This window comes from Sphingobium sp., assembly GCF_048594625.1.
Taxonomy (GTDB): Bacteria; Pseudomonadota; Alphaproteobacteria; order Sphingomonadales; family Sphingomonadaceae; genus Sphingobium.
In genome coordinates, this window is sequence record NZ_JBMDWL010000021.1 from 1 (window position 1) to 55,690 (window position 55,690).

Below are 55,690 nucleotides of genomic sequence, written 5' to 3' on the forward strand. Positions count from 1 at the left end.
GCCACCTTCTCCGACGTCGCCAACGCCATTGCGCTCGATCGCGGCTTCTGGCTGGGCGACGCCTTCGCCAGCGGCGGGTCGAACGGCTATGATCACAAGGCGATGGGCATCACCGCGCGCGGCGCATGGATTTCGGTCCAGCGCCACTTCGCCGAAATGGGCATCGATGTGCAGAGCGAGCCGGTCAGCGTCGTGGGCTGTGGCGACATGTCAGGCGACGTGTTCGGCAACGGCATGCTGCTGTCGAAGGCGATCAGGCTGGTCGCCGCGTTCGACCATCGCCATATCTTCTTCGATCCCACGCCCGATCCGGCAAAAAGCTGGGAAGAACGTAACCGCATGTTCGCCCTGCCCCGTTCCAGCTGGGAGGATTATGACAAGTCGCTGATCTCCAAGGGCGGCGGCGTCTTCTCCCGCAGCCTGAAACGCATCGCGCTGACGCCGGAAATGCAGGCCGTGCTGGACGTCACCGACAAGGAAATGGAGCCGGCCGCACTCATCTCCGCCATTCTCAAGGCGCCTGCCGACCTGCTGTGGTTCGGCGGCATCGGCACCTATGTGAAGGCCGCCGCGCAAAGCCATGGCGATGTCGGCGACCCGGCCAACGACCGTCTGCGCGTCAATGCCGAACAGCTGCGCGTCAAGGTGATCGGCGAAGGCGCGAACCTTGGCACCACGCAGGCGGGGCGCATCGCCTTCTCGCTGCATGGCGGGCGGATCAATACCGACTTCATCGACAACAGCGCGGGCGTCGACTGTTCCGATAATGAAGTGAACATCAAGATCGCGCTGAACAAGGAAATGGCTGAAGGCCGCCTGCCCTTCGAAAAGCGCAACACGTTGCTGGAAAGCATGACCGACGCGGTCGGCGACATCGTGCTGGAGGATAACCGGCTTCAGGCGCTGGGCCTGTCCATCGCCGAAGCGGGCGGCGCGGCCGACCTTGCCTCCTATGTCCGCCTGATCGAAACGTTCGAGGAAAGCGGGCGGCTCGACCGTCAGGTCGAAGGGCTTGCCGCGAACGATCAGCTGCTGCGCCGCGGACAGGATGGTCAGGGCCTCACCCGGCCGGAACTGGCCGTGCTGCTGTCGACCGCGAAGCTGGCGTTGCAGGACGCGATCGAACATGGCGACCTGGCCACCGATCCCGGCATGGCATCCGAACTGATGGCCGCCTTCCCGGAAGCGATGCAGAAGAAGGAAGCGGACGCCATTGCCGGGCATGCGCTGAAAAAGGAAATCATCGCTACGAAAGTCGCCAACCGCGTCGTCAATCGCCTTGGCCTCATCCACCCCTTCGAACTGGCGGAAGAAGAAGGCTGCTCGCTCGCCGACCTCGCCAGCGCCTTCCTGATCGCCGAACGTCTGTACGACATCGGCACCCTGTGGGCGGACATCGATGCGGCGGACATGTCGGAAGGCGCGCGGCTGGCCCTGTTCAGCGACATTGCCGGCGGCATGCGCGCACAGATCGCCGACATATTGCGCGCCCTGCCCGCCGGTACGCTGCCCAGCGAAGGGCTGGACCGGTTGACCAGGGGCGTCCAACTGCTCGCCCATCAGGTTGACGATCTGCTGACCAACGAAGCGCAGCGCCGCGTCAATGCCGTCACCGACAGGCTGCTTGGCCTTGGCGCGCCCGAAACGCTCGCCGTGCGCACGGCGGGCCTGTTCAAGCTGGACGGCGCGGTCGGCATCGCATCGCTCGCCGCCCGCATGGGGGTGGAGGAAATCGCGCTCACCCGCGCCTTCACCCATCTGGGCGAAGCGGTCGGCATCGACTGGGTCCAGTCCGCCGCCGCGCGCATGGAACCGACCGATCCGTGGGAACGGCTGCTGATTTCGGGCGTCGCGCGCGACATGCAGCAGGTCCGGCTCGATTTCCTGGCGCAGGGGAAGGACAAGGACGCCGCAACCCATGTCGAAAACTGGCTTCAGGCCAAGGGCGACCGCATCCGCCAGTTCCGCACGCTGGTTCAGCGCGCCAAGGCGGCGGCCACGCCCAATGTCGCGATGCTGGCGGAGATTGCCGGGCAAGCGCGCGGCCTGCTGGGCCGCTGATCGACCGGTCAGAAAAAAGGGGCGTCATCCAGACCGGATGGCGCCCCTTTTTTGTTATTCGCCCTTACTCCCGTTCGCTTCGAGTGAAGTCGAGAAGCGGATAGCGCTGGGAGAGCGTCTCCCGATCACGCCCGAAACGAACGGACGCAAAGACTTACGACTGCGGCGGCGTCCCGTCCGCCGGTTCGTCGGCTTCATCGTCGCCATAGGGATCGGGCACCACCACCTTGGGCGCGCCCTTCTTGCCCGGCGTGGGGATATCCTCGCCATAGATGGGCACGAATTTTTTGTCGGGCACCCGGCCATGCAGCGCCTCGATCTCCGCCTTGCGCTGGCGCAGATACATGGTCTTGTAGACGGTATAGGGGTCGTCTTCCTTGCGGATTTCCTGAATCGTCTCGTCAAAGGCCGCCCGTTCGCCCAACTGGTTCAGGATCGTGGCGGGGATGACATAGGTCGGCTTGTTGAACGGCTTGCCGATGGCCATCGGCAGGATCAGCTTGTCCGCCGTATCGCCGATAATGTCGCGCAGCGTGGTCGGCCCGACCACGGGCAGATACATATATGGTCCCGGCCCGATGCCGTAGAAACCCAGCGTATTGGCGATGCCATTGTTGCGATGGGGCAGGTAGAATGGCTTGCGCTTCGCCACGTCGAACAGGCCGACTAAGCCCAGCGTCGAATTGATGCCGAACCGGCCGACCGTTTCAAACGCCTTGCCCGGCTTGAACTGGAGCAGATAGGCGGCCGCCACGATGGGATCGCCCAGATTGGAGAAGAAGTTGCGCAGCCCCTTGCGGACCGGGCGCGGCAGCCCCTTGTTATAGGCCTTGGCCACCGGCTCCACGACCGCCTTGTCGACCGACTGCACCGCTTCGAAACTCTTGGCGTTCAGCTGTTCCAGCGGGTCGCCCTTGGGCGCGCCCTTGTCGCCGGTCACCACGATGTCCTGCCCCGCCTGATCGGGCTGGTCCGATTGCGTCCCCGATTGCCCCCCTGACTGCGCTGTCGCGGCCGGGGGCGTTGCCACATCGGCCTGCGGAACGGACGGGGCGCTATCCTGCGCATCCGCAGCGACCTCTGCCGCCATGGCCAGTTGCGGCGCGGCCTGTTCGGCCTGCGCACCCATCATCATCATTCCCGCAGCAACGGCCGGCAACAGCATATAGACATCCTAGCAGCAGCCTTGCGCTCTCCCACGCAGGACCAGTCAACCGCCAGACGTCCCGGACATGTTTAATCCGTGTTACATCGGGCATATAGCGCGGCTAGAGGTGGTGCCCCCCATCGTCAATAGCAAGGCCGCTGCATCCATCGGTCCCGAACCGCCACTCGTCGCACGATCCACGCCCAACTTACATTTTGATACAAAATTCTCCTGCGACTCGTTTGCAACTGCGAGTCGTTCGCGTTATGCGGTCGACACCATCTTTTGCAGGACAGACCGATCCCAATGCACGCAGCCGCCCGCGTTCAGAAATCCAGGAAGAAGAGCGCGAAGGCCTTCTGGACGAAACAGCTGCATAGCTGGCACTGGATCAGTTCGGCGATCAGCCTGACCGGGCTGCTGCTCTTTGCCTTTACCGGGATCACGCTCAACCACGCCGCCGACGTCGAAGGATCGCCGCAAACCGTCGAAAAGAGCGCGACCCTGCCTGCCGACCTGCTGAAACAGGTTGCGGCCGACGACAGACCGGACAGCAAGAAGCCCCTGCCCGCGCCAGTCGCCGCATGGCTGAAAAAGGCCGTGGGCCAGACCGGCAGCGGCGAAGCGGAATGGTCGGCCGATGAAATCTACCTCGCTTTGCCCCGCCCCGGCGGTGATGGCTGGGTATCGATCGACCGCCATGACGGCACGGTTGCCAGCGAAAGCACCAGCCGCGGCTGGATCAGCTACCTTAACGATCTGCACAAGGGCCGCAATGCGGGCGGCGTGTGGAAATGGTTCATCGACATCTTCTCGGCCGCCTGTTTCATCTTCGCGATCACCGGCCTGTTCCTGTTGCAGCTTCACGCAAGGAAGCGGCCCATTACCTGGCCACTGGTCGCCGCCGGCCTCGCCATTCCGGCGATCCTTGCCATCATCTTCATCCATTAAAGGGGGAATTCATGCAGATCAGTCATCGTCTGGCCATGACCGGGACAGCCATGCTCGGCGCAGCGGGCACGCTCGCCGCGCCCGCCACCGCGCAGACGCTGAACCTTTCGGTCAATATTCCGCGCCTGTCGGTCGCCGAATATCACCGCCCCTATGTCGCCATCTGGATCGAGAAAGAAGGCGCGACCCCGCGCAGCCTGTCCGTCTGGTATGATTATGACAAGAAAAATGGCGAAGGCACGAAATGGCTGCGCGACATCCGTCAATGGTGGCGGGCTTCGGGCCGGACGCTCAATTTCCCGGTCGATGGCGTCAGCGGCGCCACCCGCGCACCGGGCGATCAGAAAATCGCTTTCACCGCAGGCAAGGGACCGCTCGGCGCGCTGGGGCCGGGCAATTACACTCTGATCGTGGAGGCCGCGCGCGAAGTGGGCGGCCGCGAACTGCTCCGCCTGCCTTTCGCATGGCCGCCAAAGCCCGGCGCCGTGGTGAAGGCGCAGGGCAGCAGCGAACTGGGCGCCATCGCCCTCAGCTTCGGCAAATAAGGGGACCAAGAACCATGAAAGCCAGATTGATGATTGCGGGCGCGATCGCCGTCCTGATGCTGCCCGCCAGCGCGCAGGCCCATCGCCAGTGGATGCTGCCGTCGTCCACCACCCTGTCCGGCACCGAAAGCTGGGTGACGGTGGACGCCGCCATTTCCAACGACGTCTTTTATTTCGAACATTTCCCGATGGGCACCGACAATATCGTCGTGACCGAACCCGACGGCGCCACCGGCAAGATCGAAAATGCAGCGAAGGGCCGTTATCGTTCGACCTTCGACGTGCACCTGACCAAGCCCGGCACCTATCGCATCGCCAATGTGTCGACCGGCGTGATGGGCAGCTATATGCTGAACGGCAAGCAGGAACGCCTGCCCCGCGGCACCACGAAGGACAAGCTGGCCAGTGTCATCCCCGCTGGCGCGACCGATGTCCAGACCGCCGAAATGTCCAACCGGAACGAAATTTTCGTGACGCTGGGCGCGCCCACCACCACGTTGTTCAAACCGACCGGCGTCGGCATCGAACTGGTGCCCACGACCCATCCCAATGACCTGGTGTCCGGCGAAGCGGCCAGTTTCCAGTTCCTGCTGAACGGCAAGCCTGCTGCGGGCCTGAAGATTACCGTCATCCCCGGCGGCATCCGTTACCGCGACGCGCTGGGCCAGATGGACCTCACCGCCGACAAGGATGGCAAGGTGTCGATCACTTGGCCGCAGCCGGGCATGTACTGGCTGAACGCCACCACCGGCGGCGGGCGTGAAGGCGGCCCCGGCGGTCCGGGTGGTTCGGGCGGCGCGGGTCAGGGTGCTGGCGCGCCGCGTCCGCAGGCCCCCGCCGGTCCGCCGCAGAGCCGCGCCGCCTATGTCACCACGCTGGAAGTGCTGGCCCCCTGACCCGGCCCAGCCCCTACGGCACACGCATAGCGATAGCGCCCCACCTGTCGCCCGATCCGTTTGTCGGGCGACAGCGCGGGGGCGCTATCGTCGCATTTGGCGGGCCGACCATGGGCACCGGCTGGTCGGCGCAGATCGTCGATCCGCCCGCCGCCTGCCTCGCTACGATAGAAGCGGTGCTGGCCCGCATCATCGATCAGATGAGCCATTGGGAACCCGATTCCGCCATCAGTCGCTTCAACCGTTCGCCGGTGGGCGAATGGGTGCCGATCCCGGCGGACATGATGACGGTGCTGCGCGCCGGGCTGGACATGGCGCGCCTGTCGGGCGGCGCCTTCGATCCCGCGATCGGCCGTCTGGTCGATCTTTGGGGCTTTGGCCCTGCCGCCTTCGCCGCATCCTATGCCATCGCCTCCCCATGGACACGCATAGAGGTGGAGCGCGGCCATGCCCGCCGCCTTGCCGATGTGGCGCTCGACTTTTCCGGCATCGCCAAGGGTTTTGCCGTCGATGCCGTGGCGGACGCCTTGCGCGATCTGGGCGTCGACAACTTCCTGATCGAAATTGGCGGCGAACTGCGCGGCGACGGCGTCAAGCCCGACCTGCAACCCTGGTGGGTGGATGTGGAGGCTCCGACCGATCTGCCCATCCCCACGCTGCGCATTGCATTATGCGACATCGCCGTGGCGACATCGGGCGACTATCGCCGCTTTCGGATCGAGGATGGCGCGCGCCTGTCGCACAGCATCGATCCTGCCACCGGCGCCCCCATTGCGCAGGGCGTCGCGTCGGTCACCGTGCTGCACCCACAGGCGATGCTGGCGGACGCATGGGCGACGGCAATCACCATCATGGGGCCGAACCGCGGCATGCACCTTGCCACCCGGCACGATCTCGCCGCGCGCCTCGTCCTGCGCACGGCACAGGGCGGGCAGGAATATATGACGCCTGCCATGGCCGCGATGCTGGATTGATCGGCTATTGCAGGCGCAGAGCAAATGGCTGCCTTTTATGGCAGCCCTGCTCCCGCAAAGGCAGAAATCCAAGGCAATATAGCGCCAGATGGCCCACAGATTCGCGCTTTCGCAGAAGCACAGCCAACCATTCTTGCCCGCCATTTGCCAAATACCGGACAAATTGCGAAAAAACACATTTGTACAAGCTATTGATTACAAACGATAATTTACGCTTTAACGTTCACACCGCCTGCAATTGCGGTAAAAAACACAAGATTTTCAACACGTTAAAACACGCCAAACGCAAACATCTGTCCAACTCGCTGTCTCATTTGCCGCGCCGCCGACACGCTACGCCGCCTGCCGCGCCTTGCCGTTACCCCGCCGGAACCTCATCCCCGCCGCGCATCCGCGTGAAGATATTCCATGTCGCGATGAACAGCGCCGCGATCACCGGCCCGATCACGATGCCGCTGAACCCCAACAGCTCCAGCCCGCCCAGCGTGGAAATCAGCACCACATAATCGGGGATACGCGTATCGCGGCCGACCAGTATCGGGCGCAGCACATTATCGACCATGCCGATCACCAGCACGCCGCACGCCACCAGCACCGCCCCCTGCCAGATGGCCCCGGTCGCGAACAGATAGATGGCGACCGGCGCCCACACGATCGCGGTGCCCACCGCTGGCAGCAACGAAAATGCGCCCATCAGCACGCCCCAAAGCAAGGCGCCCTGTATGCCCAGCGCCCAGAAGACGAGGCCGCCGATCAGCCCCTGCACGATGGCGACGACGATGCTGCCCTTGATCGTGGCGCGAATGACGATGACGAACTGTTCGATCAGCGCCTGCCGCTGACCCGCGCGCAGGGGCGCGGCGACGGCGATCCGCTGCGACAGCGTTTCCCCGTCGCGCAGCAGGAAATAGGTGAGGTACAGCATCACGCCCAGCGCGACGAGGAAGCTGAACGCGCTCTGCCCGATCTGGAACGCCTGCGCCGCCAGCGTCCGGAAACTGCTGGTCAGGCCCCGCGTCACCATGTCCTGCGCTGCGTAGAAATTGCTCAGCCCCCAGCGCCGCAGATAGGGCCGCAGCCAGTCGGGCATGCTGGCGACCGTTTGTGAAAACAGCCGCGCGAAGTTGATCTCCCCCGACTGGATCTTGCCATAGAAATAGGCCGCCTCCTGCAACAGCGCCGCGCCCAGCACGAACGCAGGCACGATGACGATGCCCAAAATCAGGAACAGGGTGATCAGCGCCGCGCCATTGGGGTGCTTTGGCATGGCCATCAATATCTGCCGGTTGATCGGCGCGAATACGATGGCGGCAATCACGCCCCACAGGATCGCACCGAAAAACGGTTCCACCACCAGCGCGAAGGCGATCGATACGATCAGCACGACGCCAAGGAAGAAGCCATCCTCGATCTTTGGCGTGACGTTCAGAGTCGGCGGGGGCGTGTCGGGGTTCATGGCCGATCCTTTGCAAAATTCCGCCGCCAAATCCATCGCGGAACGATCCACATATCCTACCCCCTGTCTTTTTCGCCTTTCCATGGGTAAGGAAGCCGCTTCATTCCTGATCGATATGGGACCAGCACGCACCGTGGCACGCGAAATCACCGGATTTTCCAACCCGCTGGTGAAGCGTGTGCGATCCTTGCGCGAAAAGAAGCATCGCAAGGCGGAAGGACTGTTCCTGGCCGAAGGGCTGCGCATCCTGACCGAAGCGCGCGAGGAAGGCGTGCTGCCCGAAATGCTGTTTCATGCCGGGTCCACCCATCCGCTGGCGCTGGACCTGATCGCCGCGATGGAGGCGGTGGACGGCGACGTCATCGAAACCACGCCCGACATATTGGCCAAGATCAGCGGGAAGGATAATCCGCAGGCGGTCGTGGGCGTGTATCGCGACCGGCTGGCCCCGCTTGAAAAACTGGACCGCAGCCGCGCGGACATCTGGATCGTCGCCCAGTCGCTGCGCGATCCCGGCAATCTTGGCACCATATTGCGCACCGGCGATGCGGTGGGCGCGGGCGGCCTCATTCTGATCGACGATTGCGTCGATCCCTTTTCCGTCGAATCCGTGCGCGCCAGCATGGGCGCGCTGTTCACCCAATCGATCACGCAGGCCCGCTGGGGGGAATTCATGCACTGGTTGCGGCAAGGGCCGGGCGAACTGATCGGCACCAGCCTGAAGGCCACGCAGGATTATCAGGAACCTGCCTATCAAAGCCCCAGCTTCCTGCTGGTCGGCAATGAAGCGCAGGGCCTGCCGCCAGCCTATGAGGCAGAATGTGACCAGCTGGTAAAGATGCCGATGCTGGGCAAGGCGGACAGCCTGAACGCCGCGGTGGCGACGGCGGTCATGGCCTATGAACTGCTGAATCAGAAACGACGAGCATCGTGACCGTCATCCCGGCAAAGGCCCGGATCTCCCTTTTTTTCTGGAGCGGTCAGGGGCGAGAGAGAGGCCAGCCTTCGCTGGCATGACGCATTGAGGGGGCAAGACACGGTGACACGGACGAGCGGCATGGACGAAATGTGGCGGCACAAACGGGTGCTGGCCGCCAGCCTGATCGGCACGGCGGTGGAATTTTACGACTTCTACATCTACGCCACCGCCGCCAGCCTGATCTTTCCCGCGCTCTTCTTCCCCGCCTCATCCCCCACGGCGCAGCTGATGGCGTCCTATGGCAGCCTCGCCCTCGCCTTCTTCGCCCGGCCGCTGGGTGCCGCGGTATTCGGCCATTATGGCGACCGGATCGGGCGAAAGGCGACCTTGGTCACATCGCTGATGCTGATGGGCGGATGCACGCTGTTGATCGGGTTTTTGCCGACCTATGCGATGATCGGTTACTGGGCGCCGCTGATCCTGTGCCTGCTGCGCTTTGGTCAGGGCTTCGGCCTTGGCGGCGAATGGGGCGGTGCTGCGCTGCTGGCGGTGGAAAACGCCCCGCCCGGATGGCGTGCGCGGTTCGGCATGTTCCCGCAACTGGGCGCGCCGGTCGGCTTCATCGCCGCCAATGGCCTGTTCCTGCTGCTGGGCGCTTTCCTGTCCGATGCGGATTTTCTCGCATGGGGCTGGCGCCTGCCATTCCTGGGCAGCAGCGTGCTGGTGATATTGGGCCTGTGGGTCCGTCTCAAGCTCACCGAAACGCCCGAATTTGCCGCCGCGCAAAGGGAAACGCCGCCGCCCGCCGTGCCGCTGGCCACTTTGCTGTCCTCGCATCTTGGTGCGGCGATCGCGGGCACCTTTGCCTGCGCCGCCTGTTTCGCCGTCTATTATATCGCGACCGCCTTCGCGCTCGGTTACGGCACCACCGCGCTGAAGATCGACCGCGAAATCTTTCTCGCGATCCAGTTGGGCGCGATCATGTTCATGGCGCTCAGCATCGTGCTGGCAGGCTGGTGGTCGGATCGTACCAGCCCCACCACAGCGCTTGCCTGGGGCTGTGTCGGCACGGTGGCGATGGGAATCGTCTTTGGTCCGTTGCTCGCCACCGGCGCCATCCTGCCGATCTTCGTGGCGCTCAGTCTGGCGCTGTTCGTGATGGGCTTCATCTACGGCCCGCTCGGCGCTTATCTGCCCGCGCTTTTCCCGACCCAGCTGCGCTATACCGGCGCATCCTTCGCCTTCAACCTTGGCGGCATATTGGGCGGCGCGCTGGCGCCGATCGTCGCGACATGGCTGATCGGGATGCAGGGCGTGGGCCTTGTCGGCCTCTACATGGCGACGGCGGCGTTGATCAGCCTCGGCGGCCTGTGGTTCACCAGCCGGAACCCCTGATCCCCAGCATGATCCGATCAGCCCCGATCGGATCGGAAACTGCTTCAGATCGCCTTGCGCATCAACAGCATCGGCACGCCGCTATCCTCGAACGTCTGCACGCCTTCGAACCCGAAGCTGCGATAGAGCGGCACGCCCGCCATGGTGCCCGACAGTTCCAGCGCGGCGAAGCCTTCCGCCTTCGCCGCCGCCTGACATAGCGACAGGATCAGCGTTCCCACCCCTTTGCGCACATGGTCGGGGTGCGTGTACATCGCGCGCACCTTGGCCGCTTCAGTCGCCGGGTCCAGCATCCGGTCGTTCCGCCCTGCGCTGTGATTGCCGCCATAGGCCGTCGCCCGGCGGCTCCATCCGCCGCATCCCGCGATCGCGCCGTCATCCTCGATCACGAAATAGGTGCCATCCGCGATCAGGCGGCTGTCCAGCCCCATGAAGGCGTGGCTGGCCTTCACCTGATCGGGCGCCAGGAAGGTCGATTGCAATTGTTCGATGGCCTGCGTCATCAACGCGGACAATGCAGGTTCGTCGGCCGCGACGGCCAATCGGTGGGACAGCATCATGCCATTGCCTTGCAACGAAAACGACCGATCCTGCAAGGGACCGGTCGCCTTCGTGACATTTGTTTCGTCCTGCACATCTTCCACGCCAGCAGGCAATTGCGCTGCCTTGAAAATGCGCCGACCCGGTCGGATCAGAATTTGAAGCCGACCTTGCCGTACCAGAAGCCGCCGTTGAAGCCGAAGGGCGACACGTCGGGATAGATGTCCCCGGTGAAGCGGCCGCCGGTCGATCCATAGACCGGGCCAAGGCCACCGGCACGATTGTCATATTTGTCGGGATAGTTGCTGAACAGATTCTGCACGCCCGCACTCAGCGTGAAATTGCTGTTCACTTCATAGCTCGCCTCGAAATCGAACACGAATTCGCTGCCGAAGCTCTGCTGGACATAGCTGGCACCGTTCAGCCCGGCGCCATCGTCGAACACCTTGTATTTGCCGTACCAGTTCATGCGGGCCAGCAGCGAGAATGGGCCGTTGCTCCAGTTTTCGGTCAGGATGACGCGGGTCTTGGGCAGGGTATTCTGCAATTGCTGGATACGCGTGTCGCTGATGATCGGCGAACCGGTTTCCGGATCGATGCCGACGGCGATGACCTTCGTCTTGTTATAGTTGAAGGCCAGCGTGGTGTTGAACGTTCCCATGCCGTCGGTGTTGAAACGATAGCTGCCGACCACATCGACGCCCTGCGTACGGGTGTCGAACGCGTTGGTCAGGAACTGCACTTCGTTGACGGTGGCATAGTTGGCCAGACCCAGCGCCTGCAATTGCGGGCGCTGCGCGTCGGTGATGACCCGCGAACCGGTGGTGCCGATACGGTCCTTCACCTTGATATTATAATAGTCGATCGACAGCGAAGCGCCCGGCGCAGGCGTGAACACCGTACCTACGGAGAAGCTGACCGATTCTTCGGGCTTGAGCGGCACCGCACCCAGATATTGTGCGACCGGGCTGGCGACCGGCAGCGTCATGAATTCGATCGCATTGGGATTGCCGGGGTTGAATGTCGTCGCGATGCTGCTGGTATTGGTCTGCCCCGGCGTCGGCGCACGGAAACCGGTCGCCACCGTGCCGCGCAGGGCCAGAATGTCTGGCACGATCGCATAGCGCGCCGATACCTTGCCCGTGGTCGAATTGCCGAAATCGGACAGATGTTCGTAACGGCCCGCGACGCCCAGCGAGAATTGTTCGGTAATGTCGCCTTCGATGTCGATGTAGAGGCCCTTGGAATTGCGGCTGCTTTCACCCGCGATCGCGGGGCCGTAACCGGGGAAGCCGTTCGCGCCGACGGGCAGCGCGACCGACAATTGCGTGCCGTCCGCGTTCAGCACCGGCGTGCCGTCCTGATGGAAGACCAGATTGCCGGTATATGGCCCGATGGCATAGGAAGCCGCGTCACCCAGCCCCAGTTCATAGGATTCGCGGAAATATTGCCCGCCGAACGCGATGGTGACCGGGCTGGCGAGGCCGACTTCCCAGGGATAGCTGAAGTCCGCGTTGAACAGGGTTTCGCGCTGTTCCAGCTTGCCGAGGTAGAATTCGGTCGGCGAACTGATGCCCAGCGACGGGTTCATCGTGCCGTTCATTGAATATTTCAGCGTCGACTGGCCATAGCTGCCCGACAGGTCGTAATTCAGGCCGAAACCGAATGTGCCCTTATAACCGACGGTGCCCGAAATATCGTCGATCTTGCCGAAGAAGATCGGGGTGAAGCCACCCGAATAGACGCAGCTCCAGTTCTGGATCAGCGGGTCGGCGCAGGTCGAAACCTGCGTATAGTCGCGGGTGGCCGGGTTATAGCCGTTGGGCGCATAGACATTGCCGCCGGCCGATCCGGTCTGGATGCCCGGCCGCGTATTGTCGAAATCGGTGAAATAGTCGTTATAAATGCCGTTGCGGCCGAAATTGGCGGAATCCACCGACTGGCGATAGTTGAAGCTTTCTTCCTGAAAACTGTGGCCATAATTGCCGAAGAAATAGACGCGGCTGTCATCGCCCAGATCGAAACCACCATTCACGAAGAAGCGATAGGATTCCATCTTGGGATTGCCATATCGCTGCGCCAGTTCGGGCACGTCGATATTGGGCTGTTCCTGCGACAGTTCCAGCGCGCCGGGGCGGGTCACGCCACGGCTGGTCTTGCCCGCATTCACATATTCGCCGCTGATGTTGATGAAGCCGCTGTCGCCCAGTTTGAAGCCGCCGTTCAGCGCGACCTGATAATCTTCGCCGTCGCCACGATAATATTGACCATATCGGGCATAGCCGGACAGACCGTCCGTATCTTCGCGCAGGCCCATATTGATGACGCCCGCGATTGCGTCCGACCCATATTGCGCCGACGCGCCGTCACGCAGCACTTCGACGCTGCGGATCGCGATGGCGGGTATCTGTGCAAGGTCGGCGGAATGCGCGCCCGCCGACTGGGCGTTGGCGCCGATCTGGACCAGCGCGCTGCGGTGCATGCGCTTGCCGTTGACCAGCACCAGCGTCTGGTCGGGCGCCAGTCCGCGCAGGTTGGGTGGACGGACGAATGACGAACCGTCGCCGATGGCATAGCGCGCGACGGAGAAGGACGGCACCAGATTCTGGATCACCTGGTTCATGTCGGCAACGCCCTGCTTTTGCAGTTCTTCGCCGCCATAAACGTCGATCGGGGTCGGAGATTCGGCAACCGTGCGATCGGTCCGGCGGGTGCCGGTGACGATGATGGTCTGCCCCGGCGTTTCACCGGCGGATTGCGGCGCAGCATCCTGCGCAAGAACTGGCATAGAATATATCAACGCAGCAGCAATAGCGCCGCGAGAAACCCAACCCTTATACTTCATCCGATAGCCCCTAGATTTTTATATGGAGGCCGTCAGACACCCTTCCTCTATATCATTGTCCGGATGCATGTGATCAGATCGCAGGATTCCGCTGCCAAAACCAATGGTTTCGGCATTTATTTCAGTCAGCAACATCTGGAAACACAAGGCTGGCATATTTGCATCGGCAGCGAAATGGTCTGCCCTGTTGCATTGCAAAATTATTTATGACGGCCAAAGCCAGACAGGCGTCCGGAAACGTCAAAATGTTGCAAATCAAAGAAAAAGGCGGCGCCCGATGGGGGCACCGCCTGTTTCATTTTTACAACTGTCAAGAAGCGTAATGAAACGCTTAACCCTAACCTATCAGCCTTCGCGGGTATCGCGACGCTCGGCGATGCGAGCGCGCTTGCCGGTGCGGCCGCGCAGATAGTAGAGCTTCGCACGACGCACGACGCCGCGACGAACGACGGTGATCGAATCGAGGTTGGGCGAATAGAGCGGGAACACGCGCTCCACGCCTTCACCGAACGAAATCTTGCGCACGGTGAAGTTCGAACCCATGCCCTTATTCGAACGGGCGATGCACACGCCTTCATAGTTCTGAACGCGGCTACGTTCGCCTTCGACGACCTTCACGCCGACGCGCAGCGTGTCGCCGGGACGGAAATCGGGAATATCCTTGGCGAGGGCGGCGATGTTTTCCGCCTCGATCTGCTGGATGATGTTCATGTAACGTCAGTCCTTGGTCTTGCGTTGCGCACCAGAGGGCGACTGGTCCCGAACGCCGATATGACGTTCCCAAAGGTCCGGCCGCCTTAGCCGTGTATCTGCCTCCGCCTGTTGTTTCCGCCAGGCGGCGATCTTCGCATGATCCCCCGATCGCAACACTTGCGGGATCGTGCGCCCCTCCCATTCCACCGGGCGGGTATAGTGCGGATATTCGAGCAGCCCCGTTTCAAAGGATTCCTCGACTCCGCTGGAAGCCGCGCCCATTACACCGGGAAGCAGCCGAACACAAGCATCCAGAAGCAGCAAAGCCGCCATTTCCCCGCCCGACAGGATGATGTCGCCCATGCTGACCTGCTCGATCGGGCGCGCGTCGAAAATGCGCTCGTCAAACCCTTCGAACCGCCCGCAGAGCAAGGTCACGCCCGGACCGTCCGCCAGCGCGCGGACCCGCGCCTGCGTGATCGGTTTCCCGCGCGGCGTCATCGCCAGAACCGGCAAGTCCGGACGCCTGTCCAGCGCATGATCGACCGCCTTGGCCAATATATCCGCGCGCAGCACCATGCCCGCGCCGCCACCGGCCGGGGTGTCATCCACCGTGCGATGCCGGTCGGCGGCAAAATCGCGCATATGAATGGGATCGCAGGACCATTTCCCGTCCGCCAGCGCCCGCCCGGCCAGCGACACACCCAGCGGTCCTGGAAACATTTCAGGGTATAGGGTCAGGATTTGCGCGGAAAAGCTCATCTGCGATGCCTCCGGACGATCAGAAAGACGATGACCATGCTGACCAGATAGATCACGACCGCCACCAGCCCGATCATCATCGCCCCCGCCATCGCCATGGCGCATGTGTCCACGCCGCATGCCTCTTTCGACGCCGTCATCGCCCGGACGAACGCGAATATCGCGAAGGACAATGCCAGCAATGGCAAAGGCAAGGCAGACAGCAAGGCGATGCGCTCGCTGCTCCACCCCGGTCGCCGCGCGGCGATCCAGTGCGACGACAGAACGGATATGGCGACGATCGCCAGTGCCGACATGAGTATCAGTTCAATGTCGCTCATGCCCGCCGCCGCTTGCGCATCCACGCGGCGGACACCCCGCCCAGCAGACAGATGGTGCCGCAGATCATCAACACGACGCCGATATTGAGCAGCAGGTCGCCAAAGGGTCGATCCGGATGCAACAGGGTCGGCAGGATGAACAGCAACGGCAGGGGACAGATCAGGGCGATCGCCACCCCGACCTTCGCCCAGCGCGGCCAGCCGATGCCGAACAGCCGCCATCCCGCGACCAGCATGAACAGCAGATAGATAGCAGTAACAATCTGGGCCATGGCGCGCGCTTAGGGCAAGGCCGTGCCCGCGTCCAGTTCCCGCCCGGTCAGGGCAGCTTGATCGCCAGCTTCAGTTCCTGAATCCGCGCATCGGGGGTCGGCGCCAGCAGGATCGTGCCCGCCACCCTGCCCCGCTCGCACGGCCAGGTGAAACTGCCCGACAATGCGCCCGTCGCCTTGATCGGCGCGCCGGTGCGACAGGTGCCAAGTTCAGCCTTCAGCGTCGTCAATTTCCGGCGCCAACTGTCCACATCGCTGTCCATCAGGAAATTCATCGCCAGCTGATCCCGCGCCGCGCCGACATCGCCCGCCGCATAGATGCGCCCGGCCGCAGCATAGCCCTGCGCCAGCAATGGCGACACCGCCAGCGTCCGCTCGATCAGCGCGCCTGCCTTTTGCAGGGCCATCGCCGCGTCCCACGCCGGACCCGCGCCACCATTATAGGTGCGGTTGGTGAACACGAATATGCCGACGCCGCGGTCGGGCATCAGCATTACATGGCTGCCATAGCCGGGATAACCGCCGCCATGCGCCAGCGTCAGACCCAGCTCGCAATCCTGCGCCACGCGCATGCCAAAGCCATAGGCCAGCGACTGGCGACAGGCCGTCGCCCCGCTTGCGCCATAACGCTGCGCCACGCTGGTGAAATTGCTCCCTTCCGCCAGCATCCGCACGGACGCGCGCGACACCGGCCCATCGTCGGCATCGTCGCGTGCAGGCCAGGCCGCCAACAGAAATGCGACCCAGCGGGCATAGTCGCTGGCGCTGGTCTGCAATCCGCCCATCGCGCCAAAGGCGCCGTCCCGCATCGACGGTTCGACTTTCCACCGCCCATCTTCCCAGCGATAGCCGATGGCACGCCGCTCGATGGGCCATTCGCCGATTTCATAGCCGCTCGACGTCATGCCCAGCGGCGTCAGCAGGGTCTGCTCTACATAGCGGCGATAGGGCATGCCCGACACATTGGCGACGATCCGCCCCAGCAGCGCGAAGCCGAAATTGCTATATTCATAATGGCTGCCCGGCGCGCTACTGAACGGGACGCCCCGTTGCAGCATCTTCGTGAACTCCGCGTCGGGCAGCGGCGTTTGCCGGTCGCCCCACGGATTATCGTCCACAAAACCCGCACTATGGGTCAGCAGATCGCGAATCCGGATATGCGGGCTGTCTTTGGTCGGATAGGTCCATCCGCGCATTTCGGGGACATAGGTTTCGGCGAGGTCATCCAGCGACAGCCTGCCCTCCTCCCGCAATTTCAGGATCGACAGCGCCGTGAACGCCTTCGTCATCGACGCGATGCGGAACAGGCTGTCGGGCGTCACAGGGCGTTTTTCGACCAGATCCTGCACGCCCAGCCCCTTGACATGGACCAGCCGCCCGTCGGCCACGATGCCATAAACCAGCCCCGGCGCATGGCTATCCACCTGAAAATCGGAAAACAGCCGGTCGATGTCCGGGATCGCCTGCGCGATTTTCTGGGCGTCGGCGGCCTGCGCCGGGCGCAACGCCATCATCACAAACAAAAGACAGGCGACAAGACGCATGAACGGTTCCCTTTGTGGAACCGCCAGCATGCGCACTTGCATCGCCACCGCAAGGGCGGCGAACGGGTTTATTCGGTAAAGGCCGCCTGGATCAACGCGCCATCATCGCTCAATGTCACCGCATGTATCGGCGCCATGAAACGTTTGGGCTTCTTGCCCTCGACCGGAGGCCGCTCGACCTCGATAATGTCGCCCGCGCCGAAGTTCTCGACCGCGACGATCATGCCCAGCGCTTCGCCGGTGCTGGATGTGCAGGGCAGGCCGATCAGGTCGGCATGATAATATTCGCCCTCATCCAGTGCCGGAAGGGCAGAACGGGGCACGGTCAGTTCCGTACCGCGCAGCGCTTCGGCCGCATTGCGATCGCCAATCTCGGCGAAACGGGCCACCGCGCCATTGGGGCCGGGACGCACGGACTTCAACGTCAGCATGCGTCCCGCCACATCGAAGCTCTTGTAGCGCAGCAGGCTTTCCGCCCCTTCGCCAAACAGCTTCAGACGGACGTCGCCCGCCACCCCATGCGCACCGATGATCGCGGCCAGAGTGACGGGCTTGTCGGTCATTATGCTCAGCCTTCAGCCGATTCTTCGGCAGGCGCAGCAGCTTCTTCAGCCGGTGCGTTGGCTTCGGCGGCAGCAGCGGCGGCCGCTTCAGCGGCTTCGGCAGCCTTGGCGGCGCGGTCTTCAGCGCGGTCCTTGGCCTTCTGACCCGGTTCAGCCTTGTTCGGGTTGTTGCGCGCCTTGCGCTCCTTCACGCCAGCGGCGTCCAGGAAGCGGGCGACGCGGTCGGTCGGCTGCGCGCCGGCGGCAACCCAGTGCTTCGCGCGCTCGACGTCCAGAACGACGCGCTTTTCATCGCCCTTGGGCAGGACGGGGTTGTAGCTGCCGATGCGTTCGATGAACTTGCCGTCACGCGGGGCGCGGCTGTCGGCCACGACGATGCGGTAATAGGGGCGCTTCTTGGAGCCGCCGCGCGACAGACGGATGGAGGTTGCCATGGGAATAGACCTTTCTAACTAAACTGCTTTGTTTGGGGTCGTCATCCCAGCGATAGTTGGCGCCTCTCTCCCCCGAAGGAGAAGCGAAGCCCCAGCTTTCGCTGGGATGACGGGTTACTTCACTTCTTCATGAAATTCTGAAAACCGGGCGGCAGCTTGGGCATATTGCCAAGGCCACCCAGACCGCCCAGCCCCGACAGGTCGGGAGGGCCGCCCGCACCACCATCGGGACCGCCCGGACCGCCAAGGCCACCCATGCCGCCGCCGGTGAACATCTTGGCCAGCCCTTTCAGGCCGCCCATCTTGCGGATCTTCTTCATCGCCGTTTCCATTTCCTGATGCATTTTCAGGAGACGATTGACGTCCTGCACGGTGCGGCCTGCGCCCTTGGCGATGCGGATCTTGCGCTTGGCGTTGATCAGGGCGGGCTTTTCCCGCTCCTTGGGCGTCATCGAACCGATCATCGCGTCCAGATGGATCAGCGTCTTGTCGTTCGCGCCGCTGTTCGCCATCGCCTGCTGCGCCTTTTTCAGGCCCGGAAGCATGCCCGCCAGCGCGCCAAGGCCGCCCATGCGGCGCATCTGATTGAGCTGCGCACGCAGGTCGTTCATGTCGAACTGACCCTTGGCCATTTTCTTGGCCAGCTTGTCGGCTTCTTCGGCGTCGATCGTTTCGGCGGCCCGCTCGACCAGCGAAACGACGTCGCCCATGCCCAGGATACGCTGGGCGACACGCGCGGGCTGGAAAGGCTCCAGCGCATCCAGCTTTTCGCCGGTGCCCGCAAATTTGAGCGGGCGGCCGGTGACGGCGCGCATCGACAGCGCCGCACCACCGCGCGCATCGCCGTCCATACGGGTCAGCACCACACCGGTCAGCGGCACCTGCGCGGTGAAGCTGGTCGCGACGTTCACGGCATCCTGACCGGTCAGCGAATCGACGACGAGCAGGATTTCGGCCGGATTCGCCACATCGGCGACCGCCTTCATCTCATCCATCAACGCCTGATCGACGTGCAGACGGCCCGCGGTATCGAGCATGACGACATCGAAGCCCTGCAACTTCGCCGCCTGCAACGCGCGCTTGGCAATATCGACCGGCTGCTGACCCGCGATGATCGGCAGGGTCGCGACATCGGTCTGCGTACCCAGCACCGCCAGCTGTTCCTGCGCGGCCGGGCGCTGAACGTCCAGCGACGCCATCAGCACCTTCTTGCGCTCTTTTTCCTTCAGCCGCTTGGCGATCTTTGCGGTGCTGGTCGTTTTGCCCGACCCCTGAAGGCCGACCATCATGATGACGGCGGGCGGGGTCACGTCGATCATCAGGTCGCTGGTTTCGGCGCCCAATACTTCGGTCAGCGTGTCGGAAACGATCTTGACGACCATCTGGCCGGGCGTGACCGAACGCAGCACATCGCTGCCCACGGCCTTTTCGGTGGCCTGATCGACGAACTGGCGCACGACCGGCAGCGCGACGTCGGCTTCCAGCAGCGCGATTCGCACCTCGCGCATCGCGGCGCGGACATCGTCCTCCGTAAGCGCACCGCGCCCACGCAGCTTGTCGAATACCCCACCGAGACGATCGCTTAGCGAATCGAACATCATCACCTCATTTGGGCCGAAAAGGCCCGGAAAATCTTGCCCACCCATCAAACGACAAAATCGCCGGCGGGCGAAACCTCGCCGGCCAGCGTCCATCCGATGCCCCATCTGGGCATCCTGGAGTCGTCAGGGTACCGGACGGAAACCGACCGATTGCAGCGGCGCCCTTAGCGCAGACCACCCTGTGATGCAAGCGATCAGCTGTTTGCGACAACCGTCGTCAGGGCGATGATCGGCGGCGCGGCGGCCAGCACCGGCACCAGCAGATTTTCCAGCAGGATCGCCGTGCCGCCCATTATCGAAGCGCCATGCACCCGCCGCCGCGTCGTCATATCATGGACGAACAACGGCACGACGAACAGCAACTGACACAGCATCACGGCAAGGCCGCCCCATGGCCCCAGCAACGGCATCGGCAATATCCGCCCGAAGGCCGGGCCGATGATCGCCACCATCGCGCACAGCATCAGCCTGCGGTGCCAGTCCGTGCGCCGACGCAGCTGTATCGCAAGCGTCAGCAACAGGCCGAACGCCAGCACTTCCATGATGTTGAGCGCCATGAAAATGCCATGAGGGAAAAATTCCGGCACCCGGTCCAGCCGGATCGCCATCACCGCCGTCCCCATGCCCAGCGGGAGCAACGCCGCGCCCAGACCTGCACTGGCCCATCCCATCCGCCGGTGCAGAACGCGACTGCCGCCCTGCCCAGTCACGCCTTGCCCAGTCACGGCCTGCGCGACGAACAGCAAGGTCCAGACCATGAAAGCCACGCCATGAACATGCACCCACCATGGCGCCCGCGCGACGTCCACCATGCCCCGAAGCGCGAAGGAACCGAATCCGCCGATGACGGTCGACGCGATGACGATCGCCATCATCGGAAAAAAGCGATCGCCCTGTTTCCGTGACGCCCACCGATTCGCCATCGCGTCCATTGCCCAAAGCCTCCCTGTTCCTGAAACATTAGGATGGTCGCAAAGCCCCGTATTGTAAGAAGACGCCGGATTGCGCCACACCGCTTGCGTCCGCTTTTCCTTTGCGCCAGCTATCGTGAAAGACGACAGGGGAGCCGAACAAGATGAGCTGGACACGCCGCAAGCCGATGGAGGCGATGACGCCGAAGGATAGCGGGCATCAGATGGCGCGCACCCTGTCATGGCCGCACCTGTTGGCGCTGGGCGTCGGCGCGATCGTGGGCACCGGCATCCTGACGTTGATCGGCGTTGGCGCGGATCGCGCCGGTCCCGCCGTCCTGCTCTCCTTTGCGATAGCGGGCGCGATCTGCGCCTGCGCCGCGCTCGCCTATGCCGAACTGTCCACCATGATGCCCGCCGCGGGCAGCGCCTACAGCTACTCCTATGTCGTGCTGGGCGAAGGCATCGCCTGGATCGTGGGCTGGTCCCTCATCCTTGAATATAGCCTTGTCGTGTCGACCGTGGCGGTGGGCTGGTCGGGCTATGCGGGACCGTTGCTGACCCCGCTGGGCTTTCCCGAAGCATTGACCAAGGGGCCGGAACTGGGCGGCGTCGTCAACCTGCCCGCCATCTTCATCATCGCCGTGGTCGCAGGTCTGCTGATGTTCGGCACGCGGGAAAGCGCGCGCCTCAACACGATCCTCGTTCTCATCAAGATCGTGACCCTTAGTCTGTTCGTCGCCTATGCCCTGCCCGCGTTCGACGCTGCCAACCTCGAACCCTTCATGCCCTTCGGCTTTGCCAAGCATATGGGGCCGGACGGGGTGGAGCGCGGCGTGATGGCCGCCGCCGCGATCATCTTCTTTGCCTTCTACGGTTTCGACGCCATTTCGACCGCCGCTGAAGAAGCGAAGAACCCGGACCGCGACCTTGCCATCGGCATCGTCGGGTCGCTGATCGTTTGTACGCTCATCTATGTCCTCGTCGCCGCTGCCGCGATCGGCGCCCTGCCCTTCACCCGCTTTGCCGACAGTCCGGAGCCGCTGGCGCTCATCCTCCGCGAAATGGGTCAGGGCGGGATCGCCCGCATCGTCGCCATCGCCGCCGTCATCGCGCTCCCCACCGTGCTGCTGGGGTTCCTTTACGGGCAAAGCCGCATCTTCCTGGTCATGGCGCGCGACGGTTTCCTGCCGCAGAGCCTTGCCAAGATTTCCAAGCGCGGCACCCCGGCACGGATCACGATGGTGACGGCCGTGCTGGTCGCGATCATCGCAGGCGTGCTGCCGATCGATGAAATCGCCGCGCTCGCCAATGCAGGCACACTGATCGCCTTCACCGCCGTGGGCCTGTGCCTCCTCGTCCTGCGCAAACGCGCACCCGACCTGCGACGCCCCTTCCGCACGCCTGCGGCATGGGTCGTGGGCATCGGCGCGGTGGCGGGATGCGCCTATCTCTTCCTCAGCCTGCCGATGAAGACCATTTGCGCCTGCGCCGCATGGAATGCCATCGGTCTCGCCGTATACTGGCTCTATGGACAGCATCGGGCGGCGGCCGCTCGATAGTCTTCACGGCCACTGGCTTTTCCCATGGCGGCGCATTAAATGCGCGCGCATGGGACGTTTTTCGAAGATGCATGGCCTGGGCAACGACTTCGTCGTGATCGACGCGCGTGAAAATGCGGTGGAGATGACGCAGGCGCGTGCGCGCGCCATTGCCGACCGCCACGCCGGGATCGGCTGCGACCAGCTGATCCTGATCGGTAACGCCCACGATGCGGATGTGTCGATGCAGATCTTCAACGCGGACGGCAGCGAAGTGGAAGCCTGCGGCAATGCGACCCGCTGCGTCCCCCTGTTCGTCGGCCGCGACGTCTTGATCCGCACCAAGGCAGGCCTGCTGGACGCGAAGTCCGTCGATGGCGGCGCCAGCGTCGACATGGGCGCGCCCCGATTCGACTGGGACGCCATTCCGCTCGCCTACCCCATGGACACGCTGACCATGGGCGCCAGTTGGGAAGATCTGCCCGCGCCAGCCACCGTCAATGTCGGCAACCCGCATGTCATCTTCTTCGTGGATGATCTGGACGGTGTGAACTTCGACCATCTGGGGCCATTGATCGAGCATGATCCGTTGTTCCCGCAGCGCGTGAACGTCAATTTCGCGCAGGTCACCGGCGACAATCACATCCGCCTCGTCGTGTGGGAACGCGGTGCGGGCCTCACGCGCGCATGCGGCACCGGCGCCTGCGCCACCGCCGTTGCCGCCATCCGTCGCAAGCTGACGGCCGGTCCCGTCACCGTAAGCCTGCCCGGCGGCGACCTGACCATCGCATGGACGCCCGGCGGCACGATCCAGATGACTGGCCCGGCCACCCACGTCTTCGATGGCGAGGCCGACTGGGCGCGTTTCTGACCGCCATGCCTCTCTCCGCCAACAACGGTCCCGACATCATCACCATGGGGTGTCGCCTCAACATCGCGGAGAGCGAGGCGATACGGGACATGGCTGGCGGTCAGGACGACCTGATCGTCGTCAACAGCTGCGCCGTGACCGCCGAAGCCGTGCGCCAGACGCGGCAGGCGATCCGCCGCGCCAAACGGGAACGGCCAGACGCCCGCATCATCGTCACCGGCTGCGCCGCCCAGACCGAACCCCAGAACTTCGCCGCCATGCCTGAAGTCGATGGCGTGATCGGCAACCGCGAGAAGATGGAGGCAGAAACCTACAAACCTCCGTTCGTGTCGCGCGAAGTCGAGAAGCGGTTGCGCGAACCTGTCTCGACTTCGCTCGACATGAACGGCGATTGGGGGACACCGGAGAAGGTCCGCGTCTCCGACATCATGGCCGTGCGCGACACCGCGCCGCACATGGCGTCCGCCTTCGCCGACCATGCCCGCGCCTTCCTTGAGGTGCAGAATGGCTGCGATCATCGCTGCACCTTCTGCATCATCCCCTATGGACGGGGAAACAGCCGATCCGTGCCCGCGGGCGCGGTAATCGACAAGGCAAAGCAACTGGTCGATGCGGGCTACCGCGAAATCGTCCTGACCGGCGTGGACGTCACCAGCTATGGTCCCGACCTGCCCGGCAGCCCCTCGCTCGGCCTGCTGATCGAACGCATATTGAAGGGCGTGCCGGACCTCCCCCGCCTGCGCCTGTCGTCCATCGACAGTGTGGAGATTGACGACCGGCTGTTCGACCTGATCGCCCATGAACCGCGCATGATGCCGCATCTGCACCTGTCGTTGCAGGCGGGCGACGACATGATCCTCAAGCGCATGAAGCGCCGCCACGCCCGTGCCGACGCCATAGCCATCGTGCAGCGCGTGAAAGCCGCCCGCCCGGACATCAGCATCGGCGCCGACATCATAGCGGGCTTCCCGACCGAAGATGACGCGATGTTCGAAAACAGCCTGGCGCTGGTGGATGAGTGCGACATCGTCCACGGCCATATCTTCCCTTATTCGCCCCGCACCGGCACTCCCGCAGCCCGCATGCCGCAGGTCGATCGCACCATGATCAAGGCCCGCGCCGCCCGCCTGCGCGACGCCTGCGCCAGCCGCCGCGACCGCTGGCTGCAAAGCCTGATCGGGACGACGCAATCGGTACTGGTCGAACGCAGCGGCGTCAGCGGCCATGCCGAAAATTTCGCGCCGATCCGCTTTGCATCGGCACAGCCGCCATCCTCCATCGTGCGTGCGACCATCACGGCCCTTGAGAATGGCGTCCTGATCGCGCAAGAGGCAGCATAATGACTGATACCGGCAACAGCTGGCGCGACCGTCTCTTTGGCGGCCTCAAGCGCACTTCCGACAGGCTCGGCGACAATCTCACCGGCCTTTTCACCAAGGCCGCGCTCGACGCGCAGACCCTCGACGAGATCGAGGAAGCGCTGATCGTTTCCGACCTTGGCCCCGCCATGGCCGCGCGCGTGCGCGAACGGCTCGCGGAGGGACGCTATAATCGGGAACTGACCGAGGAATATCTGCGCGAAATCATCGCGGAGGAAATCGAAAAGACCCTCGCTCCGGTCGCCCGCCCGCTGGAGATTGAAGCGTTCCCCCGCCCGCAGGTCATCCTGGTGATCGGTGTCAACGGTTCTGGCAAGACCACCACCATAGCAAAGCTCGCCACTAATTTCCTGGAACAGGATTATGGCGTGATGCTGGCGGCGGGCGACACGTTCCGCGCGGCGGCCATCGGCCAGCTGAAGGTCTGGGCAGAGCGGCTGGGCGTCCCCATCGTCGCTGGCAAGGAAGGCGGCGACGCGGCGGGCATCGTATTCGACGCGGTCAAGCAGGCCACCGAAACCGGCATCGACGTGCTGATCGTGGACACCGCTGGCCGCCTTCAGAACAAGACCGAACTGATGGACGAACTGGCCAAGGTCCGCCGGGTGCTGGGCCGATTGAACCCGGCCGCCCCGCACGACGTTGTTCTGGTGCTGGATGCCACCACGGGACAGAATGCGTTGAACCAGATCGAAGTTTTCAAGGAAACCGCGCAGGTCACCGGCCTCGTCATGACGAAGCTGGACGGCACCGCGCGCGGCGGCGTGCTGGTCGCGGCGGCCGAGAAATATCGCCTGCCCATCCATGCCATCGGCGTCGGGGAAAAGATCGAGGATCTGCGTCCCTTCGATCCCGGCGACATGGCAAAGGCGATTGCGGGGACGGCCTATGCCCGCTGACGCCAAACCGGCGGCGAAGCCCGCTCATAACGGCACGCTCAGCCTGCTGCTCGACTTCGGGCCGCTGCTGGTCTTCTTCCTGACCTACAAGGGCGCGGGCTGGATCTGGGGTGCGGGCAATCCGATCACCACCATGACGTTCGGCACCGCCGCCTTCATGGCCGCCATCGTCATCGCGGTCATCGTGTCGAAGTTGAAGCTGGGTCGGGTATCGCCCATGCTGTGGCTGTCGGCGATGCTGATCCTGTTTTTCGGCGGCCTCACCATCTATTTCCATGACCAGCGCTTCATTCAGCTGAAACCGACCATCATCTACGCCTTTTTCGCGCTGACGCTGTTCGCCGGGCTGCTGCGGGGCAAACCGCTGCTCAAATATCTGCTTCAGGCGGCCTATGACGGCCTCAGCCATGAAGGCTGGATGAAATTGTCCCGCAACTGGGCCTTATTCTTCGTCGGCATGGCGGTCGCAAATGAAGCCATGCGCCGGACGATGACATTCGACACATGGCTGGCTGTGAAGGTGTGGGGCGTGACGATCGTGTCGGTCATTTTCGCCGCCGCCAACCTGCCGATGCTGATGCGCCATGGCCTGGAACTGGGCGACAGGCTGGATGGCGACGACCTTGGCGAAACGACACCGCCGCAGGGCTAAATGCGCTTGGAATTATCCGATTTCTGAGATCGTTTCGCAATAGGCACATATCTGTTTTCTTGGGCGTTGGGTGCGCATATGGGAAGCGGCGGAGGCGTCGACGCCCCGCATGGACCATATGACCGATCGGCTTCGCAGTCAGTGTTGCGGGCCGCCTTATTACGAACCTGAGGAGTTCCGCCATGGCCTTTGTTCTGCCTGACCTGCCCTATGCTAAGGATGCTTTCGGCGACATCCTGTCCGTCGAAACATTCGATTTCCACCATGGCAAGCATCACAATGCCTATGTCGTGAAGGCCAATGAACTGGTCGCTGCCGACGCCTCGCTTCAGGGCAAGTCGCTCGTCGAACTGATCAAGTCGTCCAAGGGCGGCCTGTTCAACCAGGTCGGCCAGATCTGGAACCACACCTTCTACTGGAACTCGCTGTCGCCGGTGAAGACCGCGCCGACCGGCGAACTGCTCGCCAAGATCGAAGAAGCCTTCGGTTCGGTCGACGCCCTGATCGAAAAGCTGAAGGCAGAGGCCGTCGGCCACTTCGCCAGCGGCTGGGCCGCGCTGATCCTGAAGGACGGCAAGCTGGAAGTGACCAGCTATCATGACGCCGACACCCCCGTCGCCCATGAAGGCCATGCGCCGCTGCTGATCCTCGATGTGTGGGAACATGCCTATTATATCGACTATCGCAACCTGCGCCCGGCCTATGCCGAAAAGCTGCTGAAGGAAGCGATCAACTGGGACTTCGCGGCCCTGAACCTCGACGGTGAAGGCGCCAGCCGCGCCGACCAGCCGGGCTGATCGGTTTCAATCGACGCAAAAAAGGGGGGAGCGGCCCGATGGTCGCTCCCCCCTTTTTCATGCATCCGTTTTAAGACGCGGTGCGATCAGGCCGCTTCGAGTTGCGTCACGAACTGATCGGCCGCCCGCTGAAGCGCCTGCGCCGTCTGCGACAGGCTCGATGCCGCGCTCGACACGCGGCCCGACAGGTTTTCCGTATCGCGGGCGACATCCGCCACATCTTCCATCTGCCGGGTCATGTTGGCGGCATCCCGCGCCGTATCGCGCGCAGATTCACCAATCGCGCTGGTCGCGTCCCGTTGCCCGGCGACGGCGCGCTGAATTTCACCGGCCGCGCCCGCCAGTTGCGCCACCGCTCCGGCAACGTCCGACAAGGCTTCACGCGCGACGCCCGCCCCTTCGCGCGCGGACCATGCCAATATATTGATTTCGCTGGTGGCGTTGGCGGCCTGCCCAGCCAGTTGCTTCACCTCGCCCGCCACCACGGCAAAGCCGCGCCCGACATCGCCCGCGCGCGCCGCTTCGATGGTCGCGTTGAGCGCCAGCAAATTCGTCCGCGCCGCGATATCCGTAATCGAATTGGCGAAACTGGTGATGGATGTCGTCCGTTCTTCCAGATCATGCACCGCCCGATGGCCGGTGGTCGACACGCGCTGCGCCTCCACGCCCAGCACCGCCTGCTGATGAGATGCCGATGCGATGGCCGCGATGGATTCGGACAATTGATCGATCCGCCGGGCCAGCATGGCCGCATTGGCCGACGATTGTTCCGCAATCGCCACCGTTTCCAATGTGCCAGTGCTGGCGCGCTGGGCCAGCCGGTTAAGCTGTCGGGCGGATTCGTCCAGTTCCCGCGCAGCCGCGCCAACCGTGCGCACGATTTCCGACACCGAATGACGGAAATCCTGAACCAGCGCCATGGTGGCGGATCGCCGCTCTGCCGCCATGCGCGTCTTTTCCGCCTCCTGCTGCGCGCGCACCTGCGCCGCGCGCGTATCCATGTCGCGGCTGGCGATCATCGCCGCTTCGGCTGCATCGCGCCCCTGTTCCGCCTGCTGGGTCTGTTCCCCGGCTTCCGCCATATGGCTGTCCAGCGCCTTCAACAGGACGCGCAACCTGACCGTCAGATAACAAAGCACCGACGCCTGCAACAGGACCGCCACCGCATGGATAACGACGCGGCCGACGCTCCCCTGTTCAGGAAAGACCCAGCTGGGCAGCAAATAGCTGAAAATCAGATGATGAACCGCCGTGATTGACGCGGTCAGAACGATCGGCCGCCAGTCATAAAGCAGCGTCAGCCCGGCCATTGCCACAAAGAAGAACATATGGCCGTCCATCTGCCAGCCATGGCCGGACAGCAGGTAAAGGCCGATGGCCGGCTGTACCGCCGCCAGCACGCCCATGACCATCCGCGCTTCGAAATCCCCCCGTTGACGGATCATCTGCAGCGTTGGCAACAGGTTGACGAAGGCAGACAGAAAAAGCGCCCACCCAACATGCGGCACCGCCAGATAAAGCCCGCCAAGGCCTACCGCCAGCGTCCACAGCCAGTTGGCCAGCAACAGGATGCGCAGCCCCTGAAGCCGCAGCTGATCCAGACTGGTCTTGGCGCTCATCATGCCGCCTCTCCACAACCGCCGATCTGCGCAGACAGCGCGATGACCCCGCGCCGCAAAAGCGCAGGCGCCAGCTTCCCGCGTTCGCCTTCGATCACCATCGACCCTGCCAGCGGGCCTCTGGCCACCAGTCGCGCGCCATGTGCTATTGCGACCGGCACCAGCGCCAACCTTGCTTCCTGCGTCACGGGCACCAGCAACATTCTGCCACTGGCAGGTGGGACGGCATAAAGCGCGACCAGCCCCAGCAACGGCAACAGGCACTGGGCAGCCATGGGGATGGCTCGCGACAAAAACGCACAAATAGTCATCCTCTCCAATTAGGCGGGAGAGGTAAGAATAATATTAAGGATTGGACCCCACGTTCAGGCCGAGCGTATCGGCCAGCGCGTCAAGGTCCGCGCCCGGCCTGACCAGCAACCAGTCTCGGCTCGCCGCGCCATCGACCACGGTAACGGCGCCTCTGGGGCATACGCCCAGGCAATTGACCTCCAATATGCCCGCAGCCGCCTTGCGACCTGTCTTGACCGACAGATGTTTGCGCAGAGCCTTGGCCAGCCGATCCTTGCCCTTGGGACCAAAGCCGCCGTCCAGCTTCTTGGAACATTTGCGGCAGATCAGCGCCACATTGGCCCAGTTCGACCGGACATGGTCGGTCAATCCACGGCCCCCCGCGGTTTCCATGTCCGCCGCTCTTCGGCTGCGCGCAACACTTCATAGGCCGCCTGAATCGCCTGAAAACGGGCGGCCGCTTCGCCATCGCCCGGCTTCACATCGGGATGATATTCCTTGGCCAGTCGCCGCCAGCTTTTCTTGACCGCATCGAACCCGGCATCATCTTCCAGCTCCAGCGCCTTGAGCGCGTGCAGTTCATCGCGCGAACGGCTGCCATCGCCCGGCCCGCCCCAACCATGATAGGCGCTCGACTGGGAACCGCCCGCATCGCGCCGTTCGGCCTTTTCCCGCGCGGTCCGCTCTTCTTCGTCCAGCCCCTGAAAATAGTCCCAATTGCGGTTATATTCGCCAGCATGTTCGGCGCAGAAATACCAGCGTTCGGGGCTGTTGGGGGATTTGGGCGCAGGGCAATCGCCCGGCTTGTCACACCCATAGCGGTCGCAAAGGCGCACTTTCTGCGCCTCACGCGTTGCGCCATAGCTGCGCCATCGGGGGAATCCCCAATCATTGGATCGGCTCTGTTTTGCCATTGGGTCAAATTAGGGAATGTGGGCCGCAAACGCCAGCCCGCCTGACGTTTTTGCGCAAGGAAATGCCAGAGGGCCTGTAAGCCGGGTTCTGTCCACCCCGGTTAAGGGGATGGGCGACCATTCCTCTAGGGACCGGATTGCTCCGGTCCTCAAGCAACCAACCCGGACGATCTCGGTCGAAACAGACCTAGCAGTCAAGCTGCGCGCCGTCCCTATTCGGTCTTGCTCCCGGTGGGGTTTACCGTGCCGCCTTGCGTTGCCGCAGACGCGGTGCGCTCTTACCGCACCCTTTCAATTTCACCCGACCGAAGTCTTAGGGCCAAAGCCCTGGGCGACCTGCTTTCTGTTGCACTGTCCCTTGGATCACTCCAGCCGGTCGTTAACCGGCACCGTCATTTCGTGGAGCCCGGACTTTCCTCGCCGTGGAAGTTACCCGCCACGCCGCGGCCGCCCGGCCCTCTGGCAAGCCGCGCCTTAGACCGATTTTCCGGCCGCGTCACCCTGCTTCTTCGCGACCTTCTATTCGTCGCCGCCTATTCGTCACCTCTGGGCTTGGGCAGCAGCAGGGCCAGCAATATCGCGCGGCATTCGCCGTCGATCACCCCGTCCACCCGTTCGGGACGGAACCGCCGCTGAAACGCGACGACCGCCGGTTGCGGCTCCGCAATGTCATAGCCAAATCGTTCCAGCGCCAGCATGAAGCCGCCGTCGCTCCAGTGCGGGTCCATCAGATTCTTGGTGGGACGCGGCAGGGCCAACCGCAGTCGCGCCAGCTGTCCCCACGGAAAAAGTTCGCCCGGATCCTGCTTGCGCGCCGGTGCAATATCGCTGTGGCCGACGATGTTGCCGCGCGTAATCTTGTGCCGCTGGACGATGTCGTGAACCAGCGGGATCAGCGATCCCATCTGCGTATCGGGAAAGGGGCGATAGCCCCATTCATGCCCCGGATTGACGATTTCTATGCCGATGCTGGCGGAATTAACGTCGTCCACCCCGCGCCAGTGCGATCGCCCTGCATGCCATGCACGCTTATCCTCATCGACCATGCGAACGACCTGCCCGTCCTCCGTCACGACATAATGGGCTGACACCTTGGATTCCGAATTGGCCAGCCAGTTGATGGCGCTCGCCGCATCGGGCATGCCGGTGTAATGCAGCACCAGCATGGTGATGGGCAGGCTGCGGTCGTCGAAATTGGGCGACGGCGTATCGATCATGGGCATGTCGGTCATCGGCAAAGGCCAGTCACAGTCACTCGCAGCTGCTCGATCATCGCACCCTTCCGGCCGCCCCTCTGGCGGCGCGCATGCGACAATGGCCGATGCAGGCGCAGCAATCAAGCAGGGTTACGACTGCGCCCGTGCAATCACCCGACGCGGCACATCGACCCGGCAGCGGATTTCGCCATAAATGGCTGGGGCGCGTAACCGCCACGAAAATCGGCGTGGGGCAGGAAATCATCCCCATGCCCGATCACCGTTTCCCCCGCGCCGAGCAGCAGCACCGACCGGTCATGGCTGTGCCGCGCCAGCAAACGCAACACTTCCGCCCGCCGCTCCGGCGTGAAATACAACAGCACGTTGCGGCAAAGGATCAGGTCATAGGCTCCGGACGGCGCCTTCGGATCGAACAAGTTGTCTCGCCTGAAATCGATCATGCGGCGCAGTTGCGGACTGACACGCCAGTCGTCGCCATGCGGCTCGAACCATTTTATCAGATCGTTCACCGCCAGCCCGCGCTGCACGTCCATCTGGGCGAAAATGCCCGCGCGCGCCTGTTCTATCGCGGACGAAGAAATATCGGTCGCCAAAATCTCGATCCGCCATCCCTGCCACCGCTCGGCTTCGTTGCGCAGGCGGATAGCCAGCGAATAGGCTTCCTGCCCCGTCGAACAACCCGCGCTCCATATCCGCAGCGTGCGATCGGCCTTGTCCTGCTGTATCTGCGGCAGGATCTGGCGATGGATCATGTCGAAGACCTGTAGGTCGCGGAAGAAACTGCTTTCGTTGTTCAGCAGCGCGTTGACGACAGCCTCGTCCAGGCGCGGGTCGCGCTTGCGCAGCAATGTCGCGGCCAGATCATCGATAGTCTGGAAACCATAGGTGCGCAGAACCGGTCGCAACGCCGTTTCCATCCGCCATGCGCGGCCTTCCGACAGAATCTGGCCCGTGCGCGCTTCCAGCAGCGCTGAAAGGATGCGCGCCGCACTCTGGAAGGCGGCGGTGCCGGCGGGGGGAATCGCCATCAGGCGGCGACCTTGCCGCGACGGGCAACGAAATTCATGATCGCCAGCGGTTCCATGATGGCACAGGTCAGCCCCGCCCCGGCAACCGATCCCGGCATGCCCCACACAACGCTGCTCGCTTCATCCTGCGCCACGATCCATCCCCCTGCCGTCACGATGTCGCGCGCGCCCAACGTACCGTCACGCCCCATGCCGGTCAGCACGATGCCTGCAACCCCTGCACCATAGATTTCCGCCATGCTGGAAAACATCGGATCGACGCCGGGCAGGTTGCCTGCCGCCGTGCGTTCCGGGTTCAGCAGGATCACGACGCGGCCATGCAGGCTGCGCCGCAACTGAATATGGGCGTCACCGGGCGCGACATAGACCGTATCGGGCATCAGCAGATCGCCGGTTTCGGCCACCTTCACCCGCAGGCTGGTCATCCGCGACAATTGTTGCGCGAAATAGATGGTAAAACTGGCGGGCAGATGCTGGGTCAGCAATATCGGTACGCCCAGCGGCGCGGCCAGCCCTTCGAACAGCTGGCTCAGCGCGTGAATGCCCCCCGTCGACGCTCCGATGCCGATGCAGGCCAGCGGCGCGACGGCAGGACTTGTGACCGGCGGCGCAACGGCGCGCGCCAGTGGCGGCGTGACGGGCCGATCGCCAAACAAGCGGCTAAGCCGTTCGATCAACGCCTGTGGAAATTGTTCGCCGAAACTGCCGCTGCCCGGTTTCGACAATATGTCGCTCGCGCCGAGCGCCAGCGCCTCGACCGCGGCCGAACTGCCTTCCTCGCACTTGCCGGACAGAATGACGACTTTCGCGTCGGGATTGACCTGCAAAATCTGCGGCAGGGCTGCAAGGCCGCTCTGCCCTGGCAATTCGATGTCGAGCAGGATCAGGTCGACGACGTGATCGGCCAGATAGGCCAGCGCATTTTCGGCGCTGTTGGTCTTGTGCAGGACCGTGAAGCCGGGGTCCGCATTCAATATCCGCTCAATTACCGTGCGCACGACCACCGAATCATCGACCACCAGCGTCCGCACGTTCCGTCGGTCGCTATCGGGGCTGGTCATCATCGGCAAGATCGCGGTCATTACGGAGCTTTCTGCACGGAAGAATCAAAGGGAAATCGGCGGCAATCCTCAAATCGGCATCCGGGTGGATCGTCAGATCACGCCGACGATGGCCAGTTTGCTTTCCAGCGTTTCCCGATCGAAAGGCTTCATGACATATTCGTCCGCACCCGCTTCTACCGCGGCCTTGATATGGCTGATGCCGTTTTCAGTGGTGCAGAATATGATCTTGGGCCGGGCGGCCATCTTCGCGGTGGACAGCGCCTGCAAAAATTCCATGCCGCTCATGATCGGCATGTTCCAGTCGAGCAATACGACGTCGGGCGGCGATGCCTCGCATTTGGCCAGTGCATCCTGACCATCCACGGCTTCGCTAACAGTCAGGTCCAGCGATTCGAGGATATGGCGGGCCACCTTGCGGATGACCTTTGAATCGTCGACGACCAGGCAATTTTTCATGAAGCGTCCCTTAAATATTATACGGCCCGTTCCGACGGCCTTAATCGACAAAGACAAGTATTTGGTAAACGACGGAGGAAAAGTTTATGCAGCCTGCGCCAATGCCCCGCCTTCGATGAAGGCGGACAAGGACACCACCAGCCAGGGGTGGCCGTCATGTTCCACCAGCGCCCGGGCATAGGGCGCCCAGGCCGCACCAAGCTGGCCCCGCAGCGGCAATTCCCCTTCCGGCACGCGGCAAATGTCGGACACGCCATCGACCATCAGGCCATAGCTGTGCCCGCTGATATTGGCGATGATGGCCAGATGGCGCTGTTCCACCGGCGTCGCCCGCCCGTTGATCAGCGCCGCAACATCGATGATCGTCAGCACGCGGCTACGCAGCGCGGAAAGGCCCGCGACATGCGCCCCCATACCGGGCACCGGCGATATGTCGGTCAGGCGGACGACCGCCTCCACCTCTCCGGTTTCCACGGCGATCCGCGTATCCGCAAGGGTCGCCAAAAGATAAAGCTGATCCATGGCCGTCTTCCCTATGTCCGCCGACCGGCGATCGCCGCCATCAACGCATCCTGATCGTAACGATAAATACTGCCGTCCTGCGGACTGGCAGGACGCGGCGTGGCGCGCAGATGCACAACCCGACATCCCATGATTTCAGCCGCCTGCGCGGCATCGGCTTCGGTGCACAGCACGACGTCGTCGGGATCGACGCTGCTGTCGCTGGGCAGGCCGATCAGCACATCATGCCCCGCCTGCCGCAGCAGCGGCGCCAATATCTCGCGCGTCCAGCCATCGCCGCTATCGGCCAGCAGGCATCGGCCGCGCGTCCGTTCGACCATTGCCTCATCGGGCAGCGCCGCAAATAGCGCGAAGGGATTGATGACCTCCAGATGCTCGCCATCGACCACCGCGACGCCGCTCAGCATGCCGTGCATCGCAACCATGTCCGGCACGGCAGGCATCTGAACGATGTCCAGAACCGCCGCGACGGGATAGCATGCTTCCCGCCGGTCGTCGCGCAGGCGAAGCGCAGATACCTTACCCCTATCGAACTGCGACAGGCCGTTGGCGACAGGCACCAGCCGCCCGTCCAGCCGCACAAAGGCGCGGCCACCCGATCGACCGAACAGATCGGCGTCAATATCCTCGACCCGTTCGATCAGCGACAGCTTCAGCAGGCGGCGTTCGCCCGTCAATTCCTCGAAACGCAAGGCCGCGACCATTTCGACGCCGGTCTGGCTGTCGTCGCTTTCTTCCAGCTGGCGCGCTGCGCGATCGTCGATGATGTTGGGCAGGCGTGCTGCATTGGCCAGCCCCGCCGCATCCAGCAGCAACATCGGCTTGCCATTGTCGGGCAGGGTCATGCCCGCATAAACGCCGGTCGCCATGACCAGCGGCGACGCGGGACGAATGACCAGTTCTTCATGATTGTCGACCGCCGATACGCCCAGTGCAAAGGGCACCCCGGTCGCCGAACGCACGACCATGATCGCGCGCGGCGTATCCTGCGCGGGCTTTGCCATGCCCAGCACATCTTCCAGATCGACCATCGAATGGCGCACGGTGCGGATCGTCGCGATCTTTGCGCCGCCCACGCCGTTGATGTGCAGCGTATCATTGGTGTCGTGCAATATTTCGACCACGGCCGCGCGCGGGATCGCAAAATGCTGCCCTCCCGCCCGCACGATCAGGCCCGGAATGATGGTGAGCGTCAACGGCACGCGCAGCGTGATGCACAGCCCCTGACCCGGATGATTGTCGAGCGCGATGACCCCGCCGATCCGCTCCACATTGGCGCGTACGACGTCCATGCCGACACCACGGCCGGAAATCGCCGTCACCTGCTGCGCGGTCGACAGTCCCGCGTGGAAAATCAGGTCCAGCTTATCCTGTTCGGACATGCGCGCCGCAGAGTCCAGCGTCAGCCGCCCTGCGGCGATCGCCTTGTCCACCAACCGCGACGTATCAATGCCTGCGCCGTCGTCTGCGATCGCGATGACGATCTGATTGCCCGACTGGCGCGCTTCCAGCCGCAACTTGCCGACTTCAGGTTTCCCTGCGGCGCGACGCCGTTCGGGCGTTTCGATACCATGGTCGATCGCGTTGCGTACGATATGGGTGAGCGGGTCGACGACCATCTCCACCATTTCGCGGTCCATTTCGACGTCCCCGCCCTCAAGCGTCAGGTCGATCCTCTTGCCCAGTTCACGGCCCAGATCCCGCACCATGCGCGGGATCGCCGCGAATAGCCGGTCAACGCGCTGCATCCGCGTTTTGGAAATCACGTCGCGCATGTCCGCGACACAGGTCGACAGCCGTTCGAACACATTGTCCAGTTCGGCGTCCGCCGTGCGTTCACGCAACTTGCGCGACAATTCGTTGCGCGCCAACACCATGTCCGACACACCGTTCATCAACTGATCGATCAGGCTCAACGGCAGGCGGATGGTGCGTGGTCCTGACTGGGGCCCAGCGGCGCGCGCCATGGCGACGGGGGCCGCTTCGACCACCGCCTGTTCCGCATCGTCCGCCTTCGCGGTCAGCGCGCTGATCAGATAATCGTCATTCTCGCTCGGCAGCGCTGCTCCGATTGCTACCGCTTCGGTCAGTTCACCGATGCGATCCATGATTCCCAGAACCGCGCTGACGGTGGCAGGATCGGCGCTGCGATTGCCCGCGCGAATATCCGACAACACATCTTCGGCCGCATGGCTCAATCGCTCGAACCTTGGCAGGTTCAGGAATCCGCAGCTGCCCTTTACCGTGTGAAAGAATCGGAAGATCGCATCCAGCCGGTCCCGGTCTGACGGGTCCGCTTCCCAGGCGACGACCTCGCCCGCCAGAGCCTCCAGCGTTTCCTGGGTCTCCGATATGAATTCCTGTAGAAGCTCGTCCATTCCTATCGCCCCAAAGGCTGCGCGCGGCCGCACAATGAGCGGGGCGTAGTTAAAAGGCCGTTAAAGCTGGACGTTCATCACTATTGGTAACGAAAAAGGGCGCCGCCCTGATGGCGACGCCCCTTATGATCGTTCGGGCGGTCAAAACCGCCGATCACGCCTTACTGATGCTTTTCGACTGCATCGCCAGCCTTCTCGCCCGCTTCGCGCGTGGCGTCGGCCTTGTTTTCCAGCGCATCGGCTGCATTTTCGGCAGCGTTTTCAGCATTGCCGCTCAGATTGTCGGCCATGGCTTCCATATTGTCAGCCTGATTGTCGAGGGCGTCCGCCTGATTCTCGTAAGCGTTCTCGACCTTGTTTTCCTTGGCGGAATCGCACGCGGCGAGCGCGACAAGGCTGGCAAGACCCAGGACTGTGACGAAAGTTTTCACGGCGTTATCTCCTGTTTTACGCCCCCACAGGGCAAATCGTCATGCGACACGGGTTCCAGCGGCTTCACGCCATCTGGAACCCTGACGCCGATCAACCGGTCGCATGCCCGATGGTTCCCGACACAGGCTCGTTTCGTCGCATAAACGATTATTTTTTGAGCGAATCGCGGATTTCGCGCAGCAGCACGATGTCTTCCGGTGTCGGTGCGGGCGCGGACGGCGCGGGTTCGGGCTTGGCCGTCAGCTTATTCACAACCTTGACCAGCAGGAAGATCATGAATGCCAGGATCAGGAAATTGACCAACACGGTCAGGAACTGTCCCCAGCCGAACATCGCGACCCCGGCGGCCTTCAGATCGGCATAGCTGGTCGGATTGCCCTTGAAGTCGACAGGCACCTCGCCCAGCCGCACGAAGTAGCCCGAAAAATCTGCGCCGCCGAAAATATAGCCGACGACCGGCATGATCAGGTCATCGGTCAGTGACTTGGTAATGGTCGCAAATGCGCCGCCGATGATCACACCGACCGCCAGATCGATGACGTTGCCGCGATTGATGAACGTCTTGAATTCGGAAATCAGCCCCATTCTTTCCTCCTGATCTGATCTGATAAACGCAGGATGGCCCGTTGCGCCGCGCAGGACAACGCCCTATTTCTCCAATCGAAACACATGCCGAGGATGTTCCATGACGCGCCTGCGCCGTTTCTCCAGAATTTTCCTGCCAATGTCCGCCGCTCTTGCCGTGTCCGCCTGCGGCATCAACAGCGTGCCTGCCGCCGAAGAAGAGGCGAAGGCCAAATGGGCCGACGTACAGGCGCAATATCAGCGCCGCGCCAATTTGGTCGGCAATCTCGTCGCCACGGTGAAGGCTGCGGGCAAGCAGGAACAGGATACGCTGGTCCGCGTGACCGAAGCGCGCGCAAAGGCGACGTCGGTTCAGGTCAATGCCCAGGATCTGTCCGATCCGGCCAAGGTCGCCCAGTTCCAGGCCGCACAGGCGCAACTCAGTCAGGGGCTTGGCCGCCTGCTGGCATCGGTCGAAGCCTATCCTGAGCTGAAGACCAATGAAAATTACCTGAGTCTGCAATCGCAGCTGGAAGGAACCGAAAACCGGATCGCCGTCGCCATCCGCGACTATAATGGCGCGGTGCAGGCCTATAATACGCGCATCCGCACCTTCCCCGACGCCATCGGTGCAAAGATCATCCACGGCGCCAAGCCGATGACCCCTTTCCAGGCGACGACGCCGGGGGCGGAGGAAGCGCCAAAGGTCGATTTCGGCAACTGATCCGGTGCTGCATCGCCTGTTCCTGATCCTCACGCTGCTGGTCCTTGCACCGGCGGCGTGGGCGCAGAGCTTTCCCAAATTCGATGACAGCGGGGTGGTGGATGCCGCCAATCTGCTCGACCCCGCGCAGGAACAGGCGCTCAGCGCCAAGCTGATCGCCCAGAAAAAGGCGAGCGGCCGGTCGCTGGTCGTGGCGACCATCCCCGATCTTCAGGGCTATGACATATCCGACTATGGCTATCGGCTTGGTCGCGCCTGGGGGATTGGCGACAAGGACAGCAACGGCGCGCTGCTGATCATCGCTCCGTCCGAACGCAAGGTGCGGGTGGAGGTGGGCTACGGCCTTGAAGGAATATTGACCGACGCCCTGTCGTCCCAGATCATCCGCGACGCCATCACGCCGCGGTTCAAGGCCGGGGACATGGCAGGCGGCATAGACGCCGGGGTCGATCAGATCACGACGCTGCTCGCCCTGCCCCCCGACGAAGCGAAGGCGCAGGCTGCAAAGGCCGAAGCCGCCGCGCGAACGCGCAGCGATGACGGCGGCGGCGGCATCATCGCATTCTGGATCATCCTGTTCATCATCTTCTTCGTCGCCCTGCCGCTTCTGTCACGGGCGCGCGGCGGCACGCGCTATCGCCGGGGTGGCGGCAGCGCGCCGATCATCATCTGGGGGCCGGGTGCGGGTTCCGGCTGGGGATCGGGCGGCGGCAGCGGCTGGGGCGGCTCCGGATGGGGCGGCGGCGACAGCGGCGGCGGCTTTTCGGGGGGCGGCGATTTCGGTGGCGGCGGCGCGTCGGGGGACTGGTGATGCAGCTTCATCTGACAAAATCCGACCATGATCTGGTGTCCGCCGCCGTAACGGAGGCCGAATCCCACACATCCGGCGAAATCGTCACCATCGTCGCGCGGCGATCCGACAGCTATCATGATGTGGGCCTCAGTTGGGCGGCGGCGGCCGTCTTCATCGCCCTGTCGCTCATGGCGGCATTCCCCATGCATCTGCGCGCGTTCCTGTCCATGCTGCTATTGGACTGGGAACATGAACTGGCCGACTGGAAATTGCTGGTGGGCCTGCTGGGCCTGCTCATCCTCAAATTCCTGCTGGTCCGCTATCTGCTGGCGATCATGCCGCTGCGCATGATGATGACGCCCCGCGCGACCAAGGCGCGCCGGGTGCGTCGCCGCGCCATATTGCTGTTCCGCACCGCTGCCGAAGCGCGTACGCGTGGGCGTACCGGCGTCCTCATCTATCTGTCGCTCGACGAACATCGCGCGGAAATCGTTGCCGACCGCGCCGTCAACGAACAGGTCGCGCCACAGGCATGGGGGGATGCGATGGCCGCCCTGATCGACGCGATCCGCGACGATCGCGCCGGTGAAGGGCTGGCCGCCGCCGTCCGACAGGTTGGTCAGATACTCGCTCCGCATTTCCCCCGCGCCGACGATGACATCAACGAACTTCCCGACAGGCTGATTGAATTATGACGGACCCCGACCGGAACGCCCCTGAAGAAACCATGTGGGCGGGCCGTTTCATCACCGCCAAACGGCGTGGCAAGTGGGAATATGTCGGCCGGGCGCGCGGCATCCATGCCGCCGTGATCCTGGCCATCGACGAAGGCGCAGATGGCCGCCATGTTCTGCTGGTCGATCAATATCGCGTGCCGCTCGGCCGCCGCTGCATCGAATTGCCGGCAGGCCTGGTCGGCGATCAGGAAGAAGGGGAGGATGCGACCCTCGCCGCCTCCCGCGAACTGGAGGAAGAAACCGGCTATCGCCCGGCACGCCTTGAAAATCTGGGGCAGTTCTACAGTTCGCCGGGCATGGTGTCGGAAAGCTTCACCCTGTTCCGCGCCCATGACCTTATCAGGACCGGCAAAGGCGGCGGTGTGGAGGATGAAGACATTCATGTCCACCGCGTGCCGCTCGCATCCCTTGCCGATCAGATCGCGGCATGGCGCGAACAGGGCTATGCCATGGATGTAAAGCTGCTTCTGCTGCTGGGTGCGGGCATGATCGCCTGATCGGAAAGCTGAGCCGGTTAGATTGGCAGATCAGGCTCCAAATGGGTTCCGCTTGCCGCATTTTGTGATCCATCATCTGTTCGGGATGGCTTCAAAATGGCTCAGGCGATCCGATACCATCCCGCCACACGGTCCAGCGCCAGCGTCAGCACCAGCTTGCCTGCCCTGCTGGGCCAGCCCAGCGCCTTTTCCGCCGCGACCAGCCCTTCCCCGGCACAGGCGACCCGCCACAATATGTCGGCCAGCCCCGGTCCCGCCGCCCTGATCGCGCCATCGAACCGTTCCCGCGCCGATAGCTGCGCCAGCGTCGGGTCGGGCACGATCCCGCTCCCGCCCATCTGTCGCGGCATGGCGTCCCACCGCATGGTGACGCGCGCGCCCAGCCCGGCCTTTTCCCAGTCCCGGCGCAACATATCCCCGGCCAGATAGTGGCGCTCGCTCAAATGCCCGCGCGCATGCAACCAGGCGATGGGCGATTCGCCGATATGCACCTGCACTGCCTGCGTGCGCCCGTCCGGGTCCCTGATCAGCTGTTCGACATGGGTGGCGGCCATCTGCTTGTTCCTTCACGGCGGAAATCGATGCGTCAGGCCTTGCCATGTGGGATAATCTGTAGGAAAGAGGAAACCAAATAGGTTTCAGGACAACATGTCGGATGATTACGCGCATTCGTGAAGTTCGCCGGGCAAAGGGGCTGACGCTCGAACAGGTGGGCCTGTCCTGCGATCCGCCCACCACGGCACAGACTATCGGCCGCCTTGAAACCGGCACGCGTACCGTATCGGTAAAATGGCTTAACCGCATCGCGCTGGCGCTGGGCGTCACCACCGCCGAACTGGTTGCGCTGCCGGGGCAGGATGCGGTGCCGGTCGCCGCGCTGCTCGGCCCGGACGGTGCGCGCGCGCCGACCCGCTCCACCCTGTTCCCGCCGCCCGTCACGTCGGACGGCATGGTCGGCGTGCATGTCAGCGCCAGCATCGGCGATTATCGCAGCGGCGACGCGATCTGGTGCCGCCGCATCGGCCCGGACGAATATGTCGCCGCGCTCAACCGCGACCTGTTGCTGCCCCGCCCCGCCGGACGCTATCTGTTCGGGCGGCTGATCGGCCGCGAAGGCGACCGGCTGCAATTGCTGCCACTGGGGTCGAACAGCCGCCAGACGGTGTTGACCGACCCGCCATGGGCCGCTGTAGCGGTGCAACTCGTCCGACGCCTCTAGCCAAGGCGGCCCGCCCCGCTTAACCATCCGCTAAATATATCCGGCGAAAGAGAGGCCATGGCGCTGAACGTCTTAATGCTATCCACCCTCTTTCCCGACATCAGCCGGCCCAATTTCGGCGTGTTCGTGGAACGGCAGGCGCGCGAGCTGGCCAGTCGGCCGCAAGCCGACGTCACGGTGATCGCGCCGGTCGGCCTGCCGCCATGGCCGCTCTCGCTCGCTGCCCGCTATGCACCGCTTCGCGCGCTGCCGCGCAAGGAGCGCTGGCGCGAACTGACGGTCTACCGCCCGACCTTTCCGATCATCCCCAAATTTGGCGGCCCGGCCAATGTCGGCGCGATGACCCGCGCCATCCTGCCGCTGGTCAGGCGGCTGCACGCGGAAAAGCCGTTCGACGTCATCGACGCCAGCTTCTTCTTCCCTGACGGTCCCGTGGCGCAGCGCCTGTCAAAGGCGCTCGGCATCCCCTATTCGGTCAAGGCGCGCGGGGCCGACATCCATTATTGGGGAACGCAGCGTCGCACGCGCAAGATGGTGAAACAGGCGGCCGACGGCGCCGCCGGGCTGCTCGCCGTATCGGAAGCCATGCGCCGGTCGATGGAGCGCATGGGCATCGACGGTGACAAGGTCCGCGTGCACTATACCGGCGTTGATCTCGACACGTTCGAGGCTGGCAACCGGGAAGAGGCAAAGGCCGCTCTGGATTTCAACGGCGCCGTCCTCCTCTGCGTCGGTGCGCTGATCCCGCGCAAGGGACAGGACATATTGGTCCGTGCGCTCCCCCTGCTGCCGGACGTCACATTGCTGCTGGCGGGTCAGGGGGCGTTTCGCCGGACGCTCGAAAATCTGGCGCAGGAACTGGGCGTCGAACGGCGCATCGGTTTCCTCGGCTCCGTACCGCATCACAAATTACCGCGCATCTACACCGCGGCCGACGTGATGGTGCTACCCTCCGAATCCGAAGGGCTGGCCAATGCCTGGGTCGAATCGCTTGCCTGCGGCACACCGATCGTCATCACCGATGTCGGCGGCGCGCGCGAACTGCTCGACCGCCCGGATGCGGGCCGGATCGTGGCGCGCGAACCCGAAGCCATAGCGCAGGCGGTACGCGCCATTCTCGATGCGCCGCCCGCCCGCTCCGCCGTGCGCGAAGCCGCGTTGCGCTTCACATGGGCGGCCAATGGCGACGCGCTGCTCGCGCATCTTCAGGATATTGCGGGTAAAGGCTGATCCAGCGGCCAGATCAGGCGCGCGCGCCCGTCCGGCGTGGGGAAATTTCCCCCGTCGAACGGCACGTCGCCCCACCGCCATGGTGTCAATTCGTCATAGGCCGGATTGGATATGGGCGCATGCCGCCTCAGGTCCAGCAGGCGATCGCCATCGTTGCGATAGGCGGTCAGGCGCACATGCTCGCGATAGATGTCGGCCGGACGCTCATAATGAAAGGCGTCGCCCCATCCCATCGCCTGCGCCACCCTGGTCATCGCCCACCAGTCCGGCTTCACCTCATCCGGCAAAGGCAACAACCATCGCTGGCGACTGATCAGCCGGTCGCTGCCGGTTGCGGTGCCATCCCGTTCAATCCAGATAGGCGATGGCAACAGTACATCCGCGTCATCCATGGCGCCCGCCCGGTCCCTGCTGGCAATGGTGAAAATGCCGCTGTCCCGCGCCTCACGCAACCAGTCTTCGGCCCCTTCGCCCGAACCGATGCACCACAGCGCCTTGACGGCGCCAGCCCGCATCGCGTCGCGCAGCGCATCCCCGTCCAGCCCCGCCCGACTGGCCATATTCGGCGCGCCCCAAAAACGGGCCACATCCTTCAGCGCATCTGCCGTGAACGGCCGGTGCGCCGCCAGATGATCGGACGCGCATCCCACTTCCCGTCCGCTCATGCCGTTGGCGCTGGCCGACAGGGCAAATGGCGTTGCCCCCGGCCTGCCGATGCGTCCGGTTGCGACATGCAGGTTGATCGCGGCCGCCGCCGTCCGCCATCCGGCCCCTTCATCGAACAGCGTGACCAGATGATCGGCCGCGGCCAGCAGATCGTAAAAGCCCCGTATCGCCGTCGCCGACAGGCCGCTGGACCGCGCCACCGACCATAGATCATGCCCCTGAACCATGGCGTCGCGCACCATGTCGGGCAATCGCGCCAGCCCCGCCTCATGAAAATGCAGCAGCGCGCCCGTCAGCAGGCGATCCATGCTGCCTTCCTGCACTGGCAGCCTGATGTCGGCCTCGACCTCGCTCTCTTCATCCTGCGTCAGCAGGATCAGCTTCAGCCCCTGCTCGTCGCGCGCCGCCTCGATCCGTTCCAGCAATATCGGATGGTCGCGCAGCGCCCCCTCGCCCAGCACCAGCAGCACTTGCGCCCGGTCAATATCCTCCGCCGCAGCGGGCATGACATCTTCGCCAAAGGCGGCACGTTGCAGCGCCGCCATGCTTGCGCCGCCAGACCATGGAGCCTGAATATGGGCCGACCCGAAGAAACCCTTCATCAGCTTGTTGGCGACATAATAATCTTCGGTCAGCAGCGTGCCCGATATGTGCAGCGCAATGGTGCCGGGGCCATGGCGCGCCATTGCGGCGCCCAGTCGCCTGGCGATGTGTGCGACCGCCCGGTCCCAGCCGACACGCCGCCCGGCAACCATGGGATGCAGCAGCCGTCCGTCCAGCCCGACGCCATCCTTCAGCATCAGCCCGCGTTCGCACAACAGGCCGCCATTGGCCGGATGCACGGTGTCGCCTTCGATGATGAGATTGCGGTCATCGCCGGTGATCGCCCGGATGCCGCAGCCCACGCTGCATTGGCCGCACTGGCTTCGAATGATCGCCATGTCAGAAAGGCTTTGCCGAAAACAGGCTGCAAAGGGCGAAACGCGCCAACATCGTCTCCGCACTAGAGCATTCCGAAGCCGGTTGAAACAGCCGACGGCGCGCACGATGTCGAAAACACAAGATGAACGCCATGACCGGCTTCAACTGGATCGCGCCATGCCCTGGCCGGTCATGGGCGCGTACAAAAGCCCGCACGGCAATTGCATCCCCCCTTAACAGCGGGCAAACAGGGGGCATGATCCGCCTGCTTTCGTGCATCGCCGCCCTGCTGTTCGCCGCCGTCATTCCGGATGCCCATGCCGCACCGAATGATCGGGGACCGACCGTTCTGGCGGCCGCCAGCATGCAGGAAGCCATGACGGCCGTTGCGGACCGCTGGGCCGCATTGGGTCACCCCCGCCCGGTCCTGTCCTTCGCCGGTTCATCGGCGCTCGCCCGACAGATAAAGGCAGGCGCGCCCGCCGATCTTTTCATTTCGGCCGATGAAGAATGGATGACCGATGTCGAACGGGCGGGCTTCGTCGTCCGCGGGACGCGCGCCAACGTCGCGGGCAACCGGCTGGTGCTGATCACCCCCGCCCGCAATCCCGTGCGCCTGCGCATCGCGCGCGGGATGCCGATCGCGCGGGCACTGGGCCGGGGCCGCCTTGCCATGGCCAATCCGGACGCCGTGCCTGCCGGTAAATATGGAAAGGCTGCCCTGACTTCGCTGGGCGTCTGGCCTCAGGTTGCCGGCCGTATCGCGCGCGGCGACAATGTCCGGTCGGCGTTGACGCTGGTCGCACGGGGAGAAGCGCCGCTCGGCATCGTCTATGCGACGGACGTCCGCGCGGCGACGGGCGTGCAGGTCGCCGGGACATTCCCCGCAAACAGCCATGCCCCCATCCGCTACCCGATCGCACGCCTTTCGGGCTGCAGGCATCGCGATGCGGAATCGCTGCGCCGCTTCCTCCTGTCGGGAACGGGGATGGCGATATTGGCGCGCTACGGCTTTTCCAGACCCGATTGACCAACGGGATGCTCTATACAGCTCTTACGCAAGAAGAATGCGAAGTTATCCTCCTCTCGCTCAAGGTCAGCGTAACGGCGGTGGGGCTGATGCTGCCCCTTGCCTTCCTCCTCGCATGGGCGCTGGCGCGATGGCGTTTTCCCGGCAAATTGCTGCTGGACGCGATCGTTCATCTTCCCTTGGTCGTGCCGCCAGTCATCACCGGCTGGGTATTGCTGCTGTTGCTAGGCATCAACGGCCCCATCGGCGCGTGGCTCGAAAGGGTGGCGGGCATCACATTGCTGTTCAAATGGACCGGCGCGGCGGTGGCGGCCGCGATCATGGCGCTGCCTCTGATGGTGCGCGCCATGCGCCTGTCGATCGAGGCGATAGACCGCCGTCTGGAACAGGCGGCGCATACTTTGGGCGCAGGCAGGATACGCACCTTCCTTACCATTTCGCTGCCATTGTCTCTGCCGGGGCTGATTGCCGGCCTCGTGCTGGGCTTTGCCCGCTCCATCGGTGAATTCGGCGCAACCATCACTTTCGTATCCGATGTGCCGGGCGAAACCCGCACCTTGCCCATCGCCATCTATGCAGGGCTGCAACAACCGGGCGGGGAAGCAGCCGTAACGCGCCTTGCCCTGTTGTCCGTGGCGCTTTGCCTCATCGCGCTTCTGCTTTCGGAATGGCTGACACGACGCATGGCGGGGGGAAGGCGGCTGCATGTCCTTTGACATCGACCTTACCTGCAAATTGGGCACGCGCATCATCCGTACCCAGTTTCAGTCGAACCACGGCATCGTCAGCCTGCTTGGCCCGTCAGGCTCCGGCAAATCATCCATATTGAACATGATCGCCGGGCTGCTCCGCCCGGAGCATGGCCATGTCCGGATCGCTGACAAGACATTGTTCGACAAACAGGCGGGAACAAACATATCCATAGCTGCACGTCGCAGCGGCTATATATTTCAGGATGCGCGACTGTTCCCGCATATGACAGTGCGTCAGAACCTGACCTATGGCGCGCGCAGATCGCGCAATGCGATGGGGCTGGGACAGGCGACGGCCCTGCTCGGCATCGAAGCGTTGATGGATCGCAAACCCGCCACCCTTTCCGGCGGGGAAGCGCAACGGGTCGCGATCGGCCGTGCGCTGCTGTCTGGCCCCGATTTCTTCCTGATGGATGAACCATGCAGTTCGCTCGACCATGATCGTCGATCCGGCATATTGGATCAGATACGGCGCCTGCACGCTCAAACCGCCATTCCGATACTCTATGTCAGCCACGACCCGTGGGAAATGGAACAATTGAACGCGGATGTGATCGCTCTGGCGTGACAACGATCAGCGGGACGCAAGAGCGGCCCGTTCGGCCACCAGCTTGATCGATACCTTTTTCTTGGTCAGTCGCCGGGCTGCATTGTCCACCAGCATCTGCAACCCTTCTTCGCTCAGCAATCCGCCGCGTATCAGGCATCGGTCGGCCAGCACGGCGCGAAACGCGTCATAGAGCGCGCCATCGGGCGGCATGGGGCTGGACCAGAAGCTGTCGAGCGATCCGACATGCACGATACCGGGCACCTTATAGACAGCATGGCCCAGCACCATGACCGGCCGCTCGCTATTGAGCGCCAGCGTGCCGACGGTGCTGTTGACCGTCACGACGCCCAGCGAATTGCGAACCAGTTCCCCAGTGTCCCATTCGCCAAGGAAGAAGACCCTGTCGCTGACATCATGTTGCGCGGCGAATTTCCGGGTCAGCCGCTCCCACCGGATGAGACCGGGGTCGAGCGGGTGCCGCTTAACGACAAGGCCTACATTTTTCGGCGCATTTTGCGCGAAACTCTTGATCACGAAACGCAGCGCCGCCCGCATATCGCCAAAGGGGGAATGAATGCGGATCTGATAATCGGAATTCAGTTGCAGCGGCAACGTGAAATATGGCCGGTCGCCAAGGCGCGCCCACTCCGCATGCCATCGCCCGACATTGCGTTTACGCAGCATCAGTTTGCAGAACCAGCCTGCCGATTCCATCACGAAACTATGGGGGCGGTGCGTTCTGTAATACGGAAAGCGCGGTCGCATGAATGCCGCGGCCATACCGTTACGCATCGTGTTGCGCGCGCGCGCACGAAACGTCGAGGGGATGCCAGGCTTATCATCCGAATAGGCTGGCAAATCCCTTGCCTGATCCAGATACCATTGCGGGTCCAGCGGCAGAGTGGAATTGCCATTCACGCCGTCGTCCTGCAGCGTCATGAAATCGGGCCGGATATAGCCTTCTTCCATGACATGGACCCGCACTTCACGCAGACGCGCCATGCCATGCGCAGATGCATGATAGGGGCGACAGTCGCCATAGAGCAACAGGTCCGTCACCCCATGACTGGCAACGAAATCATCGAAGAACATCGGCCAGTTGCGCAGGCTGCCGCGATAATCCGTGGCGTCGCCCGGCCAGTCTACCTTGTCCCCGCCATTGATGTTGATGCGCAACACCTGGTGACCGCGCGCCCGCAATTCATCGCCCAGTCGGGCAAAAAACTCGCCATGCGGCCCCTGAAGAAACAGGAAAATCCTGTGAGACGGCTCAGCCATGGAAAGACGTCACGAAAACAGTCATAATTCTTCGTAGCTTTCCCTGCACGGATCGCAATTTAATCAACCAGCCAGTTTGCACAACGTCGTCATCGGACAGTCGATCCACCATCAATTCAGGACCACAAGGCAAGTTGGTGACCGGGTCAAGATAGCGCGGATAAAGAATAAGAACGGCTGCGACGAGCTGATCGATAGTGAGCGACCGGCCGCGTCGGGGATTGGGCGCTGGCAAGTCGCGGGTCAATCCCCACCCTGCATAAAAGGGCATGCCATGCACGGTAACTTTGCGACCGCGCATCAATGCTTCGAATCCCGTCAGGGATGAAAGCACATGCACTTCGTCCACTGCCTCCACCAGTGGCATCAATGGCGATCCGGTATCGATGACGTCGGCGTGCGCCAGAATGGCGGCATTGCTCAAATGGCCCTTGCGGTGTCCAGCCTGCACATCGGGATGCGGACGATAGACGATCCAGGCATCCGGCTCCTTGCGACGGACCTGTTCCAGAAATTGCAGGTTCCCGGCGATGCCCCCGCCGCCAAGGCGCACGGACATATCGTCGTCCACCTGACCGACCGCCAGAACGGTTCGCCGCCCGGATGGTAGCGCCAGTGCGTCCCCGGTCTGCATGCCATATTTGGTAACGCCCGTGGCGCAGATGCGTCGCCGCAAGGCGGCGGCCCGCTTTACCAGTGCATCGGGGAAAGGATGCATCGCCAGCAGGTCTTCCAGATCGCTGGGACGCGACGCATCATAATAAATGCCCTTCCGATCGACCACGACCGATCCGGGCGGATGCAGACCCGCACCCAGCCCTCTGGACCGCAGGAACCCATCCTCGACCCGCGTGACGGATACGCCCTGTTCGCGGGCCTGTTCCATGATGTCATGCGGTACGCGCGATGGCCATACGGCCAGCGCCCCCTTCACCCGCCGCGCCCGTTCCAATCCGCCACGCGGCGGCATGAAAGCGGGGGACCGGGCGCCGTCCCACAAAAATTGCTGGATGGCGGGCCGTTTCCAGAAGGCCATGCCGCTTGCCGCCGCGATGCCCTTATTACCCTCTATATGGCGGCGCCAGTCGGCCAGCAGCATGATCGCCTCTTCGACGTCCATATCTGCGCCGGTAAAGCAATTGCGATAACGTGTTTCGCCCAGCGCAGCCAAGGCCGCATCGCGAAGCAGATCCGCCGACAATGGAATGCCATCGGGACCATATACCGGCTTGTTCAGCAAGCCTGCAATGATTGCGACCTCCTCGTCAGCGCCGGCCCATATCGAATCCGCCGCGTCCACCAACGCCCATGGATCATATGTCGCCGACAAGACGCGAGCGTTGACAGCCAATTTCGGTGCACCGGGCAGAACGCCTATCGCATCGGGCGCCATGGCCTGCAGCATATCGGCGGGTGGCCTGCTTCCCCGATCGATCAGCAGGCGAATGCCATCGGCGCGATCGCCCCAGAATGTGCCGCCCACTCTGGCCGTTCTGATCAGGTCCAGTATCCGGTCATCGGCCGGTCTGCCGGAACTTCCTTTGTCCTTGATACTGACCGCCGCCTGTGCCGGGCCAACACCCGGAAAAGGTGGCGTTCGAAGAAAAGGCAAGGGCTTAGGGTCCACGATCCATGCTTTGCGCGGCTGCGTTTACAGCGTCAAGGGACGGTTGCGGCAACTTCATCCAAAAGGTCGACGACAATGTCGAAATAGGCACGCCATGTCGGACCGCGCCAGTCGGCTATACGTTGCAATTGCTGCGCACGCTGTGCGGAATCGGGCTGGCTATAGGCCAATATCCGGTCCAGCCAGCCGATCCCGTCGAGCGGATCGATATAGTCGGGCGCATCGCCACCCACCTCACGATGCGCGCTGATGTCGCTGCAGATCACCGGAACGCCTGCCGACAATGCTTCGATCACCGGCATACCGAACCCTTCGACGAAGGACGGCATCAGCATCGCACGCGCTTTGGCGACCAGTTCTTCCATTTCCCGATCGGGCAGTTCCCCGGCCTCGACCACATGACCGCGCAGGATTTCCCCGCGCTCCAGCATGTCGATGACATTTTCATTTTCCCAGCCCCGGCGCCCCACCAGCACCAGCATCGGCGCGGCATCGCCCAGCCGTTCGATCAGCCGACGCCAGATGTTGAGCAACAGAAGATGGTTCTTCCGCGGCTCGATAGTCGAAATATAAACGAAATAGGGCCGTTCGGGCACATCATATTGTTTTGCACCGAACATGTCGGGCGCATCCGCGCCGAAATGCGCGACGCGGATGCTGCGCCCCGCATAACCACGTGTCAAATGCGGCTCCAGCGCGTCGATAGTCGCCTGGCTGTTGCCGATGATGCCGCGTGCATAGGTATCAATGCTGTGCAACCGCGCGCGATGTTCGTCGGCGCCCTGCGGCCGGGCAAATTCGGGGTGGCTAAGTGGGATGACGTCATGAACCAGCGTCACGAACTGCGCACCTTCCGCCCGCAGGATCGCCCCCACCTGTTCCGCATCGTCCAGATGATGCGGCGACACCTGAAGATAGATGCGTGGCCCGACCGCCTTGGGCACGGGACGTGGGCGCAGCGCAAACATCTGGCGTATGGCAGCCGCCTTGCTCTTGCCCGCATCCTCCATGCCGGCGCTACGCCATTTGGCGGCAGTGAAGGCCAGAAACTGGCGCACGGCCGAAGGATCGAGCCGTCCATAATAGCCGCCCGCCGGATGCACCGCCGCAAAGGACAGCCGGTCGGGAATACGTTCCAGCAGTTCGCGGGCATAGATATATTCCACGCGATCGATCCCGGTCGGCGTGGGGTGAAAGCTGCGGAACAGCAACCGGGACAGGTCGAGCACGACCTCCATGTCCCCGGACGCGGCCGCATAAGTGACGCCGGGCCGCTTGGAACGCAGGGCGATGCGGGCGCCGGGCGCGACGAATGGCTTCAATACCATGATGATGTCCAAAGGAAGGCGACGGGTCGCCCGCAGGCGATGAGGGGCTGCATCAGAATTGCGCGCGGATCTCTTCAGCCAGCGCCTGCAATGCCGCCGGATCGGCCTGACCGCCCTGCCCGTGCGCGGCGAAGTCCTTGGGGTCGCCGTTCCAACGGGGCAGGATATGGACATGCAGATGGAAAATGGTCTGTCCTGCGGGCGCACCGTTGAACTGCGCGATCTGGATACCGTCGGGGTTGAGCGCTCCGCGAATGGCGGTGGCGACCTTCTTGGTGGTCGCCATCACCTGTGCCAGCGCTTCGTCTTCCATCTCCAGCAGGTTGCGCGCCTTCGACCATTTGGAAATGACCAGCGCATGCCCCCTTGTCTGTGGCATGATGTCCAGAAAAGCGAAGGTCGTGTCGTCCTCATACAGCTTCGTCGACGGGATCTTGCCCTGAAGGATCAGGGCAAAGATATTGGCTTCGTCATAAGTGCCGTCGAGGCTCATGGATTGCCCTTAGCTGATATAGTGGGCGGTCGTCTTAGCAGCGACTTCATCCGTCGTCACGCCCGGCGCCAGTTCGACCAGCTTGAATGGACTGTCATGATCAGGCCGCTGAAATACGCAGAGGTCAGTGACGATCATGTCGACCACATTCTTGCCGGTCAGCGGCAGGGTGCAGGCGGGAATGAACTTCGCATCGCCATTTTTGGACGTATGCTCCATCACGACAATGATCTTCTTGACGCCCGCAACCAGATCCATCGCGCCGCCCATGCCCTTGATCATCTTGCCGGGGATCATCCAGTTGGCGATGTCGCCATTTTCGGCGACCTCCATCGCGCCCAGCACGGTCAGGTCGATATGCCCGCCACGAATCATGGCGAAGCTGTCGGCACTGGAAAAATAGGCTGATTGCGGCAGTTCGCTGATCGTCTGCTTGCCCGCGTTGATCAGGTCGGCGTCTTCATCGCCTTCATAAGGGAAAGGGCCAATGCCCAACATGCCATTTTCCGACTGCAGCGTCACTTCCACGCCATCGGGAATATGGTTCGCAACCAGCGTCGGGATGCCGATGCCCAGATTGACGTAAAAACCGTCCTTGAGTTCCTTTGCCGCGCGGGCGGCCATTTCGTCACGAGTCCAGGGCATATTATTTCTCCCCCACGGCAGGCGGCGCCCACCTTTTGTCCATCGGAAATATATCGTCAAACCCGCCCTTGAGACCGCTGCCATAGACGGGGTTGGGCATCACGAACCAGCCATTGCCCCACAGGGCTGCAACCGATGCCTGCACGGTCGCGGCACGGCGGGCGGTGACGGGCTGGCCTATATTGAACAGGTCGGAAAAATCGCCAAGCTGATCGCCCCCCATGGCGATCACGCAATATTTGCCGGCAATCGTCCAGCGACGACCGTCCTTGCGCGATCCCATGGCATCGTCACCGCTCAGATACAGCGTCTGACCATGCACCGCTTCGCCCAGTCCCGCCGCCCTGATGGCCCGCGCGGTTCCTTGCGCATTGGCGGACGCCCGGTTGGTGTTGAAGATGACCGTGACGCCCATCTGGCGCAGCGCAGGCAACGCCCGGTCGGCGCCCGGCACCGGACCGACAGCGCCCTCACCCGTCTTTTCCCATGCATCCCAATCGGCGGCGTTATAGCCCTTCCCGGTCCGGGCATCATGATATTCATAGCCGGTGTTGAGCATCACCGTTTCATCGACATCGAAAACGGCGGCCAGCGGCTTGTTACCACAGGGCAGGAAACGGGGCGCTTCGAGCGTCGATCCTTCCGCCAGCACCACGCTGTCGGCCGGGCGCGCCTTCGCCTTCGCCGCGACATAGGTCAGCAGGGCGTTCCACGCCTGCTGCGAAATGGCCGCGCTTTCACCCGATCCGTACAGATATTGCATTCCGGCGGGCGGGTTGGCGGATGGCGGCACGGCCGTCGCAGTCGGCGCGGTCTGCGTCACGGCGCAGGCGGCGAGCGGCGCCAGCAACAGCGCCGGTATCGCGCGCATCGTCATGGACATTATGCCGCTTCCCGCGTCCGGATCGTGCGAAATTCGATCTTCTTGTCATAGGGCGCGCCGACGATCATGCGCTTGACGTAGATGCCCGGCAGATGGATCGCATCGGGATCGAGGCTGCCGGTCGGCACCACTTCCTCGACTTCGGCGATGCAGATTTTCGCGGCGGTTGCCATCGGTGCGTTGAAATTGCGCGCGGTCTTGCGAAAGATCAGGTTGCCGCTTTCATCGGCCTTCCACCCCTTGATGATCGCGATGTCGGCGAAAATGCCGCGTTCCAGGATATAGTCCTGCCCGTCGAAATTCTTCACTTCCTTGCCTTCGGCAACCTGCGTTCCGACGCCGGTCTTGGTATAAAAACCGGGAATACCCGCCCCGCCAGCACGGCACCTTTCGGCCAAAGTACCCTGCGGGCAGAATTCGACCTCCAGTTCGCCCGCCAGAAACTGCCGTTCGAATTCCTTGTTTTCGCCGACATAGGAAGAAATCATCTTCTTCACCTGCCGCGTACGCAGCAGCTTGCCCAGACCTTCGCCGTCGATCCCGGCGTTATTGGATGCGATGGTCAGATCCGTGACGCCCGAATCGCGGATCGCATCGATCAGCCGTTCGGGGATGCCGCACAGGCCGAAACCGCCCGCGCAAATCTGCATCCCGTCAAAGAGAAGTCCCTCCAGCGCGGCAGCAGCATCGGGGTAGAGCTTCCTGACCATCGGCATCCATCCTTTTGAAAATTTACGCCATCCTATGCAGGTCAACCGATCAATACCAATGATTTGTTTTTTCGGTTAAACACAAATGATGTCTATCAATCGCATCGCCTTCTACCATCTCGAAACGCTGCTGTGGATCGCCCGGCTCGGTACATTTGCGGCGGCGGCGGCGCGGCTCAACACGACCCAGCCGGCCATCTCCGCGCGGGTGCGCGAACTGGAAAGTCATCTGGGCACCGCACTGTTCCGGCGCGAGGGGCGCACCATGGCGCTGACACCCGCGGGCCGCGAACTCGTGCGGGAAAGCGAACCGCTATGGGCGCGGTTTCAGGGCGTATTGATGGGATGCAGCGATATATCCGGCGCGACCGGCATCATCCGTATCGGAGCGGGAGAGATCGCCGCCGCCAGTTGCCTGCCCGGTTTCGTGGCGCAACTGGGCCGCGATTTGCCGCAGGTCAGTCTGGAAGTCGACATCGCCCTGACCGCCGACCTGATCCAGCAACTGGCTTCGGGCCATGCCGACATGGCTTTCGCGGCGGGCCGGATCGCCCATCCCATGTTGCGCACCGCGCCCATCGGCAATGTCGACCTGCTCTGGCTTGCCTGCCCGTCGATCACCGTCACGACGCAAACGCCGATCTGGTCGCTGTCCAACCTGTCGCCGCTTTATCGTATCATGAAGGATGCGATCGCCGCTTCGGACCTTGCCGAATGCCCGCTCAACCTGTGCAACAATGTCCGCACGATGATCGACATCGTGCTGGAGGGCGGCGGGATCGGCATTTTCCCCCAGCCGATGGTGCGACAATATCTGGCAGATTGTCGATTGGTGGCGGTACCCGGCGCCCCGCCGATGCCACCGGTCGATTTCCATGTCGCCGTGCGCGCGGCCGAAGCCGATCCGCTGGTGCTCGCCATATTCGACCGGGCCAGTCGCCTCGACCTGCGCTCGACGCCGTAAAGCATGATGAAGTCGGCTGGAACAGCCGACGGCTCGCATCACGCGGAAAACAAAAGATGCTTAGAGCCTGATCCGCTTCGATCCCATCGGATCAGGCTCTAGAATCGACAGAACAGACGACGCCGTCTGCTTCGAAAATGCTCTAGATCAGCCCGGCCAGCGGGCTGGAGGGATCGGCATACATGCGCTTGCCCATGCGCCCGGCGCGATAGGCCATGCGGCCTGCCTCCACGCCCGCTTTCATGGCGGCGGCCATCAGGACCGGGTCTTTCGCCTCGGCAATGGCGGTGTTCATCAGCACGCCGGTGCAGCCCAGCTCCATCGCCACCGTCGCTTCCGATGCAGTGCCAACCCCCGCATCGACCAGTACCGGCAACTTCGTGCCTTCCACGATCAGGCGGATTGTCACCCGGTTCTGAATGCCAAGGCCCGACCCGATCGGCGCGCCCAGCGGCATGATCGCCACCGCGCCCGCATCCTCCAGCCGCTTGGCCGCGATCGGATCGTCCACGCAATAGACCATGGGCTTGAAACCTTCCTTGGCCAGCACTTCGGTCGCGCGCAGCGTTTCGACCATGTCGGGATAGAGCGTGCGCGCTTCCCCCAGCACTTCCAGCTTCACCAGATCCCATCCGCCAGCCTCCCGCGCCAGACGCAGCGTGCGGATCGCTTCCTCCCCGGTAAAACAGCCTGCGGTATTGGGCAGATAGGTGACCTTCCTGGGATCGATATAGTCGGTCAGCATCGGCGCCTTGGGGTCGGACACATTGACGCGGCGCACCGCCACGGTCACGATTTCCGCGCCCGACGCCTCCAGCGCGGCGGCATTCTGCTCGAAATTCTTGTATTTGCCCGTGCCCACGATCAGCCGCGACCGGAACGTCCGGTCCGCCACGGTCCAGCTGTCGTCGGCGGTCACATCGCCACCGCCCACGAAATGGACGATTTCCAGCTCGTCGCCATCCTCCACCTTCACATCGGCCAGCGTAGAGCGCGGCACGACTTCCAGATTACGCTCCACCGCCACCTTTTCCGGCACGAAGCCCAGCTCGCTCGCCAGTTCGGCCAGCGTCAGGCCGTCCCGGATGCGGCGATGTTCGCCATTGATATGGATGGAGATGGTGCCGTCTACGCTCACTATACTGTCCCGAAAATGAGAAGACGTCTCGACGCGGCGAGACAGGAAGGGC

General features: G+C 63.2%; 59 protein-coding genes and 1 other RNA gene. 24 read left to right on the forward strand and 36 right to left on the reverse strand.

What is annotated here, in order from left to right; translation table 11 throughout:
• The coding region (locus ACOJSJ_RS02335) for an NAD-glutamate dehydrogenase domain-containing protein (protein WP_420143377.1) at nt 1-2,061 on the forward strand (2,061 nt) is incomplete at its 5' end.
• Between the two features lie 154 nt (nt 2,062-2,215).
• Here ACOJSJ_RS02335 and ACOJSJ_RS02340 read toward each other — a convergent pair.
• Entirely contained in the window at nt 2,216-3,226 is a 1,011-nt protein-coding gene (locus tag ACOJSJ_RS02340; RefSeq protein ID WP_420143378.1) for a VacJ family lipoprotein, read from the reverse strand.
• Nucleotides 3,227-3,514: 288 nt separating this feature from the next.
• On the opposite strand from ACOJSJ_RS02340, the gene ACOJSJ_RS02345 reads away from it, so the two are divergent.
• The 5 genes from ACOJSJ_RS02345 (at nt 3,515) to ACOJSJ_RS02365 (ending at nt 6,769) form a co-directional block, all read left to right on the forward strand.
• Nucleotides 3,515-4,159, forward strand: coding sequence for a PepSY-associated TM helix domain-containing protein (locus ACOJSJ_RS02345; RefSeq protein ID WP_420143379.1), 645 nt, complete (start codon nt 3,515-3,517; stop codon nt 4,157-4,159).
• Nucleotides 4,160-4,170: 11 nt separating this feature from the next.
• Nucleotides 4,171-4,704: a DUF2271 domain-containing protein gene (locus ACOJSJ_RS02350; protein WP_420143380.1), complete on the forward strand. Its 534-nt coding sequence runs from the start codon at nt 4,171-4,173 to the stop codon at nt 4,702-4,704.
• Nucleotides 4,705-4,718: 14 nt separating this feature from the next.
• Complete coding sequence (locus tag ACOJSJ_RS02355; protein ID WP_420143381.1) at nt 4,719-5,600, forward strand: DUF4198 domain-containing protein; 882 nt, start codon at nt 4,719-4,721, stop codon at nt 5,598-5,600.
• A gap of 110 nt (nt 5,601-5,710) precedes the next feature.
• Nucleotides 5,711-6,574 (forward strand): FAD:protein FMN transferase, encoded by an 864-nt coding sequence (locus ACOJSJ_RS02360; protein WP_420143382.1) that lies wholly within the window; start codon nt 5,711-5,713, stop codon nt 6,572-6,574.
• A 24-nt stretch (nt 6,575-6,598) separates the two neighbouring features.
• Nucleotides 6,599-6,769: a hypothetical protein gene (locus ACOJSJ_RS02365; RefSeq protein ID WP_420143383.1), complete on the forward strand. Its 171-nt coding sequence runs from the start codon at nt 6,599-6,601 to the stop codon at nt 6,767-6,769.
• Between the two features lie 163 nt (nt 6,770-6,932).
• On the opposite strand, the gene ACOJSJ_RS02370 is transcribed toward ACOJSJ_RS02365, so the two are convergent.
• On the reverse strand, nt 6,933-8,030 hold the full coding sequence (locus tag ACOJSJ_RS02370; protein WP_420143438.1) for an AI-2E family transporter: 1,098 nt from the start codon (nt 8,028-8,030) through the stop codon (nt 6,933-6,935).
• Between the two features lie 133 nt (nt 8,031-8,163).
• Between ACOJSJ_RS02370 and ACOJSJ_RS02375 the strand changes: the two genes are divergently transcribed.
• Nucleotides 8,164-8,964, forward strand: a complete 801-nt coding sequence (locus ACOJSJ_RS02375) for a TrmH family RNA methyltransferase (protein WP_420143384.1) — start codon at nt 8,164-8,166, stop codon at nt 8,962-8,964.
• Nucleotides 8,965-9,087: 123 nt separating this feature from the next.
• Nucleotides 9,088-10,344, forward strand: a complete 1,257-nt coding sequence (locus tag ACOJSJ_RS02380; protein ID WP_420143439.1) for an MFS transporter — start codon at nt 9,088-9,090, stop codon at nt 10,342-10,344.
• A 44-nt stretch (nt 10,345-10,388) separates the two neighbouring features.
• On the opposite strand, the gene ACOJSJ_RS02385 is transcribed toward ACOJSJ_RS02380, so the two are convergent.
• The 11 genes from ACOJSJ_RS02385 to ACOJSJ_RS02435 all read right to left on the reverse strand — a co-directional run bounded on the left by ACOJSJ_RS02385 (nt 10,389) and on the right by ACOJSJ_RS02435 (nt 20,793).
• Nucleotides 10,389-10,904 carry a GNAT family N-acetyltransferase gene (locus tag ACOJSJ_RS02385; RefSeq protein ID WP_420143385.1) on the reverse strand — a complete coding sequence of 172 codons (516 nt, stop codon included), beginning with the start codon at nt 10,902-10,904 and terminating at the stop codon, nt 10,389-10,391.
• Between the two features lie 131 nt (nt 10,905-11,035).
• Nucleotides 11,036-13,729 carry a TonB-dependent receptor plug domain-containing protein gene (locus ACOJSJ_RS02390; protein WP_420143386.1) on the reverse strand — a complete coding sequence of 898 codons (2,694 nt, stop codon included), beginning with the start codon at nt 13,727-13,729 and terminating at the stop codon, nt 11,036-11,038.
• A gap of 345 nt (nt 13,730-14,074) precedes the next feature.
• Entirely contained in the window at nt 14,075-14,440 is a 366-nt protein-coding gene (gene rplS, locus ACOJSJ_RS02395; protein ID WP_420143387.1) for a 50S ribosomal protein L19, read from the reverse strand.
• 6 nt (nt 14,441-14,446) lie between these two features.
• Nucleotides 14,447-15,184 carry a tRNA (guanosine(37)-N1)-methyltransferase TrmD gene (gene trmD, locus ACOJSJ_RS02400; protein WP_420143388.1) on the reverse strand — a complete coding sequence of 246 codons (738 nt, stop codon included), beginning with the start codon at nt 15,182-15,184 and terminating at the stop codon, nt 14,447-14,449.
• Nucleotides 15,181-15,504: a hypothetical protein gene (locus ACOJSJ_RS02405; RefSeq protein WP_420143389.1), complete on the reverse strand. Its 324-nt coding sequence runs from the start codon at nt 15,502-15,504 to the stop codon at nt 15,181-15,183. Before ACOJSJ_RS02405 ends, trmD begins: the two co-directional genes overlap by 4 nt.
• A complete protein-coding gene (locus ACOJSJ_RS02410; protein ID WP_420143390.1) occupies nt 15,501-15,776 on the reverse strand; it encodes a hypothetical protein in 276 nt (91 codons plus the stop codon). Before ACOJSJ_RS02410 ends, ACOJSJ_RS02405 begins: the two co-directional genes overlap by 4 nt.
• A gap of 47 nt (nt 15,777-15,823) precedes the next feature.
• On the reverse strand, nt 15,824-17,320 hold the full coding sequence (locus ACOJSJ_RS02415) for a serine hydrolase domain-containing protein (RefSeq protein WP_420143391.1): 1,497 nt from the start codon (nt 17,318-17,320) through the stop codon (nt 15,824-15,826).
• Nucleotides 17,321-17,388: 68 nt separating this feature from the next.
• Nucleotides 17,389-17,883, reverse strand: coding sequence for a ribosome maturation factor RimM (gene rimM, locus ACOJSJ_RS02420; protein ID WP_420143392.1), 495 nt, complete (start codon nt 17,881-17,883; stop codon nt 17,389-17,391).
• A 5-nt stretch (nt 17,884-17,888) separates the two neighbouring features.
• A complete protein-coding gene (gene rpsP, locus ACOJSJ_RS02425) occupies nt 17,889-18,317 on the reverse strand; it encodes a 30S ribosomal protein S16 (protein WP_420143393.1) in 429 nt (142 codons plus the stop codon).
• A 119-nt stretch (nt 18,318-18,436) separates the two neighbouring features.
• Complete coding sequence (gene ffh, locus ACOJSJ_RS02430) at nt 18,437-19,918, reverse strand: signal recognition particle protein (protein WP_420143394.1); 1,482 nt, start codon at nt 19,916-19,918, stop codon at nt 18,437-18,439.
• A gap of 194 nt (nt 19,919-20,112) precedes the next feature.
• Nucleotides 20,113-20,793: a hypothetical protein gene (locus tag ACOJSJ_RS02435; protein ID WP_420143395.1), complete on the reverse strand. Its 681-nt coding sequence runs from the start codon at nt 20,791-20,793 to the stop codon at nt 20,113-20,115.
• Between the two features lie 200 nt (nt 20,794-20,993).
• Between ACOJSJ_RS02435 and ACOJSJ_RS02440 the strand changes: the two genes are divergently transcribed.
• From ACOJSJ_RS02440 to ACOJSJ_RS02465, 6 genes are all read left to right on the forward strand, one after another.
• On the forward strand, nt 20,994-22,391 hold the full coding sequence (locus ACOJSJ_RS02440) for an amino acid permease (RefSeq protein WP_420143396.1): 1,398 nt from the start codon (nt 20,994-20,996) through the stop codon (nt 22,389-22,391).
• 49 nt (nt 22,392-22,440) lie between these two features.
• Nucleotides 22,441-23,241, forward strand: coding sequence for a diaminopimelate epimerase (gene dapF, locus ACOJSJ_RS02445; RefSeq protein WP_420143397.1), 801 nt, complete (start codon nt 22,441-22,443; stop codon nt 23,239-23,241).
• 5 nt (nt 23,242-23,246) lie between these two features.
• The gene (gene mtaB / locus ACOJSJ_RS02450; protein WP_420143398.1) at nt 23,247-24,581 is read left to right on the forward strand and encodes a tRNA (N(6)-L-threonylcarbamoyladenosine(37)-C(2))-methylthiotransferase MtaB; all 1,335 of its coding nucleotides are present in this window, start codon (nt 23,247-23,249) and stop codon (nt 24,579-24,581) included.
• Nucleotides 24,581-25,519: a signal recognition particle-docking protein FtsY gene (ftsY, locus tag ACOJSJ_RS02455; RefSeq protein WP_420143399.1), complete on the forward strand. Its 939-nt coding sequence runs from the start codon at nt 24,581-24,583 to the stop codon at nt 25,517-25,519. Before mtaB ends, ftsY begins: the two co-directional genes overlap by 1 nt.
• Nucleotides 25,509-26,171: a septation protein IspZ gene (ispZ, locus tag ACOJSJ_RS02460; RefSeq protein ID WP_420143400.1), complete on the forward strand. Its 663-nt coding sequence runs from the start codon at nt 25,509-25,511 to the stop codon at nt 26,169-26,171. The genes ftsY and ispZ overlap by 11 nt, the downstream gene beginning before the upstream one ends.
• Nucleotides 26,172-26,353: 182 nt before the next feature.
• Entirely contained in the window at nt 26,354-26,968 is a 615-nt protein-coding gene (locus ACOJSJ_RS02465; RefSeq protein WP_420143401.1) for a superoxide dismutase, read from the forward strand.
• Nucleotides 26,969-27,054: 86 nt separating this feature from the next.
• On the opposite strand, the gene ACOJSJ_RS02470 is transcribed toward ACOJSJ_RS02465, so the two are convergent.
• The 13 genes from ACOJSJ_RS02470 to mscL form a co-directional block, all read right to left on the reverse strand.
• Complete coding sequence (locus ACOJSJ_RS02470; protein WP_420143402.1) at nt 27,055-28,590, reverse strand: methyl-accepting chemotaxis protein; 1,536 nt, start codon at nt 28,588-28,590, stop codon at nt 27,055-27,057.
• Complete coding sequence (locus ACOJSJ_RS02475) at nt 28,587-28,862, reverse strand: hypothetical protein (protein ID WP_420143403.1); 276 nt, start codon at nt 28,860-28,862, stop codon at nt 28,587-28,589. The genes ACOJSJ_RS02470 and ACOJSJ_RS02475 overlap by 4 nt, the downstream gene beginning before the upstream one ends.
• A 70-nt stretch (nt 28,863-28,932) precedes the next feature.
• Nucleotides 28,933-29,271, reverse strand: a complete 339-nt coding sequence (locus ACOJSJ_RS02480) for a (2Fe-2S) ferredoxin domain-containing protein (protein ID WP_420143404.1) — start codon at nt 29,269-29,271, stop codon at nt 28,933-28,935.
• Nucleotides 29,244-29,792, reverse strand: coding sequence for a J domain-containing protein (locus ACOJSJ_RS02485; RefSeq protein ID WP_420143405.1), 549 nt, complete (start codon nt 29,790-29,792; stop codon nt 29,244-29,246). Before ACOJSJ_RS02485 ends, ACOJSJ_RS02480 begins: the two co-directional genes overlap by 28 nt.
• Nucleotides 29,793-29,853: 61 nt before the next feature.
• An RNA gene (rnpB, locus tag ACOJSJ_RS02490) (RNase P RNA component class A) lies at nt 29,854-30,255 on the reverse strand.
• Between the two features lie 70 nt (nt 30,256-30,325).
• Nucleotides 30,326-31,024 (reverse strand): N-acetylmuramoyl-L-alanine amidase, encoded by a 699-nt coding sequence (locus tag ACOJSJ_RS02495; protein WP_420143406.1) that lies wholly within the window; start codon nt 31,022-31,024, stop codon nt 30,326-30,328.
• Between the two features lie 134 nt (nt 31,025-31,158).
• Entirely contained in the window at nt 31,159-32,037 is an 879-nt protein-coding gene (locus ACOJSJ_RS02500; protein WP_420143407.1) for a CheR family methyltransferase, read from the reverse strand.
• Nucleotides 32,037-33,119, reverse strand: a complete 1,083-nt coding sequence (locus tag ACOJSJ_RS02505; RefSeq protein ID WP_420143408.1) for a chemotaxis protein CheB — start codon at nt 33,117-33,119, stop codon at nt 32,037-32,039. The genes ACOJSJ_RS02500 and ACOJSJ_RS02505 overlap by 1 nt, the downstream gene beginning before the upstream one ends.
• A 72-nt stretch (nt 33,120-33,191) precedes the next feature.
• Nucleotides 33,192-33,557: a response regulator gene (locus ACOJSJ_RS02510; protein ID WP_420143409.1), complete on the reverse strand. Its 366-nt coding sequence runs from the start codon at nt 33,555-33,557 to the stop codon at nt 33,192-33,194.
• An 84-nt stretch (nt 33,558-33,641) separates the two neighbouring features.
• A complete protein-coding gene (locus ACOJSJ_RS02515; RefSeq protein ID WP_420143410.1) occupies nt 33,642-34,079 on the reverse strand; it encodes a chemotaxis protein CheW in 438 nt (145 codons plus the stop codon).
• Between the two features lie 11 nt (nt 34,080-34,090).
• Nucleotides 34,091-36,457: a chemotaxis protein CheA gene (locus tag ACOJSJ_RS02520; RefSeq protein ID WP_420143411.1), complete on the reverse strand. Its 2,367-nt coding sequence runs from the start codon at nt 36,455-36,457 to the stop codon at nt 34,091-34,093.
• 161 nt (nt 36,458-36,618) lie between these two features.
• Entirely contained in the window at nt 36,619-36,888 is a 270-nt protein-coding gene (locus ACOJSJ_RS02525) for a hypothetical protein (protein ID WP_420143412.1), read from the reverse strand.
• Between the two features lie 148 nt (nt 36,889-37,036).
• A complete protein-coding gene (gene mscL / locus ACOJSJ_RS02530) occupies nt 37,037-37,474 on the reverse strand; it encodes a large conductance mechanosensitive channel protein MscL (RefSeq protein ID WP_420143413.1) in 438 nt (145 codons plus the stop codon).
• A gap of 100 nt (nt 37,475-37,574) precedes the next feature.
• Here mscL and ACOJSJ_RS02535 point away from each other — a divergent pair, with 100 nt between their 5' ends.
• The 4 genes from ACOJSJ_RS02535 to ACOJSJ_RS02550 are packed head-to-tail and all read left to right on the forward strand — an operon-like array spanning nt 37,575 to nt 40,204.
• On the forward strand, nt 37,575-38,177 hold the full coding sequence (locus tag ACOJSJ_RS02535; protein WP_420143414.1) for a LemA family protein: 603 nt from the start codon (nt 37,575-37,577) through the stop codon (nt 38,175-38,177).
• A 4-nt stretch (nt 38,178-38,181) separates the two neighbouring features.
• Nucleotides 38,182-38,988, forward strand: coding sequence for a TPM domain-containing protein (locus ACOJSJ_RS02540; protein ID WP_420143415.1), 807 nt, complete (start codon nt 38,182-38,184; stop codon nt 38,986-38,988).
• Nucleotides 38,988-39,665, forward strand: coding sequence for a TPM domain-containing protein (locus ACOJSJ_RS02545; RefSeq protein WP_420143416.1), 678 nt, complete (start codon nt 38,988-38,990; stop codon nt 39,663-39,665). Before ACOJSJ_RS02540 ends, ACOJSJ_RS02545 begins: the two co-directional genes overlap by 1 nt.
• On the forward strand, nt 39,662-40,204 hold the full coding sequence (locus tag ACOJSJ_RS02550; protein ID WP_420143417.1) for an NUDIX hydrolase: 543 nt from the start codon (nt 39,662-39,664) through the stop codon (nt 40,202-40,204). The genes ACOJSJ_RS02545 and ACOJSJ_RS02550 overlap by 4 nt, the downstream gene beginning before the upstream one ends.
• Nucleotides 40,205-40,305: 101 nt before the next feature.
• Here the strand turns inward: ACOJSJ_RS02550 and ACOJSJ_RS02555 are convergent, their stop codons facing one another.
• Entirely contained in the window at nt 40,306-40,758 is a 453-nt protein-coding gene (locus tag ACOJSJ_RS02555; RefSeq protein ID WP_420143418.1) for a DUF6456 domain-containing protein, read from the reverse strand.
• Between the two features lie 101 nt (nt 40,759-40,859).
• Here ACOJSJ_RS02555 and ACOJSJ_RS02560 point away from each other — a divergent pair, with 101 nt between their 5' ends.
• Both ACOJSJ_RS02560 and ACOJSJ_RS02565 read left to right on the forward strand, forming a co-directional pair.
• Nucleotides 40,860-41,423: a helix-turn-helix domain-containing protein gene (locus ACOJSJ_RS02560; RefSeq protein ID WP_420143419.1), complete on the forward strand. Its 564-nt coding sequence runs from the start codon at nt 40,860-40,862 to the stop codon at nt 41,421-41,423.
• Between the two features lie 57 nt (nt 41,424-41,480).
• On the forward strand, nt 41,481-42,653 hold the full coding sequence (locus ACOJSJ_RS02565; RefSeq protein ID WP_420143420.1) for a glycosyltransferase: 1,173 nt from the start codon (nt 41,481-41,483) through the stop codon (nt 42,651-42,653).
• On the opposite strand, the gene ACOJSJ_RS02570 is transcribed toward ACOJSJ_RS02565, so the two are convergent.
• A complete protein-coding gene (locus ACOJSJ_RS02570; protein WP_420143421.1) occupies nt 42,629-44,260 on the reverse strand; it encodes a molybdopterin-dependent oxidoreductase in 1,632 nt (543 codons plus the stop codon). The two genes, ACOJSJ_RS02565 and ACOJSJ_RS02570, sit on opposite strands and share 25 nt — an antisense overlap.
• Nucleotides 44,261-44,496: 236 nt before the next feature.
• Between ACOJSJ_RS02570 and modA the strand changes: the two genes are divergently transcribed.
• The 3 genes from modA to ACOJSJ_RS02585 are packed head-to-tail and all read left to right on the forward strand — an operon-like array spanning nt 44,497 to nt 46,590.
• A complete protein-coding gene (gene modA, locus ACOJSJ_RS02575; RefSeq protein ID WP_420143422.1) occupies nt 44,497-45,270 on the forward strand; it encodes a molybdate ABC transporter substrate-binding protein in 774 nt (257 codons plus the stop codon).
• A gap of 8 nt (nt 45,271-45,278) precedes the next feature.
• Nucleotides 45,279-45,986: a molybdate ABC transporter permease subunit gene (gene modB / locus ACOJSJ_RS02580; protein WP_420143423.1), complete on the forward strand. Its 708-nt coding sequence runs from the start codon at nt 45,279-45,281 to the stop codon at nt 45,984-45,986.
• The gene (locus tag ACOJSJ_RS02585) at nt 45,976-46,590 is read left to right on the forward strand and encodes an ATP-binding cassette domain-containing protein (protein WP_420143424.1); all 615 of its coding nucleotides are present in this window, start codon (nt 45,976-45,978) and stop codon (nt 46,588-46,590) included. Before modB ends, ACOJSJ_RS02585 begins: the two co-directional genes overlap by 11 nt.
• 6 nt (nt 46,591-46,596) lie before the next feature.
• Here ACOJSJ_RS02585 and ACOJSJ_RS02590 read toward each other — a convergent pair whose 3' ends face one another.
• From ACOJSJ_RS02590 to ACOJSJ_RS02620, 7 genes are read right to left on the reverse strand one after another with little or no spacing between them, the layout of a single operon-like run.
• Nucleotides 46,597-47,850, reverse strand: coding sequence for a capsule biosynthesis protein (locus ACOJSJ_RS02590; protein ID WP_420143425.1), 1,254 nt, complete (start codon nt 47,848-47,850; stop codon nt 46,597-46,599).
• Nucleotides 47,843-49,480, reverse strand: a complete 1,638-nt coding sequence (locus tag ACOJSJ_RS02595; RefSeq protein ID WP_420143440.1) for a beta-3-deoxy-D-manno-oct-2-ulosonic acid transferase — start codon at nt 49,478-49,480, stop codon at nt 47,843-47,845. The genes ACOJSJ_RS02590 and ACOJSJ_RS02595 overlap by 8 nt, the downstream gene beginning before the upstream one ends.
• Before the next feature lie 29 nt (nt 49,481-49,509).
• On the reverse strand, nt 49,510-50,805 hold the full coding sequence (locus ACOJSJ_RS02600; protein ID WP_420143426.1) for a glycosyltransferase family 4 protein: 1,296 nt from the start codon (nt 50,803-50,805) through the stop codon (nt 49,510-49,512).
• A gap of 52 nt (nt 50,806-50,857) precedes the next feature.
• The gene (locus ACOJSJ_RS02605) at nt 50,858-51,298 is read right to left on the reverse strand and encodes an HIT family protein (protein WP_420143427.1); all 441 of its coding nucleotides are present in this window, start codon (nt 51,296-51,298) and stop codon (nt 50,858-50,860) included.
• A 9-nt stretch (nt 51,299-51,307) separates the two neighbouring features.
• On the reverse strand, nt 51,308-51,943 hold the full coding sequence (locus ACOJSJ_RS02610) for a CoA transferase subunit B (protein ID WP_420143428.1): 636 nt from the start codon (nt 51,941-51,943) through the stop codon (nt 51,308-51,310).
• A 1-nt stretch (nt 51,944) separates the two neighbouring features.
• On the reverse strand, nt 51,945-52,826 hold the full coding sequence (locus ACOJSJ_RS02615; protein ID WP_420143429.1) for an HAD family acid phosphatase: 882 nt from the start codon (nt 52,824-52,826) through the stop codon (nt 51,945-51,947).
• Nucleotides 52,826-53,536, reverse strand: a complete 711-nt coding sequence (locus tag ACOJSJ_RS02620) for a CoA transferase subunit A (RefSeq protein ID WP_420143430.1) — start codon at nt 53,534-53,536, stop codon at nt 52,826-52,828. Before ACOJSJ_RS02620 ends, ACOJSJ_RS02615 begins: the two co-directional genes overlap by 1 nt.
• An 88-nt stretch (nt 53,537-53,624) precedes the next feature.
• Here ACOJSJ_RS02620 and ACOJSJ_RS02625 point away from each other — a divergent pair, with 88 nt between their 5' ends.
• Nucleotides 53,625-54,500 carry a LysR family transcriptional regulator gene (locus tag ACOJSJ_RS02625; protein ID WP_420143441.1) on the forward strand — a complete coding sequence of 292 codons (876 nt, stop codon included), beginning with the start codon at nt 53,625-53,627 and terminating at the stop codon, nt 54,498-54,500.
• A 142-nt stretch (nt 54,501-54,642) separates the two neighbouring features.
• Here ACOJSJ_RS02625 and thiS read toward each other — a convergent pair whose 3' ends face one another.
• Nucleotides 54,643-55,638 carry a sulfur carrier protein ThiS gene (thiS, locus tag ACOJSJ_RS02630; protein WP_420143431.1) on the reverse strand — a complete coding sequence of 332 codons (996 nt, stop codon included), beginning with the start codon at nt 55,636-55,638 and terminating at the stop codon, nt 54,643-54,645.
• Nucleotides 55,639-55,690 lie beyond the last annotated feature (52 nt).

Coding starts and splice junctions, on each gene's coding strand:
- ACOJSJ_RS02340 (WP_420143378.1), bottom strand. CDS start 3,226: ATGCTGTTGCCGGCCGTTGCTGCGGGAATGATGATGATGGGTGCGCAG.
- ACOJSJ_RS02345 (WP_420143379.1), top strand. CDS start 3,515: ATGCACGCAGCCGCCCGCGTTCAGAAATCCAGGAAGAAGAGCGCGAAG.
- ACOJSJ_RS02350 (WP_420143380.1), top strand. CDS start 4,171: ATGCAGATCAGTCATCGTCTGGCCATGACCGGGACAGCCATGCTCGGC.
- ACOJSJ_RS02355 (WP_420143381.1), top strand. CDS start 4,719: ATGAAAGCCAGATTGATGATTGCGGGCGCGATCGCCGTCCTGATGCTG.
- ACOJSJ_RS02360 (WP_420143382.1), top strand. CDS start 5,711: ATGGGCACCGGCTGGTCGGCGCAGATCGTCGATCCGCCCGCCGCCTGC.
- ACOJSJ_RS02365 (WP_420143383.1), top strand. CDS start 6,599: ATGGCTGCCTTTTATGGCAGCCCTGCTCCCGCAAAGGCAGAAATCCAA.
- ACOJSJ_RS02370 (WP_420143438.1), bottom strand. CDS start 8,030: ATGAACCCCGACACGCCCCCGCCGACTCTGAACGTCACGCCAAAGATC.
- ACOJSJ_RS02380 (WP_420143439.1), top strand. CDS start 9,088: ATGGACGAAATGTGGCGGCACAAACGGGTGCTGGCCGCCAGCCTGATC.
- ACOJSJ_RS02385 (WP_420143385.1), bottom strand. CDS start 10,904: ATGATGCTGTCCCACCGATTGGCCGTCGCGGCCGACGAACCTGCATTG.
- ACOJSJ_RS02390 (WP_420143386.1), bottom strand. CDS start 13,729: ATGAAGTATAAGGGTTGGGTTTCTCGCGGCGCTATTGCTGCTGCGTTG.
- rplS (WP_420143387.1), bottom strand. CDS start 14,440: ATGAACATCATCCAGCAGATCGAGGCGGAAAACATCGCCGCCCTCGCC.
- trmD (WP_420143388.1), bottom strand. CDS start 15,184: ATGAGCTTTTCCGCGCAAATCCTGACCCTATACCCTGAAATGTTTCCA.
- ACOJSJ_RS02405 (WP_420143389.1), bottom strand. CDS start 15,504: ATGAGCGACATTGAACTGATACTCATGTCGGCACTGGCGATCGTCGCC.
- ACOJSJ_RS02410 (WP_420143390.1), bottom strand. CDS start 15,776: ATGGCCCAGATTGTTACTGCTATCTATCTGCTGTTCATGCTGGTCGCG.
- ACOJSJ_RS02415 (WP_420143391.1), bottom strand. CDS start 17,320: ATGCGTCTTGTCGCCTGTCTTTTGTTTGTGATGATGGCGTTGCGCCCG.
- rimM (WP_420143392.1), bottom strand. CDS start 17,883: ATGACCGACAAGCCCGTCACTCTGGCCGCGATCATCGGTGCGCATGGG.
- rpsP (WP_420143393.1), bottom strand. CDS start 18,317: ATGGCAACCTCCATCCGTCTGTCGCGCGGCGGCTCCAAGAAGCGCCCC.
- ffh (WP_420143394.1), bottom strand. CDS start 19,918: ATGATGTTCGATTCGCTAAGCGATCGTCTCGGTGGGGTATTCGACAAG.
- ACOJSJ_RS02435 (WP_420143395.1), bottom strand. CDS start 20,793: ATGATGGCGATCGTCATCGCGTCGACCGTCATCGGCGGATTCGGTTCC.
- ACOJSJ_RS02440 (WP_420143396.1), top strand. CDS start 20,994: ATGAGCTGGACACGCCGCAAGCCGATGGAGGCGATGACGCCGAAGGAT.
- dapF (WP_420143397.1), top strand. CDS start 22,441: ATGGGACGTTTTTCGAAGATGCATGGCCTGGGCAACGACTTCGTCGTG.
- mtaB (WP_420143398.1), top strand. CDS start 23,247: ATGCCTCTCTCCGCCAACAACGGTCCCGACATCATCACCATGGGGTGT.
- ftsY (WP_420143399.1), top strand. CDS start 24,581: ATGACTGATACCGGCAACAGCTGGCGCGACCGTCTCTTTGGCGGCCTC.
- ispZ (WP_420143400.1), top strand. CDS start 25,509: ATGCCCGCTGACGCCAAACCGGCGGCGAAGCCCGCTCATAACGGCACG.
- ACOJSJ_RS02465 (WP_420143401.1), top strand. CDS start 26,354: ATGGCCTTTGTTCTGCCTGACCTGCCCTATGCTAAGGATGCTTTCGGC.
- ACOJSJ_RS02470 (WP_420143402.1), bottom strand. CDS start 28,590: ATGATGAGCGCCAAGACCAGTCTGGATCAGCTGCGGCTTCAGGGGCTG.
- ACOJSJ_RS02475 (WP_420143403.1), bottom strand. CDS start 28,862: ATGGCTGCCCAGTGCCTGTTGCCGTTGCTGGGGCTGGTCGCGCTTTAT.
- ACOJSJ_RS02480 (WP_420143404.1), bottom strand. CDS start 29,271: ATGGAAACCGCGGGGGGCCGTGGATTGACCGACCATGTCCGGTCGAAC.
- ACOJSJ_RS02485 (WP_420143405.1), bottom strand. CDS start 29,792: ATGGCAAAACAGAGCCGATCCAATGATTGGGGATTCCCCCGATGGCGC.
- ACOJSJ_RS02495 (WP_420143406.1), bottom strand. CDS start 31,024: ATGACCGACATGCCCATGATCGATACGCCGTCGCCCAATTTCGACGAC.
- ACOJSJ_RS02500 (WP_420143407.1), bottom strand. CDS start 32,037: ATGGCGATTCCCCCCGCCGGCACCGCCGCCTTCCAGAGTGCGGCGCGC.
- ACOJSJ_RS02505 (WP_420143408.1), bottom strand. CDS start 33,119: ATGACCGCGATCTTGCCGATGATGACCAGCCCCGATAGCGACCGACGG.
- ACOJSJ_RS02510 (WP_420143409.1), bottom strand. CDS start 33,557: ATGAAAAATTGCCTGGTCGTCGACGATTCAAAGGTCATCCGCAAGGTG.
- ACOJSJ_RS02515 (WP_420143410.1), bottom strand. CDS start 34,079: ATGGATCAGCTTTATCTTTTGGCGACCCTTGCGGATACGCGGATCGCC.
- ACOJSJ_RS02520 (WP_420143411.1), bottom strand. CDS start 36,457: ATGGACGAGCTTCTACAGGAATTCATATCGGAGACCCAGGAAACGCTG.
- mscL (WP_420143413.1), bottom strand. CDS start 37,474: ATGGGGCTGATTTCCGAATTCAAGACGTTCATCAATCGCGGCAACGTC.
- ACOJSJ_RS02535 (WP_420143414.1), top strand. CDS start 37,575: ATGACGCGCCTGCGCCGTTTCTCCAGAATTTTCCTGCCAATGTCCGCC.
- ACOJSJ_RS02545 (WP_420143416.1), top strand. CDS start 38,988: ATGCAGCTTCATCTGACAAAATCCGACCATGATCTGGTGTCCGCCGCC.
- ACOJSJ_RS02550 (WP_420143417.1), top strand. CDS start 39,662: ATGACGGACCCCGACCGGAACGCCCCTGAAGAAACCATGTGGGCGGGC.
- ACOJSJ_RS02555 (WP_420143418.1), bottom strand. CDS start 40,758: ATGGCCGCCACCCATGTCGAACAGCTGATCAGGGACCCGGACGGGCGC.
- ACOJSJ_RS02560 (WP_420143419.1), top strand. CDS start 40,860: ATGATTACGCGCATTCGTGAAGTTCGCCGGGCAAAGGGGCTGACGCTC.
- ACOJSJ_RS02565 (WP_420143420.1), top strand. CDS start 41,481: ATGGCGCTGAACGTCTTAATGCTATCCACCCTCTTTCCCGACATCAGC.
- ACOJSJ_RS02570 (WP_420143421.1), bottom strand. CDS start 44,260: ATGGCGATCATTCGAAGCCAGTGCGGCCAATGCAGCGTGGGCTGCGGC.
- modA (WP_420143422.1), top strand. CDS start 44,497: ATGATCCGCCTGCTTTCGTGCATCGCCGCCCTGCTGTTCGCCGCCGTC.
- modB (WP_420143423.1), top strand. CDS start 45,279: ATGCTCTATACAGCTCTTACGCAAGAAGAATGCGAAGTTATCCTCCTC.
- ACOJSJ_RS02585 (WP_420143424.1), top strand. CDS start 45,976: ATGTCCTTTGACATCGACCTTACCTGCAAATTGGGCACGCGCATCATC.
- ACOJSJ_RS02590 (WP_420143425.1), bottom strand. CDS start 47,850: ATGGCTGAGCCGTCTCACAGGATTTTCCTGTTTCTTCAGGGGCCGCAT.
- ACOJSJ_RS02600 (WP_420143426.1), bottom strand. CDS start 50,805: ATGGTATTGAAGCCATTCGTCGCGCCCGGCGCCCGCATCGCCCTGCGT.
- ACOJSJ_RS02605 (WP_420143427.1), bottom strand. CDS start 51,298: ATGAGCCTCGACGGCACTTATGACGAAGCCAATATCTTTGCCCTGATC.
- ACOJSJ_RS02610 (WP_420143428.1), bottom strand. CDS start 51,943: ATGCCCTGGACTCGTGACGAAATGGCCGCCCGCGCGGCAAAGGAACTC.
- ACOJSJ_RS02615 (WP_420143429.1), bottom strand. CDS start 52,826: ATGTCCATGACGATGCGCGCGATACCGGCGCTGTTGCTGGCGCCGCTC.
- ACOJSJ_RS02620 (WP_420143430.1), bottom strand. CDS start 53,536: ATGGTCAGGAAGCTCTACCCCGATGCTGCTGCCGCGCTGGAGGGACTT.
- ACOJSJ_RS02625 (WP_420143441.1), top strand. CDS start 53,625: ATGTCTATCAATCGCATCGCCTTCTACCATCTCGAAACGCTGCTGTGG.